This window comes from Treponema bryantii (genome assembly GCF_900113965.1).
Lineage (GTDB): Bacteria > Spirochaetota > Spirochaetia > Treponematales > Treponemataceae > Treponema_D > Treponema_D bryantii_A.
This window is the reverse complement of sequence record NZ_FORI01000006.1, coordinates 55,081-112,751: the sequence shown is the minus strand read 5'-3', so window position 1 is coordinate 112,751 and position 57,671 is coordinate 55,081. Positions and strand designations below refer to the sequence as shown.

The window sequence follows — 57,671 nt, the reverse complement described above, 5'->3', positions numbered from 1 at the left end:
GACAACACAATTAAGATTGCAAACATGTGTAATCTTACTATTAAGCAGTACTCAACTCCGGAACTTAAGGAATGTCTTCCTCGATTCGAGCTCCCGGCAGAGTTCCGTACTCACGGAGATGACTATCAGAGCGACCAGAATGACTATGTAAAATATCTTGTAGAAGAAGGTTTGAAAAAGCGCTACAAGGAAATTACACCGGAAATCCGCGAACGTGCCGACTACGAAATGAACACCATCTTTACCATGGGATTCTCCGGCTACTTCCTTATCGTATGGGAATTCATCAACTGGTCTAAATCAACTTATGACAATGTAAACAAAAGGCCAAAGCCATATATCCCGATTGGTCCGGGACGAGGTTCGGGTGCGGGTTCTCTTGTAGCCTACGCCATGACAATTACAGATATCGACCCATTCAGATATGGTTTGATTTTTGAGCGATTCTTAAACCCAGAACGTGTATCCATGCCGGATTTCGACGTCGACATGGACTTCGACTATCGCCAGGATATCATCCAGCATACCCGCGACCTTTACGGTGACGCAAACGTAGGACACATTGTAACCTTCGGTACTCTTAAACCAAAGAACTGTATTGCCGACGTAGGCCGTATTCTTGGAATCCCGCTTGCAGAAGTAAACATGCTCAAAAAGTGCATTCCGGATAACCCTAAGGCAAAGCTCAAGGATGCCTTTACAGAGCCTACAGAAAAAATGCCTGATGGCGGTCAGCTTATTAAATACAAGGATGACCCGCGCTATCAGGAGCTTTTTGACCTTGCCTTCCGCCTTGAAGGTGTAAAGCGAAACACAGGTCTTCACGCTTCGGGAATGGTAATTGGTCTTACTCCGCTTCCAGACTGGGCTCCGGTATTTAAGGATCCTAAAACTGGTGAAGTTGGCGTACAGTACACAATGGATATCATCGAGCCTTGTGGACTTGTAAAGTTTGACTATCTTGGACTTAAAACTCTGTCTCTGATCCGCTATGCAGAGGCAATCATAAATAAGCACCGCCCGGCAGGAACTCCAGAGTTCATTACCGCAAACGTAAGCGAAACCGACGAAGCAACCTTTGATCTTTTTGACCGTGGTGACTCTGTTGCAGTCTTCCAGTTTGAATCTCCTGGTATGCAGAAAATTCTTCGTGAATGTAAACCTCGCTGCATCGAAGAGCTTGTAGCCTTGAACGCCCTTTTCCGACCGGGTCCACTGGCCTATATTCCTAAATATATTGAAGGAAAATGGCATCCTGAAAAAATTGAATATCCTGACCCGGCTCTAAAAGACCTTCTGAAAGAAACCTACGGTATCATGGTTTATCAGGAACAGGTTATGAAGGTAGCCCAGATTATTTCAGGCTTCTCTCTTGGTGGTGCCGATATGTTGCGACGTGCCATGGGTAAGAAAAAACTCGACGTTCTTATGAAAAAGAAGGAAGAGTTTATTGCCGGTGCTGTAAAAAACGGACACACAGAAGAACATGCCGGTGAAATCTTTGAAATCATGATTCCATTTGCGGGTTACGGATTTAACAAGTCGCACGCCGCCGCTTATTCAGTTCTTGCTTACCGTACAGGCTGGCTTAAGGCCCACTACCCTGCCGAGTTCATGGCAGCAAACCTTACAAATGAAATCACTTCTACCGACGGCCTTCCTTTCTATATTGAAGAAGCCCGAAAAATGGGTGTTCCTGTAGATGCCCCGGACGTAAACCGTTCCGACGTTATTTTCGACGTTGTAGACGGCCGCATTGTATTTGGTCTTAAAGGTATTAAGGGTATGGGTGAATCTGCCGCAGCCGCAATTGTTGCCGAGCGCGAAAAGAACGGCCCGTATAAAGACTTTATGGACTTTATTAAACGCTGCTGTGGACTTGTAGAAAAAGATGAAGACGGCCGCGAAAAGACACTCGTAAATAAAAAGGCTATAGAAGTTCTTATTAAGACCGGCGCTTTTGATCATCTCAAAGAAAAAGACGGTACAACTCTAAACCGCCCTACCCTGCTTGCAAATATGGAAGCAGCCCTTGATTATGTTTCTTCATATCTTGAAGATCAGAAAAAAGGCCAGGGAGATTTGTTCGGCGAGCTTGAAGAAGAAGAAAAGAATTTCTCTGATTTCCAGTTTAAGAAGATTCCAGACATTCCGAATATGGAACAGCTTAATATGGAAAAAGAGTGTATTGGCTGTTACGTAAGCGGCCACCCTCTCGACTCTTACCGTAAGGCAATTGATCATGCAGTAACACTTAAGGCCAGCAATATTAACCGCATTGCAGAAGAAAGCAAGGCAGAAAAAGCAGCCCTTGAAGCAAGCGGAGCAAAATCATGGCAGATGCGTGATGCCGGAAAATCTTATATTGCCCTTGGAATGGTAAACGGCATTCACGAAATTGTTACAAAAAAAGGCGCCCGTATGGCTTTTGCAAAGCTTAATGATATGGATGGCCAGATTGACCTTACCTTCTTCCCTAAGACCTGGGAAACAATGAAGCCTTTGCTGCAGGACGGCGAAGTTTATGCTTTCCGCGGTAAGGTAGACGGAAGCCGCGACACGCCATCTCTGATTGTTGATGCAATTGAAGATGTTGAAAAGATGGAATTGCATGCCGCACAGTCTGTACATATCAGACTGGACACAAACTTTACTTCTGAAGGCGCAATTTCAAGTCTAAGAGATTTTTTATTTGATAAAATGGGTAAATGTTCAGTATATTTTCATATAGACACGGGAAACAATCCTTATGTCGTAAAGGCCAACGACCAGATTTCCATTAGCGCAGATGACCAGACGCTGAAGTCGCTGAAGGAGATTAACTTTGTTAGAGAGGTATGGACGGAATGATTCAAACAATACTTTCAATACTTGCCGGAGTGCTGTCACTTTATACACTTTTGTGTTTTATCTATATTCTGATGTCATGGTTCCCGGGAGCCAGATTCACAAAGTTTGGACACATAATGAGTTCAATCTGTGAACCTTATATGGGGCTCTTCAGAAAAATGGGCTTCCTCAGAATCGGAAACATTGATTTTTCACCTATCGTTTCACTTGGAATTCTTTCGCTTGCTTCTGCAATTCTTGCAGGCATTCAGAAAACTGGAAGAATCTTCCTTGGCGGAATTCTCGGAACAATTTTGAGTTCTTTATGGGGCATTGCCTCATCAATCCTTGGAATCTTTACTCTTTTGATTTTTATCCGCTGGATTGTTTTACTCATCAACAAGGGTCGCACTTCTTACGATTCTGGCTGGAATCAGATTGATATGATTTTGAACAAAATGTCTTATAAGATTGCCGGAACATTTTCTAAAAGCACAATGAGCTATCAGAAATCTCTTTTGCTTTCATGGATTATTCTTCTGGTAACTCTTGGCCTAGGACACTTTTTAATTCTGATTCTGGTAAATCTCTGCTACAGAATGCCGTTCTAATTATCTGAAGTTTTACAAATTTTCCGTGGGAGCGCACCTTGAAGGTTTCTGATATAAAAACTCCGGTTTCTTCAATTGCGGGAATTGGGCCAGCACTTACTAAAACACTGGCTAAGGTCAATGTGTTTACGGTGGGCGATCTGCTGCAGTATTTTCCGCGCGACTACGAAGACAGGACACGGAAGGTGACGTTCCGCGAGCGCGGGCAGAACGGTAAGGTGCACACAGTTGCGCAGGTAATTGGTCAGGAATGGTTCGGTTACGGCCGCATGAAAACTCTCAAAGTAATCGTAAATGACGGAACTGGGACTGCAGAGCTTATCTGCTTTAACCGCGCCTTTTTGGAAAAATCGCTTGTACCCGGAACTATAATTACTGTGACCGGACAGTTTTTTGTAAAATACGGCGCCCTTCAGAGTACCGCGTTTGAGGTTGTAAAACACACGGATTCGGATGCTGAGCGGAGTCGGAGCACCGATACTATAGACCTCAACGCCATCCCCCCAAAAGAAAGCGGCGTCATTCCTATCTACCCTCTCACCGAGGGACTCACCCAGAAAGCAGTTTCAAAGGCCGTTTCACAGGCACTTTCACAATATGCGCTGGGCATTGAAAATGAACTTCCGGCCGAGGTTATTGAACGCCGCGGCCTTTTGAATAAACAGGACGCCATCCGCCTCATTCACCGTCCCTCCGACCTGTCTCAGGCGGCGGCCGCCCGCAAAACACTTGTCTTTGAAGAGTTGTTTCAGTTTCAGTCGGTAATTGCTAAGCGGGTTTTCAACAGAAAAGGCCGTCCGGTGGTTGAGTGTGCACAAAGTACGTATAATGAAGCCACCGCAGAACTCGACAAATCTACCGGCTCACAGGGTAGTTTCGACAAGCTCAACCACCCGTCTGTCGACGTCTCTACATTCACCGCGTCGCTCTCCCCGCTTCAGCTCGACTTTTTTAATTCTCTTCCCTACCCGCTCACAGACGACCAACGCGCCGTCATCTACGAGATGGACGCCGAAATAGACCGCGCCTACACTGAACGCGAACGAATCTTAAATCAGCTGGACCGCGGGCTTCCTCCTCCAACAACGCCGGCTTTTACAATGGCCCGCCTGCTTCAGGGAGATGTTGGTTCGGGAAAAACTCTGGTTTCGCTTTTCCTCTGTCTGCGTATTATCAGCTGGAAAGGGCAGTGTGCGTTTATGGCACCGACCGAAATCCTAGCCCGTCAGCACGCAGAAACTACCTCACGCATGCTCGCTCCGCTTGGAGTGCGCACTGCCTTCCTTACCGGTAACCTCCGCGCCAAAGGACGTACGCCACTTCTGAAGGCTCTCAAAGAGGGAGAGATTGATATTGTAGTTGGAACTCACGCACTGTTTTCATCTGGCGTTGAATATAAGGATATGGAACTGGCCATAATTGATGAGCAGCACCGCTTCGGCGTATTGCAGCGCCAGGCAATCTTAGAAAAAGGACGCAGAATGGTAGTTTCGACCCTTCGACCAGGCTCAGGGACCGCAGGCTCAACCACCCCGAAATTTACTTTTGAGCCGAATCTGCTCATGATGAGCGCAACGCCGATTCCTCAGAGTCTGGCGCTCACTGTGTTTGGCGATCTCGACATATCATCAATTCACACAATGCCTGCCGGCCGTAAGCCAATCACAACTTATCTTGTAAAAGAAGGAAACGAAATAAATGCATACGAAGCAGTTCGCAAAGAACTTGCTCAGGGACATCAGGCTTATTTTGTTTACCCCGCAATCGACAGCGATGAGAACATAAAATCTGCAGAAAAAGCTTTTGCCCACCTGCGCGACCACATCTATCCTCAATATAAATGCGCCCTTATTCACAGCAAGGTTGATGAAGAAGAACAGGTAAATATTCTGAACGCCTTCCGCGACGGAGCAATTCAGGTGCTTGCCGCCACAACTGTTATTGAAGTTGGTGTTGATGTTCCTAACGCAACCTGCATGGTAATTGAAGGTGCAGACCGCTTTGGAATGGCACAGCTCCATCAGCTTCGTGGCCGTGTTGGCCGTGGAGATGCTCAATCCTACTGCTTCCTCATTTACAGCAAAGACATCACAGAAACCGGCATTGAACGCATGAAGGCCCTTCGCCAGAGCACAGACGGCTTTTATATTGCCGAGCAGGATCTTAAAACCCGCGGCCCTGGCGAACTCAACGGCACGGTTCAGGCTGGTGAACTCGGCTTCCGCATTGCAGATCTTTCACGGGATATGGAGATTATGCAGGAAGCCCGCACCGACGCACTTGCGTATGTGTCAAAATAACCCGTAAACCGCTCTCTCAGAAATCTATGTATCAAAATGACACAGAATTCTACTCTTCAACTCCGGGTGTGTCGTATTAACACAATAAATGTCATTATCCTCTACAGATTCCCGGTTTTAACATAGAAATTTCAGTTTTTTTGCAAATTTTTATCATTTTTTACTTGTCGTTTTCACTTGGCACATTACTTGCTATTATTCTTGTGTATAAGGAGATAATGCCATGACACAAGACGAAAACATTCTTGCTATGTATCTTAAAGAAATCAACAAGATTCCTATGATTTCTCATGAAGAAGAAGTTGAACTTGCACAGAAAGCCCAGGCTGGTGATGCTGCTGCAAAGAACAAGCTTGTTAATTCTAATCTCCGCTTTGTAGTTAATGTTGCAAAGAAATATCAGAATCATGGTCTTGATCTTACAGACTTAATCAGCGAAGGAAACCTTGGTCTCCTTACTGCCGTAGATAAATTTGACGCTTCTAAGGGATATCACTTTATTTCTTATGCTGTATGGTGGATTCGCCAGAGCATTCTTAAGGCTATCTGCGAAAAGAGCCGTGCTATCCGCCTTCCACTCAACCGCGCTAATGAACTTGTTCAGATTGAACATGCACGCAAGGTTGTTGGAACTAAGAAAACAGAACAGCAGGAATACGAAGAGATTGGTGCAATGCTCAACATGGATGCTTCACACGTTCGCGATATGATTAACATCAGCCGCGAAATGATCAGCCTTGATGCAGAAGTTAATGATTCTGATTCTGGTCACTCTAAAGTTGGAGACTTCTTTGAAGACAACGCTTATGACCGCCCAGAAGAAAAGGCTATCGAAAAGTCTATGCATGATGACATTGACGGCGTAATCGATACACTCCGCCCTAACGAAGCTCGTGTTATCCGCATGCGCTACGGACTTAACGGTGCAAAGCCAATGTCTCTTAAAGAAGTTGGTGAAGAATGCTCTCTCACAAAAGAGCGCATCCGCCAGATTGAAAAACACGCAATTGTTCGCCTGCAGCACCCGACCCGTGCACGCAGACTTGAAGCATACGTAGCATAAATACCAAATCAAAAAGAGGATCCCCGGACAACCGGGGATTTCTTATTTAACCCGAAAATCACTCTAATTGTAACAAACCATAAAAAGTGGTAATATTTATTCCACATTTACATTATTGGAAACTTCCGCAAAACAGCGGAGGTTTGGAGGATTTATTTATGGTACCAGTATTAATTAAAGATTTACTGGCTTCGGCTCCAGATGGCCGTAAAGTTACAGTATGTGGTTGGGTTCGCACAGTTCGCGACTCAAAGGGTCTTGTTTTTATTCAGGTGAACGATGGAAGTTGTTTCGCTAATATCCAGCTCACCTTTGACCGCAATAATCCTTCTAATAATGCAAATGTAAATGAAATTGAAGAAGAACTCAAAAAGCTCAACACTGGAGCAAGTGTACGCGCAGAAGGTCTTTTGATTGAAAGCCCTGCAAGCGGACAGGCTGTAGAAGTAACTCTCGAAAGCCTCAAGTGTCTCGGTCAGGCTAATCCTGATGAATATCCATTGCAGAAGAACAAGATGTCTATGGAATATCTCCGCGACAACGCTCACCTTCGTGCTCGCACAAACACCTTCGGTGCTGTTTACCGTATGCGTAACCAGATGGCTTTTGCCGTTCACTCATTCTTCCAGGAGAGAGGCTTCCAGTACATCAACGCACCGGAAATTACCTGCTCTGACTGTGAAGGTGCAGGAGAAATGTTCCAGGTAACAACTCTCAGCCTTGAAAAGATTGCTGAGATGGGTGTTAAAGCCGGACAGGGCGGAATGAAGATTGAAGACGCTCACAAGATCATCGACTACAGCAAGGACTTCTTTGGAAAGAAGGCTTCCCTCACTGTATCTGGTCAGCTTGAAGCAGAAACTCTTGCTACAGCATTGAGCCGCGTTTATACATTCGGACCTACTTTCCGTGCAGAGAACTCTAACACTCCACGTCACCTCGCTGAGTTCTGGATGATTGAACCGGAAATGGCTTTCTTCGATCTCGACGACGACATGGACATTCAGGAAGACTTTGTAAAATATCTTTTGAACTGGGCTCTCACAAAGTGCCGCGAAGACCTTGCTTTCTTTGACAAGAGAATTCAGCCAGGCCTTATCGAAAGCCTCGAAAAGGTTGCTAAGGCTAAGTTCACAAGAATCAGCTATACACAGGCAATTGAAGATCTTGAAAAGGCAGCTGCAAATGGTGCTAAGTTTGAGTTCAAGCCTTACTGGGGCTGCGACATTGCAACAGAGCACGAGCGCTATCTTACAGAAAAGATTTACAACGGCCCTGTTATGGTTTTCAACTATCCAAAGGAAATCAAGTCTTTCTATATGAAACAGAATGACGACGGCAAAACTGTAAAAGCTGTAGACGTTCTTGTACCTGGAATCGGCGAACTTATCGGTGGTTCTGAACGTGAAGAAGATTACGGAAAACTTAAGGCAGAAATCGAACGCCGCGGAATGGACGAGTCTATTTACGACTGGTACCTTGATCTCCGCAAGTTCGGTACAGTTCCACACTCAGGCTTCGGTCTCGGTTTCGAACGCCTTCTGCGCTACGTAACAGGTATGGAAAACATCCGCGATGTAATCCCTTACCCACGCGCTCCAAAGCTGGCAGACTTCTAATATTTTTTGACCACACCGGTGATTGAGCAGGTTTCTTAAGAAACCGTATCGAAATCACCAGTGTGTATTATACGGTGGTTTCGATACGGCCTTCGGCCTACTCAACCACCGTAATTCCACCGGTAATATCGAATGAATCTGAAAACATATCTTAAAAAAATAATTACCAGATTCTCACAAATCTTATACCTGACAATTTCCAACTTTACGAAAAATGCCTTGTGGGAAAGTGCCGCAGCCTGTTCGTTTGGTTTTATCTTTTCCTTCATTCCAATCACACTGATTATTTTTACAGTCCTTGTTGGAATCATTCAGATTTATCCGAATATCTATAACTTCATCATAAACTTTGCAAAAGAGATTCAGAACATTGTAAACATCATGCCGCTGCTCGATAAACTGATGCAGATTCGTTCTGTAAAATCTTTTAATATTTTCCTTGCTGTCTGGGTAATCTGGATGGCACGCAAGCTCTTTAATTCCATCATCATTGCAATGAACAAGGTTTTCCGTTCGGTCAGCAAACGCAAATCATGGTTTAATCAGCTGCTTACTTTTATCATTGAATTTTCAATCACTCTGATTATCGCAGTCATTCTTATTGCAGCCTTTGCATTTACTCAGATTCTTTCAATGCCGTTTTTCCAGACAATTCTCTCTAACTTCCCTATTCTGGTAAAACAGAGCTCTCACAATATTGGTATTCTCATTCTGTATTTCGTTCTTTTTGTAAGTACAGTTATTGCTTATAGAGTTATTTCTGGAACAAAGCCTCTGCTCCGCCGCTGTATTTTTTATGCACTGCTGAGCACTGTAAGCTTTTTCGTTGTATCATTCTTCATCAATCTTTTTATGAATGTTACAAACTACAACGCTGTTTACGGAACAATCAGTTCGCTGGTACTTTTGATGATGAAGGTTTATATCTTCTTTATTCTCTTCCTTTTCTGCGCTCAGATGATTTATGTTTCTCAGTTTTTTGAAACTCTTCTGCGTTCAGAAATCTACCAGCTGCCTGGCTATGATTCAAAGGGAGTTGGAAACTACCTGCGCCGATTCCTCTTCATCAATCCGTCTGAAATCCAGACTGAAATGAACACAGTTTACCTTAAGACCGGACAGGTACTTTATACCAGCGATCAGAAAGTTTCTTTCGTTTACTTTATTAAAAAAGGTGCTGTCTCAGAAGCCTCTGATAAAGGTTTTACACTGCGCTCTCAGGGAAGCTTTCTTGGAGACGTTCAGTGCATCTTAAATCAGAATTATCAGTGCACCGCTACTGCCCTTGCAGACTGCGAGCTTATCAGTTTTACATCCGAAGAGTTTATGCAGATTATTGAAAAGAGCCATCATGCGGCCCGCAAAGCAATTTCTAAAATCTCTGAATACACTGCCACTGCCTACAACGGTGACGAAGAATAAAAAAAGGATATTAAAAATGGACATTAAAATCAGAATCGCAAAAAAAGAAGATGCAGCAGCATTACTTAATATTTATTCCTATTACGTTGAAAACACAGCCATAACTTTTGAATATAAAGTTCCTTCTGTTGAAGAGTTTGAAAGACGAATCTGCACTACCCTCGAAAGCTATCCATATCTTATTGCAGAAGTCGACGGCAAAATTGCAGGCTACGTTTATGCAGGCCGCTTCAGCCCAAGAGCCGCTTATGACTGGGTTGTAGAAACTTCAATTTATATTGATAAAGACTGCCACCGCATGGGACTTGGAAAGCTGCTTTATTCAAAACTCGAAGAATATCTTGCCCGTCAGAATGTTACAAATCTTTATGCTGGAATTGCAGACCTTACAGACGGCTTAGATGAAGATCCATATCTCACAAGAGACAGCGAACACTTTCACGCAGCAGTGGGTTATAAGAAAATTGCTAACTTCACTAAATGCGGATATAAGTTTAACCGCTGGTATAACCTCATCTATATGGAGAAAATGATTGGAGAACATATTACTCCGCAAAAATCATTAATTCCATTCTCGCAGCTCTAACAGATGTTATGATTGCTTTTTGTGCCATGAAGTATGATGTACCCGTTTGGACTCAGGATGGTCATTTCAGATTAATCCAGGGCTTGTATCCGGAATTGGCTCTGTATAATTTGTCTTAAGCTACCTGTTACCAGAAAAACTATAACAAAATGTTTTTTGACAGATTCATTTACATCCTTTAATCTTTAATAACATACCTAAACTTGATAAGGAGGATGATTCTATGCTTAGAAAATCATTCAAACTCTTATCACAAAAAGTTTTTATTCCCCTTTTAGTTTTATCTTTTCTCGTAGTTGGCTGTAAAAATTCTGCAGCGCCGGAGTCTCCGCAGGAAGAGCCATCTGCTCAGAATGAAGACGTCACCTATACTAGTATTTCTGGTCATAATACAAGTAGTGGAAATGCAGTAAGAACAACAGTTTTTAACTTTCTTAAGGATGGCACATACTCTTGTAAAATGGATGGCGATACCATGTCCTCTGGCACTTTTGAAGGAAGGCCTGCTCAAGACGGAAAACTTACATTGACAGTTAAATCTACACAAGCTGATGATCAGGATTATACAGATTATCAATTTGATATAGATATTTCTGATGGCAAATTTGTTTTAGAGGGACTTGGTGAGTTTGTTCATTCTGTTTCAACTGTTGCTGTATATTTTTATTATGAAAGCGGTGCCAGGGAAACAAGAGATAATGTTGCTTTCTATTCAGATAATACATTTAGCATTTACGAAGAAATAGATGATTTTAATAATCAAACAAATCACCATGAAACTGTATTTAGCAGTATAGTTGCCCGTGGAACTTATACAGGTAATCCTGCAGCAGATGGAACTATTAGTGTTACTGTCAATAAAATGATGAATGCAGCAGGTACAGCGCTTGAGGATTGTTCTCATAAACAGGATATAACAATTTCTGGTGGAATTCTTCCGGTTACAAAGAGTTGGGGCGCTACTGTTAATTCCGAAAGAGTATATCCACAATAATTAAGACAATTTTTTGTATATAGATTTTAGGAGGAGATGATGAAAAAATTATTTACGTTATTTACAGCAGGCCTTGCTCTTTTATGTTTGAGTTTTACAGGCTGTAGCAATAGTGCAGATGGTGGAGACGGTGGAGACGGCAAGAACATTTCTGCTAGTCAGGTTGATAATGGAATTGAGGTAACTGTTCAGGCGCCGGAAGGTTGTTCTGTTATTTACTTTATTCGTTCAACACCTGGTTCTACGCATGAAGATTATTGGTATTTAACAGAAAAAGCAACTACAGGAGCAAATACTGCCATAGACTACTTTACTGAAGCAAATAAAACTTATATTTACTATGCCCAGTTTTACGATGCAAATTGGAAAAAGATGGATAAATCTGATTCTGTAGAAATTAATTCTTCTGTAAAAGGATTGGATTCTCCTGTAGTAACAAATGTTCCAAAAGCAACATATAACTCAGGTACAAGAAAATTTACATTTACTACAAAACCTACATTTTCTTATACTCAGTCAAAAGTTGGCGGTTATCCAAATCTTGTAATTGACTTACTCTTTAAGACTGCAGACGAAACCTATGACACTATCTGCACCTATAGACTTGGAGATGATTCTACAGGTGAGGTTCAAGATTGGGTCTTCAACAAACATCCTGGAAAAACTATGGAGTTTGTAAATTTCAAGTTTAAATTGAAGAGCGCCGACTACAAGACTTCTTATGAATGGGATGTAGGCCGAGGTGCGGATATTCCGGCTATTACGTTATCGGCTTCAGACGAATATACTTATATAGAAAATACTACTCCAGATGATTTTATAAATGGGGCTATGAGTGTAGATCCTGAATTAGCTCCTGGAGATAATGTATTTGGACTTTTATTTAAGTCTGCAAAAGAATCTGATGGCTCTATAAAATCAGCATATTATTTGGTCCAAGGTGAGAGTGGCGGTATGTCGTTTCAAGAAAATAATCCCCCAGAAGCAATAGTATATCCTGTACAAGATGGAGATGATACTTGTAGAATTACCCTCGATGAAAAATGGCGTGATCAACCAATATATTTCTTTGTCTATAAATCGCTTATACATGCATATGTTGAGAATTGGGAAGCAGTCAAAACGTCAGGAGCACTAGGCCTTGCTGGAACATATTTAAATGGAGATCGAAATGGTGAATTCATTGAAGTTGTTCTTAATAGCAATGGAACATGTACGTGTTCATGGCACTTTGTTAATGATTCTAGTGTGGATGAAGGAACTTACAACGGAACATATATATACAGTAATGGTATGATTAAAGCAGAGTTAGATGGAAATGGTCCGGAAACAATGTACTTGGTTTATAAATCAGAAGGAAAGATCGCATTTGGAGAATACTTTATTTTTGGTTCGTGGGATCCGTCTAGTCTCCAAAACAATTAATTATAAATGGGGCCACACTTAAGGTTCAGCATGCCAAGACTTAGTGCAGCCCCATTTTTCATCTTCCAATTCATGCACAAAATCGATATAATCTGTCTATGTCACGTGAAAAGATTGTTGTATTAGATTTTGGTTCGCAGTATGCGCATTTGATTGCTAAGCGTTTCCGCATGCTTGGCTATTATTCTGAAATTGCCCTTCCTTCTGCTGGCCTTGAGGCCTTTGAGAATGCGAAGGGTATTGTTTTTTCTGGGGGACCTTCTTCAGTTTATGATGAAAAAATCCCGGAATTCAATTCTGAAATCTTAAATCTTGATATTCCTGTTTTGGGTCTCTGCTACGGTCACTACATCGTTCAGCTTGGTTACAACGGCAAAGTTGGAAAAGGTGAAGTCGGTGAGTTTGGTTTTGCTACATTAAGATTCGCTGATGGCGTTGGCGGTGCAAACAGCAAGTGTCCGCTTTTCAAAGGTATTGAAGGCGACCAGCAGGTTTGGATGAGCCATCAGGATACTGTTTTCCAGATGGGTGAAGGTTTTGAAATGGTCGGCAACACAAAGGACTGTCCTTTTGCTGCAACTCAGAATCTTGCTAAAAAACGCTTTTCACTTCAGTTCCATTGCGAGGTAAAAGATACTCCTTGCGGAAATCAGATTTTCCAGAACTTTGCAGATTTCTGTGGAATGGAAAAGAACTGGGATCAGGACACTGTATTAAATATCATTCTTGAAAATATCAAAAAGGATGCAGACGGACGTAACGTTCTTCTCTTCCTCAGCGGCGGAGTTGATTCAACAATCACTTTTGCACTTTTGAATAAAGCTCTCGGCCAGGACCGCGTTCTTGGTCTTCATATTGATAACGGCTTTATGCGCAAAAACGAAAGCCACAACGTTGCAGAAGCTTACCGCAAGTTCGGCTTTACAAACTTTATCGTAGAAGATGCCAGCGAGAGCTTCCTTAAGGCAATTGCCGGTCTTACAGATCCTCAGAAAAAACGAATGGCAGTTGGTGAAAACTTTATTACAGTTCGTAACGAAGTAACAGCCCGCCAGAATCTCGATGACAGCTGGCTGCTCGCTCAGGGAACTCTCTATCCGGATATCATCGAATCGGGTGGAACAAAAAACTCTCACACAATCAAAACACATCATAACCGTGTTGCAGGTATTCAGGAACTTATTGCTAAGGGCTTGATTATTGAACCTATCCGTGATCTTTATAAAGATGAGGTTCGTGCAATCGGTAAGAAGCTTGGACTTTCAGATGAACTTGTAATGCGTCATCCTTTCCCGGGTCCAGGCCTTTCTATCAACGTTCTTTGTAACGACGGAAAGCCAGATGCAAAGAATGAAGAAGAACTTCCTCTTGCACAGAAAGAACTTGATGAAATTAAACTTGATATGTTCTGCGAGAATTGTACTGCAAGTCTTAAGCGCAGTATTCTTCCGGTTCGCTCGGTTGGTGTTCAGGGAGACTTCAGAACTTACAGATTCCCGGCTTTGCTTACTTTTGCTGATGAGGGAGATGGATTCTATCACTTCCCTGGCAAGCGTGAAAAGATTGAAGAATGTTCATCAACAATTACAAATGCTGCAAAATATATTAACCGTACCTGTATTAAGCTTTATCAGAATCCAAAGATTGCAGACAGCGACCTGAAGATTCAGGAAGGCTACTGCGACCGCCGCCGTCTGGATCAGCTCCGCGAAGTAGACAACATCGTGCTTACAGAGCTCCATGCAAGCGGCTGGTACGACAAAATCTTCCAGCATCTTACAATCGACCTGCCATACGCAAGCAGCGCAGACCACGCAACCTTCGTTCTTCGCCCTGTAATTTCCGAAGACGTTATGACAGCCCGCTTTGCAATGCTTCCAAAAGATTTACTGGACACTATCGTTCACAAGATTGCAGCACTTCCGTTCGTAGATGCGTTGTATTTCGATGCTACAAATAAACCGCCTGCTACTTTTGGATGGGAATAAGCGTGTTTATTTGACCGCATCTTTTTCTGTGATATAATCAAAATATGAATGAAAAGTTTATAGAATGGTTTATCACAGAAATACCGATTCTTACTGAAAAAGGTATAATTACTGCTCAGACTGCTCACAGTCTGAATGAATACTACATAAACAAACTTGAAGAACTAAGGCGGCCTGTGGAAGAAAAACCGCAGGCTGCTGTCACAACCACACAGGAACTTGATCCGGCTTTCACAGAACTTACTGTTAGCCCGGTTCCATCACAAAGCACAACAGCGAAAACGGCCGCAATTGTAAAAGCTCCATCAAAAAAAGTTTCAAAAATTTCTGTTTCTGTAATCCTTACAATCATTGCCAGTGTTTTAATTTCTTTTGGAATCATTTCGCTCATTGCCTATAACTGGGCAGCAATTCCACGCATGGCAAAAGCAATTACCGCAATACTTCTTCTTACCGGAACACAGGCTGCAGGAGCAATCCTTATACTTAAAGGCAAATCAAAGATTACTAAGATTCGCGAAAGCTATTCTTTATTCTGGGCTCTCTTATTTGGAGCAATGGTTGCATTTGTTTCTCAGATATTTAAATTTCCCGGAGACTCTGCAACCTTCATGCTGGTCTGGACAGTTTCTTCAATCATCATAACTCTGCTATTTTCTGCACACACAACCTTCTATCTTTCTTTGTTATTCACTTTGATTTTTGCAATTACAGGCTGGGAGAAAACTTCTGCACTTTTACTCTACCCTATTTGCGCAGCTTTATACTTCCCTGCAAGAAAATCAAAAGCAAAAGTAATACCTCTTCTGATTTTAAGTTATCTTCTTTTTATCTTCCGGATTGATGAATTGCCAATTAACGTAAATGCAAAGGCACTGATTTTTGTATCCTCGCTTGCTTCAATTGGTTTAATCTTCCTTGGAAAACACGACAAATCTTTTACCTTCTTTGGAATAATAATTACAGCACTCGCTTCTATGATTTCGATTTTTGCCTCACGTTATTACAGTTCATATACAATCGAAATGAACGCAGTAAATTGTGCTGAACTTATTTTGATCTGTATTATCACCACAGGCTTTTACGCAGAAGCTGCTGTTATTCCATTTGTAAAAAGAATCAGAAATAAAGAAAAACTTTCTTTTGAAAATCTTCTTTATATGATTCCTTTAATTCTTGGATTGAATGCACTGTTCCCTGCACAAAATGAAATCTTATTAAATGCATCTCTTTCACAATGGTACAAAATTTTCCTCGCACCTTTCACTCTGATTATTCTTTACACAATGGCAATGTTTATAATCAGCTCGCTCAAAAATCATAAACTTTCCTGGGGCTTTTTTGCATTCCTATTAATAGAGGCACTTAAAATAAACGAAGTATCAGTATCTCTGTTCTATACTTTTATTGCACTTACACTTTTTATCCCGTTGGTAATTTTATGGAAAAACAAATTTGCAGTAACAGATGAAAGCTCTGTTACAATTATTACCACCCGTGTTATTTCTGCAATTCTGTTTTTCACTCCTGCCTTTATGTCGTTTTTTATTGATGAAACTTTCTATTCTACATCAAAACTTCCAGGCATAGGATTCTTGTGTTTTATTCCTGCAGCAGTTTGTGGTATAGCGCTTTCTGTTCAGTATGCTAGAAAAGATTTAAAAGAGTTCCTCAAAAACCTGGACATACTTATCAATCTGATTTTTGCAATTATTTCTATGGCTGCAGCAAGCAAGTCTAACAAAATTGCAATTGATTTAATGATTAAGATTTTTGTAGCGCTGAACTTTATGTATTATTCGATTGTTGCAATCAAAAAAGAAAAATACATTTTCCTTCTGAACACCGCGCTTTCCCTGGCTTATTTTTTGATGTCACTGCTTGCTCCAGAATACGGCACAACAATCATGTATCTTTTCTGCGCAATTATGATTTTTGCAGCCGGCAGTTTCTTGTGGAAAAATAATTTCACTTCAACTGCAGAAATTAAAAACTGTTTTCTTATTGTAAGAATTGCTGCAGTTTTAATTCTGTTCATCACAATACTTCTGGCAAGAAAAGCAGAATCAGTTCTGTACACAAACAAAGGAATTGATCTTTTTATTCTCTGCAGTTTTACACCAGTCGCTTTCTTTGGACTTTTTATGTGTGGTATTTTTGCAAAAAAGAATTTCAAAGAGTTTTTGCTCAACATAGATATCTTCATAAATATTCTGGTTTCTGCAATTATACTTTCAGTGTCATATCTTTGTGATGAAAAAATCATTCTGCTGATTCTCGAAATTATAATTGGAATCAATCTCATCTCTTCTTGTATTTACATTATCAGATCCGGCCGATATGAGTATGCCTTCTACGCACTTTTTGCAATCATCTATTTTGTGATTTCATTTATGTCGACTGAGTTCTCTACAACAATCCTCTACCTTGTAAGCACAATAATTCTCTTCACTTCCGGTGTTTTCCTCTGGAGAGAAAACTTTACCTTGAATGAAACCAGTAAACAAACTTTATTCATAACCAGAGCAGTATCTGCGGCAATTCTTCTTGGAACAACGCTTCTCGCAAGATACCCGGATTCAATTCTTTATGATAACAACGGAATTGAAAAATATATCTTAATCTGTTTTACACCGGCAGCGCTTTTTGGACTCACACTTTATTTTGTACTGGCAAAGAAAAATATTATGCTGTTTCTGGAGAATATTGATATTGTAATAAATCTTTTCTTCTCATCTTTAATTTTCGCGATTGCATATTTGTGTAAAGCAAAACCAACTCAGCTTATTTCAGAATTCATAATGATTCTAAATCTGCTTGCAGCATGTATCTACATATTAAAGGATAAGAAATATGACTACCTTTTCTACCCGGCTTTTTCTTTAATTTACTTTTTTGTAGCTTTTGCAAGTACAGATAAATCAAACATTACAGCAGGTATCTTTTTTATCATTGCAATAATTGCAGCTGTTATTCATTTTTTTGCACAGACAAAAAATATTTCAGGCGCAAAAGTTGTCTGCACAATTACAACCGGCATTGTGCTCTTCTACGAAACTTCTATCCGCCATATCACGGAATCAGATCACAATCATCTTGCATGTAATTTCTATATAATTGCCTGCATGATAATTATGGGGGCGGTTGCAGTTTATTATCTGTTACAGCTCATCAAAAATAAGATTTTCTTTAACCCGGCTGTTTTCCTTACACCGGTTCTTGTTATTGTGCTAACTTTTGTCGATGACAAATTTTCTGTATTACTAACCTTCCCAGTGATTCTGGTTTTCTGTATTTATTATTTCTATCTCGCATATAAAAATGATTCGCTGAAAACTGCAAACCTCAGCACAATTTATTTTGGACTCATGCTGATGATCAGGTTCTTCTCTTCGGGCTATGGCCTTAGCGTTCAGGGAATTACACTCATCTCCATGGGAGCCATTCTTTTGATTATGAATATTCTGATGACAAAAAGGAGAGAAAAAAATGCATAGAAAAAAGATTATCACACTTTCATTTCTGATTGTTTTTCAGATTTCAGTAATTGCGGCGATGTTTATTAAAGCCGGCGCCATCAAAAATTACGCTCGAAAAAACGACTCAATAATCCGCGTGCACTGCACAGCCTACGACCCGTTCCACCCATTGAAGGGCCGCTATGTTCAGCTTACTCTTAATTCCGATGATATCAAATCTGCTCAAGACAGACTCGGCTGCGACCTTTCCAACATCTGGAAAACTGCCAACGCCTATTATCTTCAGGAAGAATACGCACTAATTATAGATTCAATGAACTGGAAAGATTTTAATTCCCTCGACCCTGTCCTTGAATTATACGTCGGCAAATTCGGCGCCGTAATCCAAAAAGTCCTCTACGTCCACAATAACGGCCAGGAACTTCCGATTGAGGAGTATATCAGGGAATATAAGATGTAGTGGCTACTTATTATATAATTCCAGTTCCGGATACAACCCCTGGATTAATCTGAAATGACCATCCTGTGTCCAGAGCGAAACATCATATTTCATTGCACAAAAAAAATAAATCTTGACAAATATTTAAAAAACCGTAGATAATTTTATTTATGAATAGAATGTCATTATTAAAGTTTTTATCATCATTATTAATCATTGGTACAATTTGTTTTTCTACAAGTTGTAAATATTCACCTGAAACTCAGAATCCGGAAAATACAAATCCTACTGTTCCAGAGACGCCTGTTACGCCCTACACCCCAGAGACACCAACAACACCCATTATACCAAGTTCTCCAGAAACCCCGGAAGAACCTCCAGCAACTGAGATAGAATACACTATTTACATTGATGCCATTGGATGCATATCTATTCTTAGCACTACTAAAGCAGTAGCTGGAACAAAAATAACTTTTGATATCACAGCAGATACCGAAAATAATTATGTTTGGACAGAACAAAGTTATATTTATGTAAAAGATGCAAATGGAAATAATATTCCTATTACAGATAATTGGTTTATCATGCCTGCATCTAATGTAACTATTTATGCATCAGCAGTTCATATTGAACAATATACTATAGCTATTGATACAACTAATTGCGGATTTGATATTTATGATTATAGCTTAGGGGAAGCGGTTAAACCTGGAACAAAACTCTATTTCTCCATTTTTGTTTACGAAGGCTATTCCATTCCATCAATTTCTATAACAGACGCAGACGGAAAAAACATAGAACATGATAACTCTTCTTTTGTTATGCCAGCATCTGATGTAATTATTACTGCGATTTCTGAACTCATTATTCCAGATTATTCAGAAAAACAAGAAAGTTTTAATACAAGTCTTACCAGCCTAACTAATGATTATCAGAAATATCTGGATATATTCACCACTAGTGAATCTGGAGTTATAACACAATCAATAAAAACAATTGAAAAAAACACACATGAAATTTCTTCAATTGCGGAACAGACAAATCTTTTGGCAATGAATGCAGCAATAGAAGCAGCACACGCAGGTGAGGCTGGCAAGGGATTTGCTGTAGTTGCAAATGAAATTAGAAAACTTTCTGAAACAAGTAGCGAACAGACAAAAGTTATCTCCGATAACAATAAGACAATAAAAGAATTGCAATCAAATGCAAACGAACACTTAACTAATTTTAATACCACACTTGCAAGTATTAAAAGACTTCAGGATGAAATAGCAGACATTTCTTTAGATTCTAAGGAAAATATTGCAACAGTAAATAATAAGATAGCAGAAATAGAGACTCTTATAACAACTTCAAATACACAAAAACAAATTCTATATTCAGATATTTCAGAAATTCAAGAAATAATTAAATTAATGCAACAAAAAAATTCTATTATAGAATCACTTGCTTTACGAACAAATCTTTTAGCAATGAATGCATCAATTGAGGCATCACACGCTGGCGAAGCTGGTAAAGGATTTTCTGTTGTGATGGGTGAAATACGTAAACTCGCAGAGACAACAAATGAACAGACTAAAAAATTTAATACAGAGATGACGAAGTTACTAAGCGAATTGGAAAAACTCAAAACCAAGAACTAAGAAAAACCATTAACTAAAAAAGCGTGTCCTTGCGGGCACGCTTTTTTTTCGGTATTATAAAGTTTATGGACAAAACAGTTTACATAATTGGACATCGGAATCCCGATACCGACGCTGTTGTTTCGGCAGTCGGTTATGCAACTTTGAAAAATCTTTTGGGGCATGCTGAATATAAGGCTGCCCGCGCAGGTCACCTTAATCCGCAGACCGCATATATCTTTGAAAAATTTGGACTTCAGCGTCCGGAATATCTTCCTGACCTTGTGCCTAAGGTAAAATATTTTATGCAGGACAAGGTTGAAACTGTAACTGCAAATGTTTCTGTTTGGGAAGCAATTGCCCGCATGGAAAAAACTGAGACCCGCGTTCTGCCAGTTGTCGACAGCGAAGGTCACTATCAGTCGCTTCTTCACTACTCAGGTTTTGCAAAGGGTGTACTCACAATTCTTAATCCGGAAAAGAAGCATCGATTTTCAACAAGCATCAGCCTGATTCAGAAAACACTGAACGCACAGCCGATTTATATTGCCGGCGACGCAGATAAAAATTTCAACGCTTCAATTCACGTAGGCTCTTCTTCAACAGAAAGTTTTGAAAAACGACTTGAAGCTCATGCGAGTGAAGACATTGTTGTAATTTCATCTGACCGCGAAGACATTCAGCGCATCTGTATTGAACACAAGGTTAAGCTGCTCATCACAACTTCTAACTGTGTAATTGATAAGAGCCTTCGCGAGCTTGCAGAGAAGAACGGTGTTTCTGTAATTGTGAGCCCATACTCAACCTCTCCTACTTCTATGCTCATTGCTTACTCTATGCCGGTTTCTTCAATGGGTGATAAAGAAATCATTACTGTTCATGCAAACGACACAATCTCAAAAATCAAAGATATTTTGAAAAACGCTCACTGCAAATATCTTCCTGTCGTTGATGATGAAAACAAAGTTATAGGAATGATTTCTGAGCACGACCTTATGAAGGAGCCAAACATCGAAGTGATTCTTGTAGATCACAATGAAATCACTCAGGCTGTTGAAGGTATTGAGCACTATAAGATTCAGGAAGTAATTGATCACCACCGCATCGGTTCAATTCCTACAAAAAATCCTATTACCTTTATTAACCGTCCGGTTGGTTCTACTTCTACTCAGATTGCAGGACTTTTCAAAGAATATCGTATTGCAATTCCAAAAGACGTTGCTTCATTGCTTCTCTGCGGAATCCTCTCTGATACTTTGATTTTGCAGTCGGCAACTGTTACTGACACAGACCGCGATATGGCTGAATATCTTTCAAGCATTACAGACCTCGACATCAAAGAACTTGGAAATGAGATTCTTATGGCAGGAAGTAAGGTTGGCGGAAGACCGGCCGGTGAAATCATCCATCAGGATATGAAGGAATATACAGAGGGCAAACTTACTTACACTGCAAGTCAGATTGAAGTTGGAAACCCACAGGAGATTCTGGACCGCAAGGCTGAGTTTATGGAAGAACTTGCCGTTGAGCGCCGTGCAAACAAAGGACTCTTTGCGTGTCTGCTGGTTACCGACATCACAAAGCTTTCGAGCGTGCTGCTCATAGACTGCGATCCGAAGTTTGTTCAGTTCATCACCTTCCCTAAACTGGAAGACGGGGTTTACTATCTTCAGGATGTGGTTAGCCGTAAGAAACAGCTGATTCCGTTGATTACTGAGCAGGTTTTGAACTATAGCGCGTAACTTGCACCGGGCTACTCAACCACCGGAACTTGTTTCAGAATCTATAATTAGATATACTTTAAGTATCATGAAAACATTTAAATATGAAACTCACCTTCATACGAGTGAAGCAAGTGCCTGCGGATCTTCGCATGGCGCTGAATATATTTCAGTTTACAAAAAGCTTGGATATGACGGCATTTTTGTAACTGACCATTTCTTTGGAGGAAATACTGCAGTTTCTTTTGAGCTGGACTGGCACACACGAATTGAGCAGTATTGTGCGGGTTATGAAAATGCACTCGCAGAAGCTAATCGCCAGAACGCTCTTGACGGTGGAAGTTTTAAGGTGTTCTTTGGGATTGAGCAGACTTTCTCAGGTGATGATTATCTGATTTACGGTCTTGATAAAAACTGGCTTTTTGATCATCCGGAAATTGAGACAATGAATCATGCGCAGCTTTTTGATGCAGTGAACCGCGAGAACGGTCTTATGATTCAGGCACATCCATTCAGACTTCGCGGATACATCAATGCGATTCACATTCATCCGCGCGAGATTCACGGAGTTGAGGTTTACAACGGAGGCAACACACCAGACCAGAACGAGCTGGCTCTCGCCTACGCAAAGACTTACGGCTTCCCAATGACCAGCGGTTCAGACATTCACAACATTGCGTTTGCTCAGGAAGAAAAGATAGAAGGCAAAATGGCCGTAGGCGGAATGGAGTTTGAGACTCCGCTGTTCTCACTTGAAGATTATATTGAAAGAATTAAACATAAAGAAGGAAAGGTCATCTGTTAAAATGAAAGAAAAATTTGATGTAACACCAGAACTTTTGAGAGAGAATTTTATTGAAGTTTATCAGGCTGCAGAAAACGGTCGTGACACAAATGGAGAAATCCGCATGTTTGCTTCTCCGGCCCGCATCAATATTATCGGCGAGCACATTGACTACAACGGAGGCTTTGTATTCCCTGCCGCAATTGACCGCTATCTGTACTGTGCTATCCGCAAGCGTACTGACACAAAAATCATCTATAATGATTTGTTCTTCCCTGGCACTTACACTTTTGATATTAATGATGATTTTAAATTCGACAAGGCAAATGACTATGCAAACTTTTTGAACGGAATCTTAAGCTGCATGAAAAAACGCGGACTCACTTTCCCTTGTGGATTTGAAGTTCTTGTTGCAAGTAATGTTCCTAGCGCAGGCGGAATCTCATCTTCTTCTGCTTTGGAATGCGGTTTTGCATGGGCTGTAAGTGAAACATTCGGATTCAACATCAGCCGCAAAGACATTGCACTTATGGGCCAGCAGAGCGAACACGAGTTTATGAATGTAAACTGTGGTATTATGGATCAGTACATTATTGCAACCGGTAAAAAAGACACTGCAGAACTTTTGGACTGCGCTAAGATTGAACACGAATATGTTCCTCTCAACCTTGGTGATTACCGCTTTGTTGTTATGAACACTAAAAAGCAGCGCAAGCTTGCAGATTCAAAATATAACGAAAGACGCGCTCAGTGTGAGCAGGGACTCGCAGAGCTTCAGGCAGCAGGTCTTAATGTTCCAGATCTCTGCAGCATTACTCCTGAAGTTTTTGAGAAGAACGGCAACGCAATTAAAGATGAAGTGATTTATCGCCGCGTACGCCACTGCGTTACAGAAAATGACAGAGTACTCCGCGCCGTTGCTGCGCTCCGCGCCGACAAGCTGGAAGAACTCGGACAGCTCCTTTACGCTTCACACAATTCACTTCGCGATGACTACGAAGTTACCGGAATTGAGCTTGATACCCTTGTTGATGTTGCAAGCAAACAGCCTGGCTGTATCGGAGCCCGCATGACAGGTGCCGGTTTTGGTGGATGTGCAATTGCGCTTGTACACAAAGACAACACCGAAGATTTTATTAAGAACGTTCAAGCTGGATACAGCAAAGTTGTTGGCTACGAAGGCGGCTTCTTTGCCTGCTCTAGCGGCGACGGAGTAAGAGAAATTAAATAAAATGCAGAATGAGACGTTTGCAAAACAGCTTGCTACAATCCTCGGAATTTTTGGAATTACTACCAATTTTATTGGAGCAATAATTTCCTTTATAACAGGGCTTCTCCATGTAAGCGGAGCTGAAAATTACATTGTAGACAGTTCGGTCTGTTTTGTATGCGCTCTCATTCTTCTTTTTATTTTCCTTTATTACTGTTTTAAGAAGAAGGATTACAACCGCTTTAATTTTATTGCGGTTACCTTCTACGGCTTTGTTACCTTTACCGCCATGTACATTACAAATGGAAACCTTCGCTGCGGTTTTCCGTTTTACATGCTGATTATTCCGATGTACTATGGCTTTTCAATGCCGCTCAAAAAGACAAGCTTCTTCTTCCCTGTTGCGAATCTGATTTATTATAATCTTCTTTTTGTATTAACTTTTGTTGCTCCGTTCTTTCCTGGCCGCGAGGTTATTACAAATTCAAAAATGCTTCAAACCTGTACAGCATTTTCTATCAACTATATTTTTATTTTCTGCGTATGTTTTGTTGTTTCAAAGCAGTTTACAAAACAGAATCGTAATCTTGAAGATTCAGAAAAACGCTATAAGGAACTTTCTTCGCGTGATGAACTGACTGGTCTTTATAACAGACGTGCTCTTGATAACCGCGCCGAACTTGGCGTAAAGAGCGTTATTATTTATGACATTGATTATTTTAAGAATATAAACGACACCTACGGACATCAGATTGGTGACACTGCACTGAAGAATCTTTCTGAAATTGTTCTTAAATACTGTTCGAATGAATTTGAACTTTACCGCTACGGTGGAGAAGAATTCGTAATTCTTTCACGCCTGCCAGATAATAAGACGCTTGAATTATTTCAGCGGATTATGAACGATGTACGGATGCATTTTGTAGTAGAAGGAAATCCGGTTACAATCTCTGCAGGTATTGCTTCCTTCTGCAAAGATTATAACCGGACTCTTAAAATCGCCGATGAAAATCTATACCTAGCCAAAACTGATGGCCGTAATAAGATTTACATGAACGGCGATGAAATTAATTAGAGTGTCGGATACTTATCAAAGTAAGCCTTAGTTTCCTTAGCAACTACACCGCTCAAAGCAATCAAAGCGACACAGTTAGGAATTGCCATAAGACCGTTGAAAATATCTGCAATTGTAAATACAGCGTTTACTGTGAAGTATGGTCCGATTGCAACTGCAAGAATGTAGAGCCAGCGGTAAGCCTTTACAGGTCCCATATTTCCCTTTGTAAGATATTCAAGACATTTTTCTGAGTAGTAGTCCCATCCAAGAATTGTAGTGAAAGCAAAGAAAGCAAGACAAAGCATAAGAAGGAACTGAACGCTGTGTCCGTCACCACCAAGTACTTTTGCAAAAGCTGTAGCTGTAAGAACAGCACCCTGAGCACCTGCGTTCCATTCTGTAACACCACCAATGATATCACCATAGAAAGCGATTACGATTGCAAGACCTGTCATTGTACAGATGATGAGTGTATCAATGATTGTACCAGTCATGTTTACAAGTCCCTGCTCTACAGGTTCATTTGTCTGAACTGCAGAAGCAGCGATTGGCGCAGAACCAAGGCCGGCCTCGTTAGAGAAGATACCGCGTGCAATACCTTTCTGCATTGAGTCTGTAATCTGCTTGAATACGAATCCCATTGCTCCGGCTCCAACAGCCTTCCATCCGAATGCGCTCTTGAAGATGAGAACGAATGCGCCAGGAATCTTCATTGCGTTCATGATGAGGATTGATAGTCCGAGGAATACATAGATAATTGCCATTGCAGGAACAACTTTTTCTGCAACTTTTGAAATACGCTTAATACCACCGATTACTACGAGTGCTGTACAGATTGTTACAACTGCACCGGCAATTACTGTTGCCCATGTGTAGTCATTTCCAAAGAGTGTGAAAGCGATGTGTGCGCTGTTAGGGTCAAATGCGTTGTTTACTGCAGAAGTGATACCGTTGATCTGAGTCATTGTACCAATACCCATGATACCGGCAAGAGCTCCGAATACTGCAAAGAGCACTGCGAGCCACTTCCACTTAGGGCCCATACCTTTTTCGATTGTATAGAAAGGTCCACCAAGAACGTGTCCGTCTGGGCTTACTTCGCGATATTTAATAGCAAGCATACATTCTGCATATTTTGTTGCTGTTCCAAGAATGGCGGCAATCCACATCCAGAAGAGGGCTCCAGGACCACCTGCTACGAGAGCTGTTGCTACACCGACAATATTACCGGTACCGATTGTTGCTGAAAGTGCTGTACAGAGGGCTGCAAAACCAGAAAGCTCACCTTTACCTTCATTTTCTTTGAAGATTGATCTGAAGGCTCTTCCAAACTTTGTGAACTGAATGCCACGTGCACGGATTGTCAGGATAAGACCTGTGGCAAGGATAAGGACGATTGTAGGGATTCCCCACACGATTCCATCAATGGAATCAAGAACTGAACTGAAAGTCATTTTTCCACCTTTTAGAAAATAATGTTATACCTTTGAAAACATTCGGGTGCACTGGCTGAATGACATAACAGACTTTGCAGCCACCGAAAGTTTCCTACTTTATTATATCGGATTTTTTGTTTCTATTCATCAATACAACTGTGAAAAATGGTGAAAAAATCACAAAAATTTATGAAGCGAAGAGGTCTATTTTTTAAGAGAATTTGACAATTTACAATTTTTTCAACAATATACAATACAATTATGGCACAGAATAAGAATCGTGGCGCATTGCCGATGCTCAAGCTCACTTTGCCTATCGCAATGGAGCAGTTTTTCAGAATTTTAGTTTCCTCTGTTGATACTATGATGCTCAGTTCCTACAGTAACGAAGCTGTTGCTGCTGTAGGTCTTGTTTCTCAGTATGTATTCTTTCTTACTATTATATTCTCTGTAATTGGTACCGGATGTTCAATTGTACTTGCACAGTACCTTGGCGCAGAAAAATCAGAAAAAGAACTGGGGCATGTTGCTCAGGCGGGTGCAATCATGGTCTTTTTCATTTCGCTTCTGCTTACCGCTCTGGTTATTTTTGGAACCGGCTGGCTGCTTGGCCGTTATCAGCTTGAAGAAATTGTCCGCCACTACGCATGGCAGTATTTTGTAATTTACGGCGGCTGTTGCTGTTTCTTTAATGCGTTCAGTCTTCTTCAGGGAGCAATTCTCCGCAGCTACGGCTACACAACAGAAGCTATGATTGTTTCGATTGCCGCAAATCTCACAAACGTTCTTGGTAATGCCCTTTCGCTTTACGGCTGGTTTGGCTTGCCTGTACTCGGAGTTCCTGGTGTTGCAGGTGCGTCAGGCCTTGCAATGGTTGTTTCCTGCATTCTTTTCTTCTTCTTTATCCGCCGTCGCAAGGATGTTGTTTTCCATATTCATGGCATCACAAAGGTCCCAAAAGATGCCTTTAAGATGGTTCTTAAGGTTGGTGTTCCTACAGCGGGCGAAAGTCTTTCTTATAACGTAAGCCAGATTACAGTTATGGCAATGATTTCTACTCTTGGAACTTATGCCATGTCTGCCCAGGTTTACACAATGACTATTTTGCGCTTTGTATTCGTTGCTGCTATTGCGATTGGTCAGGCTACTCAGATTAAGTCTGGTTACTTTGTTGGCGCTCATCAGAATGAAGTTGTTTACAAAAAGGTATTCCGCTATCAGCTTGTGGCAACTTCCTGCTCTATGATTATGATTGTCATAGTCAATCTGATAAAGAATCCTGTAATCAGCATTTTTACAGATATTCCGGAAGTTCACGCTCTTGTAAGTACTCTGCTGCTTTATTCGGCATATATTGAATTTGGCCGCTCCCTTAATCTGATTTATATTGGTGGTCTTAAAGGTTCTGGTGATGTACGATTCCCTGTATTATACGGAATCTTTTCAAACTGGTCTGTTCAGGTTCTTTTGAGCTATATTCTTGGTATCAAATGCGGACTTGGTCTTGTAGGCTTCTGGCTTGGAATTGGAACTGATGAAACTACCCGCGGTCTTGTAATGCTGTGGAGATGGAAGAGCCGAAGATGGGAGAAACACCGGCTTGTAGAATAATGTTAAACGTTTTACAATGCCTTCATGAAACTCTTTCAAAATGAACCTAAATTCTATAAGGGCGTGTTTGCACTCGCCCTTCCTATTGCACTTCAAAGTCTTATCAGTATCGGCGTAAACATGCTCGATACAATTATGGTCGGAAGCCTTGGTGAAAATGCGCTTTCGGCCACATCTTTAGCAAACTCATTTATCAGTATCTATCATATTTTCTGTATGGGCCTTGGAATGGGAGCTTCGGTTCTCGTTTCGCGTTACTGGGGTATGAAAAAAGCAGCAGACGGTCACGAAGAAGAAGCCGGCCACGCTCTCAAGCAGACTGTCTGTCTTATGCTCAGAATTACAGTGGGACTCGCTGCTCTGTTTGCACTTGCAACCTTGCTCATGCCAAGCCTTCTTATGAAGATGTACACCAGCGACGAAGAAATTATCCGCCTTGGTGATATTTATTTCCGCTGGTCAATTATAACTTACTTCTTCCTTGGAACCTCGCTCGTTTCTACAATTGTACTGCGAAGTGTTGGTCAGGTAAGACTTCCGCTTTATGTTTCTATTGGCGCCTTTTTTGTAAACCTTGGTGCTAACTATGCTTTTATTTTCGGAAAGTTTGGAGCACCTCGTATGGAGGTTGCCGGTGCTGCCCTTGGAACTCTGATTGCCCGTCTTTTTGAAGCCATCATGATTGTAGGATATCTTTTCTTTGTTGATAAAAAGATTCAGTTCCGTGTAAAAGATCTTTTTATGAAGACAAGTTCTCTGATTGGAGAATATATCCGAATCAGTATTCCTGTCCTTATCAGTGATGCAATTCTTGCAATCGGAAACAACTCTGTTGCAATGGTAATTGGACACCTGGGAGCAGCCTTTGTTGCGGCAAATGCAATTACAAGTGTAACCCAGCAGCTCAGTACTGTTGTGATTCAGGGTGTTTCACAGGCAGGGGCAATTGTTACCGGTCAGACTCTTGGCCTTGGTGATAAAAAGAAAACTATGCAGCAGGGCTGGATGTTCCTGGGACTTGGTTTTGCGCTTGGAGCCCTCTCTGCTATTTTTATTCTGGCAGTAAGCAAACCTATCATTTCAACCTACAACGTAAGCGAAGAGACTGTAAACATTGCAGGCCAGCTTATGGCGGCAATCAGCCTTATCATAATTTTCCGCGCTACAAACAGCATTATGACAAAGGGCGTTCTGCGTGGCGGCGGCGACACAAAAATGCTTATGCTCGCCGACAATATCTTTTTATGGGTACTTTCAATTCCATTCGGAATCCTTGCAGGCTTTGTTTTCCACTGGCCGGCTTTCTGGATTTACGTTGCCCTCAAATCTGATGATATTGTAAAAACTGTGTGGTGTGTAATCCGCCTTCGCAGTGAAAAATGGATTAAGAAAATTTCCACTGGAAAATAAAAATCATGAAACAAGTTCAGGATGACAAAAATTAGGAGGATTTCAAAATGTCAAAAAAAGCTAGAATCACAATTCATCCAAAATTTACAATCGGGGAGATTTCACCCCGCTTGTTCTCTGCGTTTCTTGAGCCAATTGGTACTATGGTAAACGGAACTATGTTTAATCCAAAGCACCCTACTGCAGACGCTCAGGGCTTCCGCACAGATTTTATTAATGCACTGCGCGAGACAGGCTTGCCTGCAGTTCGTATGCCGGGCGGAAACTTTGTTTCAGCATGGCAGTGGAAAGACTCAATTGGCCCTATGGAAGGCCGCAAGGCTCATCTTGACCCGGCATGGCATCAGTATATTCCAAATGATGTTGGTCATGACGAATATCTTCAGTGGGCAGAAAAAGTAGGAACTGCTCCCATCTACACAGTAAACCTTGGAACAGGAACTCTGCAGGACGCAATGGACTGCATTGAATATACAAATCATGAAGGCGGAACTTATTGGTCTGATCTTCGCCGTAAATATGGTCACGAAAAACCTTACGGTGTAAAAACCTGGTGTCTTGGAAACGAAATGGACGGTCACTGGCAGCTCGGCTCGTGGGAAAAGAATCCTACCGGTTATGGAACTCTCTGCCACGAAGCTTCAAAGGCTATGAAGTGGATTGATGAAACTGTTGAGACTGTTGTCTGCGGCTCTTCTGCTTCATTTATGGATCACTATCCTGAATGGGAAGCAAAGGTGATGGACCAGTGTTACGACACAGTAGACTATCTTGCCCTTCACCACTATCACATTGCAAAACCGGGAGACACATTATCACTGCTTGGTGGCTCTCTTTATTATGAAGATTTTATCAACACAGAAGCAGCAATGCTCGATTACATTCAGGCTAAGCACCGCTCACCTCGCAAGGTAAATATTTCTTTTGATGAGTATGGCGCATTCCCTCGTCCATTCAGCGAACTGAATCCTGGCTACGGTCCGTACAATATGGCACGCGTTCACTACAAGTTTGATCCAGAGCGCAAATATGTTCGTCACGACCCGGACAATATGCCGGAGCGTGAATTCCCTGGTGGAGATATGCTCAAGGTTCTTAGCATGACATCAATCCAGCTCGCACTCTTACGCCATGCAGACCGCGTAAAAATTGGCTGTATGACAGGAGGACTTGCTTCTCTGGTTGCTTCAAATCACGACCATGTATGGATTCCTGCAACAAACTATGCATTCCGCCAGCTCATTGATTATGCAAAGGGTACTTCTCTCCAGACAATAGTTGATTCAGAAACTTTTGATATGCCGGGCTACGCAATTGATGACACTTCTCAGTACACAGGCAAGAACAATGTAAACTACATAGACAGTGCCTGCGCCTGGGACGAAAACAAAGGCCGCCTTGCAGTATTTGTCATCAACCGCAACGAAAAAGAAGAGTATCCTCTCGACCTTGATGTACGTGGTTTTGAAGGCTTTAAATCTGCAGCAAGCTATGAGCTTTACAGCGAAGACTTTGACGCAAAGAGCAGCTTTGGAAACGACTGGAAAGCACCAAAGGCTTGCAGCGTAACTATTGAAAATGGCATTGCTTCAACAAGGGTAAAGCCACTTTCATGGAATGTTATTGTTTTCGAAAAATAAAAAATAAAACTTTCACGACAGCATTTTATGCCTTATAATTTTTAAATATATTAAAAATTGTGAGGCATAAAATGTACTTAACCTACACTGTTTACGTGCTAATTCTGGCACTTCTTATCTGGGGCGGAAAATTCGCCGGTTTCAAAAAAGATCAGTTTCATGAAGATTCTTCTTCATTAGACTCATTTATGTCATTGCGAGGTTTTGCGGCCATTGGCGTAATTCTTCATCACATTTCGCAGGAAGATGCCTTCCAGCAGGCAAACGGATTTTCAAAGCCAGGAGAACTTTCAATCTTTGTAAATGCCGGCTTCCTCTTTGTTGCAATCTTCTTTTTCTGTTCAGGCTTTGGACTTATCAAAAGTCTTGAAACAAAGCCGGATTACTTCAACGGCTTTATCAAAAAGCGTGTAGTAAAAACTCTCGTCATTCCTTACTATGTAAGTATTGTGATTTACGGAATTCTTCGTTTTGCAAGCGGAGAGCGTTTACCTCCAATGCAGTGGATTACACACATCATCGGAATCACAATGATGAACCAGTATGCCTGGTATCCGATTATTGCTTCCATCCTCTATATTGCTTTCTATCTGTTTTTCAAAAACATCAAAAACCGAAAAATCAGTTACTGCCTTATGGCTCTTGTAATTGTTGCGCTTGGAATGATTTTCTGCGTAAACGGACATTTCCCTTGGTTTGCAGGTCCTAAGAACTGGTGGCTTTCACAGACTGGTGAACTTCAGTCAAAGTGGTGGACACAGCAGCAGATCTGGTGGCTCTCCGGTGAATGGTGGATTAATTCCTGCCCGGCCTTTTTGATTGGTATGCTCTTTGCACAGTTTGAAACTCAGATTCGTGAATGGTTCAAAAAGTTCTACTGGGGAAAACTTCTTCTAGTGATTTTTGTTACCTTTATCACCTTTGCCCTTTCTTCTTACGGACAGATGCGTTTTGGCTGGTGGACAGAATGGAGCGGACGTGGTCCTGATATCGACAGAAAAATCGCAACCTATTTCTGCGTTATTCCTTACAGCATGATGTTTGCAGTTATGTTCTTTACAATCATGCTCAAATACAAGGTTTCAAATCCTGTAAGCCGATTCTTTGGAAAATATTCTCTTGAAACTTATATGATGAATCTGATTGCTATAACAGCATTCCGATTCCTTCTTTATAAACCAAGCAGACAGTATGGAAATATTGTGCTTCAAAAACCAGGTCACTACAATATGGCAATTTACTTCGTTGCCGTTTTTGCAGTAACCATTCTTCTTGGATTGCTTTACAAATTCTTATGTAGATTGATTACCCATCGACTCCGCTCAGGGACCAAAGACTAAAGATATTTAAACAACAGATATCCGATAGCAAAGCCGGCAGGAATCGCGAGTATAAGCAGAAAGCCTTTGAGAACAGGATTCATCTTCTTGTTCTCAGCTGAGGCATCAAGCTTTACCTCATAAAGAGTCTTGTCGGTTTCGTCTTTAATTTTAATCTTTCTGTTTTCTGGCATATTATTAATATAAAACAGAAATCAGGTTGTTTCAATAACTAAAAAATTGTTATACTAAACTATGGAATTAAAAAAGATCAATTCGCTCAAAAACAATTTCTATGCACTTTCCCTTGTGTGGAAAATGTGCCCGCGAATCATAATTTTTTTGGCTCTCTCAAAACTTCTTTACTATTTCGGCTGGCTTTTTTACAGTGCCTTTTTTATGCGCTATGTAATCAACGCCCTGCAGAACGGAGAGACCTTTTCTGCAATTATGATTTTCATTGCGATTACAGTTGCAATTTTTGCAACCATGGCTTTGTACAACAGCTTTGTTCTGGGCTATATCAAGCCAACGTCAGATACAGAAGTAAATAAAAAACTGTATCAGATGCTTTTCAAAAAATCGTGCAATGTTGAACTTGAATGTTTTGAAAACTCCGATTTCTATGATAAATATACGCTGGCAATGAAAAATGCTGATACCCGCATAATCGAAACTGTAGATACTTTCTTCGGCCTCTTCTTCGGTTTTATTGCGAGCATTTTTGCTTTTATTTTTATGTTTCAGGTAGATAAGTTTTCAGTTGCCTTCATCTTCCTCCCGATAATAGGAAACTTTTATTTCCGACGTCTCAATAGTCACATTGAATATCAGCGTAACAAAGAGATGGCTCCGCATAACCGCCGCATCGACTACATAAACCGAATTATGTATCTCAAAGATTATGCAAAGGAAATCCGCCTTACAAATATTTTCAATCTTCTCAAGCGCCAGTACACCGATGCCATTACAGGCGTTGCAGATGTAACAAAAAAGTTTGTATTGAAGTCTGCATTCTTCCACTGGTTCTACGTAATGTTTACCTTCACTTTTATTTTTGAAGGTCTTTTGATTTATGGAGCCTACCGAACGTTAGTTAGTGAAACTATGACACTTGCGCAGCTTGCCGTTATCACAAGTATGATGGTTTCTACAACCTGGATTCTAATCGGCTTTACAGACTCTGTTACTGCAAGCTTTAAGAATGGACTTTTTATTGATTACCTGAGAACCTTCCTTGAATACGAAGAAAAGATTCCTGAAGATTATGATGGAGCAGATCCTGGAAACGAAATTGAATCTATTGAGTTTCGCGGAGTCGGTTTTGCTTATAAAGACATTCCGGTTCTCAAAAACCTCAATATGAAATTCGAAGGCAAAAAAACTTACGCACTTGTAGGTCACAACGGAGCGGGAAAATCAACCATCATAAAACTGCTGCTTCGTTTTTACGACCCGACAGAAGGCGAGATTCTTTTGAACGGCCGCAACATCAAAGAGTACAACCTGCAGAAATACCGAGCACTTTTTGCCACTGCATTCCAGGACAACAGAATGTTCTCAATGAGCGTTGCAGACAATGTAACTCTTGGTGAAAACATTCCTGCAGAAGAACGCGATAAAATTGTTACCGAAGCGCTCCAGCTTTCAGGAGTTTATGAAAAAGTAATGAGCCTTCCGCAGGGAATCAACACTACCCTCACCCGTGAGTTTGATGATGAAGGTGCAGTACTTTCCGGCGGCGAGTTTCAGAAAATTGTTGTGTCACGCGCTTTTGCAAGACGTTGTCCCATCAAGGTTTTTGATGAGCCTTCCAGCGCCCTCGACCCGATTGCCGAATACAAACTCTTCGACAACATCTTAAAGGCCTGCAAGGAAAACACTCTGCTCTTTATTTCGCACCGCCTTTCATCGGTTCAGAATGCAGACCATGTATTCCTTCTGGAAAACGGAGAAGTCCGCGAAGAAGGAACACACCGCGAACTTATGGCAAAACACGGAATTTACGCAGACATGTACGAAAAACAGGCAGAAAACTATCTGGCCGATAAAACAAAACAAACGGAGGGAATCTGGGCATGAAAAACAAGATGAAAACTACAACAGCCGGCACCACAGCAAACTCAAAACCGCGCAGCACCGTTCTCAAAAATCAGATTTTCCTCTGGAAGCTCTGTTTTAAGACCTGCCCGCTTTACATGATTTATCACCTCTATGACGCCTTCCGCTATCAGGGAGTAATCTTCCTGGAACACGTGCTTGGAATCCGCTACGTACTCCGCTGTGCCGAGTTCCATGAGCCGTTCAGCAAAGCACTTTTTTACATCGGAATGATTCTTCTGATGAACATTCTTCAAATTATTCCAGACGGATTTTTTATTTACGGCTGGCAGTTCAAATACAAGCCGCGCCTGTACCGCGCCCTCAAAGAGCAGATGTTCCAGAAAGCTTCCAAGATAGATCTTTACTGCTACGACGACCCGGCCTATTACAACGACTTTGTTTTAAGCGTTTCCGAGTCCGAGGCTGCGATTGACCGCTTCCTTGAACTTCTGAACATGACCGTACAGGCCATTACAGTTCTGTTTACCACAGGTATTTTCTACCTGATGACAGACCCGATCGGAATCGCTTTTGTTTTTGTTTCCTTCATCATGCGTTTCGTAGTTTCTAAAAAGTTGAACAAGGTTAACTACGCAAACCGCGTTGCAGTAAATCCACACATGAGAAAGCGCGATTATGTAAGCCGTGTTTTTTATCTCAAGGATTTTGCAAAGGAACTCAGACTGCATCCAAATACCGGTACTCAGCTGGAAGAGGAGTTTGCACAGGCCGATGACGCTATTATTGCAGAGCACAAGAAGGTTGCCGGCAAACGTATCTGGCTCCAGTTCCTCAAAGACTACGGCGTTGGTGATTTTCTGATTGACGGTTTATATATCACTTACCTGGTTTATAAGGCTGCGGTACTTCATACTGTAAATTACAGTGATGCTGTAATTCTGTTCAACCGCACCGGAAGTCTTAGAGGTAGTATGAGCCGTTTTGCGGATCTTGGTCCAAAGGCTCATGAGAACAGCATGTTCATTGATAAGATCCGCGCCTTCCTCGCATACGAACCACGTCTCAAAGATGATGAAGGTAATGCTGTTCCAGAGGGAGCCGGAGAACTTTCCCTCAGTCACGTTTCCTTTAAGTATTCCGAAACAGGCCGCACAGTTCTTGATGATATTTCACTCACCGTAAAACCTGGCGAACACATCGCTATTGTAGGCTACAACGGAGCGGGAAAAACTACCCTCATCAAACTTTTGATGCGCCTTTACGACCCGACAAGCGGAAGCATCAGCTATCATGGTCAGAACGTAAGCACACTCTGCCCTCGCGAATATCACAAACGCATTGGTGTTGTATTCCAGGACTATCAGATGTTCGGTGCAAACCTCGCAGAAAATGTTGTAATGGATGATATGACAAAAGAAGAGATTGAAGCAAAAGCGCCGGAAATCACAAAGGCCTTGAACTCAGCAGGATTTGAACACAAGCTTCAGCATCTCCCGGACCGCCTCTTTACACAGGTCACAACCGAGTTTGATAAAAAGGGTGTAGACTTCTCCGGCGGTGAAAGTCAGAAAGTTGCAATTTCACGCGCCTTCTACAAGAACGCTGACATCTTAATTATGGACGAACCATCCAGTGCCCTCGACCCTATTGCCGAATACGAACTCAATAAGGCAATGGAAACAGCAGCAAAAGGAAAAACCGTGTTCTATATTTCGCACCGTCTTTCTACAACCCGCGATGCAGACCGTATCATCATGCTTGAACGCGGCCGCATTATTGAAGAGGGCACACATTCCGAGCTCCTTGCACGCAACGGTAAGTATGCAGAAATGTGGAATGCTCAGGCAGGTAAATATAACTGAAATAAGGCGCCGTGCGGCTCAACGTTACCGGCGCTAATTTCACCGCCAAGCGCTTCTGCAAGTGTTTTTGCAATTGAAAGCCCAAGCCCAGAACCACCCACGCTTCTTGTGTGAGCTTCATCTGCGCGATAAAAACGTTCAAAAACATGAGGAAGTGCTTCTTCAGCAATTCCAGGCCCATCATCACTTTCAGAAATAACAAGTCTGCCGTCCTCATCCCTCGCAGTCCCAAGTTTTATTGTACAATGCCCTTCAGCAAATTTTACACTATTAGAAACAAAGACTGTAAGAATCTGATGAAGCATTTCAGGATCTGTCTGAACATTAAGAGCTTCTCCTTCACAAACTTCACAGGAAATCTCAAATTTGACCTCAGGGGCCACAGCCGCAAACTCCTGCTCAACACGCGAAAGCAGCTCCCCTATATCAACATCACAAATCTGAGGTTTAATACGTCCGCTTTCAATACGCGAAATCTGAAGTAAGTTCTGAATAATCGCGTGCATTGATTTTGCTTCATCTTTAATCGCATTCAAAGATTTTTCCAGCTGTACAGGATCATCTTTACCCCAGCGCAAAAGCAGCCCCGCCTGCCCCGAAATCACCGTGAGCGGCGTATTAAGTTCATGCGAAACATCACTTGAAAACTGACGCTCTCTGTCAAAATCCGCTTTAATACGCATGAACAGCTCATTGAATGCAACCGAAAGCTCATCTATTTCATCCCCACGTCCAGTCAAAGGCAACTGGCCATCAAGATTTTCTGTTGTCATAGTACGGGCCGCACGGGTAATCTTTACAACGGGTTTAATTGTATTTTTTGTAAGAAATAACAAAAATAAGAATGAAAGCAAAAGCACTGGCAGAGCCATGAATAAAAGGGCCGAAGGTAATTTTTGAAAGAGCTTTGAAAAAGAATCATTTTCAATATTTTCTGCAACTGCAACAACAATTGTACGTCCATCAATCTGATGTGTAGCAGCATAATACAAAATATCCAGATCACCATCAAAAAAGAATTCTTTTTCAAAATAATGCAGGGACTTTCCGCCAGTATCTTTTAATAGGGGCAAAAAAGGATCGTTTGTTGCAAGCACTTGCTCAGTTTCAACATCATAAGCAATGTAAGTGTGATAATAAGGCAATTCGCTTGTTATTAATACAAGTTCTTCATCTTCAGACAAAACCTGCAATTGCGGTAAACTTTCAGACAATTCTGCAACTATCTGAGTTTCGGATTCTATGAGATTTTCTGTCTGATTTGCCTGTACAAGAGAACGAACCGCATATAAAAAAGAAACCGACAGCAAAAAAACAGAGGTTGTTAGAATGAACATAAAACGGAGAGAAAGCCGTACTGCAAAAGAGCGTTTCATTCTATAACCTCTGCTAGCCCATCATGTAACCAGCACCACGCACTGTTCTAATATATTCATCTTTTGTATATTCAGAAATCTTTGAGCGCAGATATCCAACGTAAACATCAACTGTATTTTCATCAATGTAGTGGCCTACACCCCAAATCTCATCAATAATCTGCTGACGTGAGAATACTTTTCCCTGGTTTTCTATCAAAAGCTTAAGGAAGAGGAACTCTGTTTTTGAAAGCTGAACTTCAACTTTATCCTCATCTCCCTCATCTTGTTTTTTATCATTTTTGATAGAGAAGCTCATACGATCAAGATTAAGTGTAAGATTTTTAATAGAGCTTGCAGTCTCCTGTGATTTGCCAAAATTAACACGTCGGAAAAGTGCATTAATACGGGCAAGCAGTTCTTCTATTTCAAAAGGTTTTGGAATATAATCATCAGCACCAAGATTAAGTCCATTAATTTTATCGATTGTTTCGCCACGCGCAGTTTCCAGAATAACAGGAACCATAGAAGTGGCACGAATACGGCGCAAAACTTCAAGTCCATTCAATTCGGGAAGCATAATATCCAGCAATACAAGATCCGGCTTTTCGTTTTCAAATTTCTCAAGTGCTTCACGACCAGTAACTGCAAGACAAGTTGTATAACCTTCATGCTCAAGCTCTGGAATTACAAAATCTGAAATACCTGCATCATCTTCAACAATTAGAATTTTCATGTTCACCTCTCCACTTCTGTGAGTATTTCTATTGGTTCAACTAAAAAACCATTAAAGGATCTGATATCCTGGACTCTCAACTTAAAACTGTCTCCAGTAGTATAAACCTTAGTTTTAATTGTATTACCCTTCTTATTAAAAGTAAATCTTGTTCCAAATGGAAGTTGAGAATTGTTAATAATAAGAGAATTTGGTTTTACTGAACGCGGATTTATACTTTGATTAAAAAAAACCTCAACGCAAACTACAGATTCTGCAATGCGTTTGCATTTTACTTGAGTTACCTTCAAAGGAAGCGTTTCATTATAAGTTCGGCTTCCTCTATAATTGATAATATTATCATGATCCATTGGAGGTGGAGGAGGACACGTTTTTTTGTCAGAAGAATCCCCTTCTGGCAGTTCCTGACCAGGAGGTAAAGGAGGAAAACCTTCTGGCGCAGGCTCTGCGAAGGCTGCTGTACAAGGTACAACAATCAAAAAAGAGGAAATTATAAAATGTAAGAAGTATGTCTTCAAACGTTTCATACTTGAATTATAGACCATAACCACAAAAAAGAAATGAGAAATCGCCTCTTTTTGTATAAGTATTTTCTTAGTATCAGCTTAGTGTAAATTCATGCTTTCACACCATTTCTGCCATATAGTATAACACAGAACGAAATATGAGTGTCTGCATACAGGCCATATCAGCACGCATAATTTCTATTATACCACATAACATGCAAGGAGATTTGTTATGAAGATAAGAAAAAACATTTTTGCTTTGATAACAGCAGCTGTTTTCTTAATCAGCTGTTCAAATGGAATGACATCGAGTGCAAACAAGAAGTCTCTGGATTTTTCGGCTCCAGCTGGAGGTCCTGGTGGAACAGGTGGCCCCGGAGGCTTTGGTCAGGGAGTAGAAATTACTGATGATGGCAGCACAACAAACTATACAGATACTACAACAGCTTCTGCCATCGCCGTAATTGAAGATGATCTATATGAAAACTTTGTTGCAGACGGAGTTGTTTATATCAATTTTGATGGATCAGATGCAACACTTACTAATACAACAGGCAGCATAAGCTCAGATGATATTAAAATATCAAATACAGAAAATTCTGCAGAAGATGAAACTGCAAAAGGTGTAGAAATCCAGTATAAGGGAAAACTCAAACTTAAATACGTTCTTTCTGGTACATACACAGGTACAGTTTTCATCAAAAACAAGAGCGCTGATGCCGCAGTTGTACTTAACAATGTAAACATCACAAGCGACAACGGCGCCGGTCCTGTTCTTCGCTTCAGTTCTGAAAAACGTACATTCATAGTAGTTCCAGCTGGTACAGCAGACACTCTTACAGATACCCGCGAACTCACACAGAGCAGCACAATGTATGATGATAAAAAGGGGTCTGTTTATTCTAAGGGCGCCCTCATCTTTACAGGAGAATCTTCAACAGAAGAAGGTGGAACTCTCAACATCATTAATACAGGCTACAAGCATGCTGTTTATACAAAAGATTATGTCCGCATTGCAGATTTGAACCTTAACATCACAGTAGAAGGTGAAAATGGCCGCGACTGTATCCGCGCCCTTACCGCAGTTATTATTGATGATGGAAACATTAATCTTGTTGCAAACGGAACTCTTGAAGATGATGAGAGTAATGGAATTAGAGTTGATGGAGAAGATGCTGATGAAGATGATATGACTGTAGAATACACAGCAGGAGCAGGATTTGTAATCATCAATGGTGGAAAACTTAATATCACAACTGTTGCAAAGGGAATTACTGCTCACTGGAAATCAGCTAAATCTGTAATTGGAGATTCTGCTTACGAGGCTACAGCAAACACATCTCTTCTTTATACAACTTTCTTAAATGGAACTTCTGCTACTACTCCAGACCCTTATGTGGAAATCAACGGAGGTATCATCAATATCACTACAACAGGAGAACCTTATGAAGGACAAACTGATGATGACCCAAGCTGTTCACCGGAAGGAATTGAAGCCAAGGCCGACCTCACAATTAATGCCGGAACAATTACTCTTAAAACAACAGATGATTCTATCAATGCCGGCGGAAACATTGTGATAAACGGTGGAGCAATTTATGCCTGCAGTTCAAAGAATGATGCAATTGATTCAAATGGTGCTAACGGTATTACAATAAATGGTGGTGTAATAGTTGCAATCGGATTAAATACTCCTGAATGTGCTTTTGACTGTGATGAAAACCCTCTGACAATAAATGGCGGAACTCTTGTTGGACTTGGAACCAGCAACTACACAAAACCAAAGAGCGGTACACAAAGCACAATCGTACTTGGTTCAAGCAGTTATGGTTCTGCTGAATCAACAGTTGCAATTGTTGATTCAAACGGAAATCCAGTCTTTGTTTACACACTGCCTTCGTCTACAGGTGAAGTAATGATACTTTCAAGCCCATATTTACAGGCTGGAAGCAGTTACACTGTAAAAACCGGAGTTTCAATTGACAGCAGCAACGTTGTAAGATTCCACAATTTGTATACAACAATGCCTTCAATCAGTGGTGGAACAAGCACTCTTACAGATATTTCAACTTCAAGTTCAAACATGGTATATACAGATTCAAATGCCGGAAACAGCTTTGGAGCTGGTGGATTTGGTGGACGAGGCGGACCGGGTGGTCAAGGTGGACGCAGTGCCAGAGGAGCTTTTAATGGCCAGCGGAAGCCAAGACTCGATTACAGTAAATAGTAAAAAGCTGGAAATTCTTTGAGACAAAAAAAAAGCCGGTAGTTTCGATACACCCGCTTGCGCGGGCACTCAACCACCGGCCTCTCGTCACCCTGAACTTGTTTCAGGGTCTTTCTTTATTTAGGCTTATTTCTTAAGCAACTTAGCCAAGTTCTTAGCAGTAAATCCAAGGTATTCAGCTACTTTGTTTGCAGGACCTGATGTGCCGAATGTGTCGATACAGAAGCAGTTCTCTTTTGAAGTGAACTGGAGCCATTCCATAGAAATGCCGGCTTCTGTACAAACAACGCGCTTTGTTTCACCAATAATCTTGTCCTGTTTTGCCTTTGGAAGGTTTTCAAACTTCTTAAGATCTGGAACAGAAACAACACGAATCTTCTTCTCAGGAACCATTTCAGCAGCCTGGAGAGCCATGTTAACTTCAGAACCACTTGCAAGAATTGTGATATCAGGCTTGTCAGCTCCTTCCTTAACAATGTAAGCACCGTTAGCAGCCATGTTCTTCTTCCAAGACTTGTCGTCCTTTGCATAAACAGGAAGTGCCTGGCGTGTGAATGCCATACATACTGGATGATCTTTTGAAGCGTAAGCAATCTTCCATGCTTCCATAGATTCTTCTGGGTCACCTGGGCGGATAGCCTGAACACCAGGAATAGCACGGAGAGAAGTCATTGTTTCAATTGGCTGATGTGTTGGACCATCTTCACCTACGTAGATTGAGTCGTGTGTGAATACGTAGATAACTGGCTGCTTCATCAAAGAAACAACGCGGAGAGATGGACGGAGGTAATCTGCGAATACAAGGAATGTAGCACAGAATGGGCGGAGTCCACCGTGGAGAGAAATACCTGCAGCAACAGCAGACATTGCAAACTCGCGGATACCATACTCGATTGTGCGGCCAGCGCGGTTAGTAGGGCTGAATGTTCCGTTATCAGTTGCCTTGAATGCAGTCTTATTTGGTCCCATAAGGTCTGCAGAACCACCAACAAGGTTAGCATAGCGGGCAGCAATTACGTTCAATGCCTTTCCAGAAGCATCACGAGTAGCACAAGCGTCACCTACTTTGTAAGCAACATCTTTTACAGTTTCATCTGTTACAGCGTCTGAGTGGTAAGCATCCCAAAGCTTCTTGAGTTCTGGATTTTCTTTTGCCCATGCATCAAAATCAGCCTTCCAGTCTGCCTCTGCCTTAGCAAATGCAGCCTTCTTGTCTTCGAAATACTTGTAAGCTTCTGGTACAACATAGAAGTCTTTGTCTTCTGGAAGACCAAGCTTTTTCTTAGCAGCCTTAATTCCGTCTGCACCAAGTGGAGCACCATGAACATCAGCAGTTCCCTGCTTTGGAGCACCCTTACCAATTATAGACTTAAGCATAATCAATGTTGGCTGATCCTTGCACTTCTTAGCTTCTTTAACAAGCTCTACGATGCCTTCAACATCGTACATGCTTCCTTTAAGAACCTGCCAGCCGTATGCCTTGTAGCGTGCAGCAATATTATCTGTGAAAGTAATATCAGTATTACCATCAATAGAAATCTTATTCTGATCGTAGAATACGATAAGTTTACCAAGTTTAAGGTTACCAGCAAGAGAACAAGCTTCAGAAGCAACTCCTTCCTGAAGACATCCTTCTCCTACGAGAGAGTATGTGTAGTGGTCAACAATCTTGTGACCCTTTGTGTTGAATTTTGCAGCGAGCATCTGTTCTGCAACAGCCATACCAACAGCCATTGAAACGCCCTGTCCGAGTGGACCACCAGTACACTCAACACCATCTGTTTCACCAAACTCTGGGTGACCAGGACACTTAGAACCAACCTGACGGAAGTTCTTAATGTCGTCCATGCTTACTTTGTATCCGGCAAGGTGAAGGATACTGTAAAGAAGCATAGAACCATGTCCAGCAGAAAGTACAAAACGGTCTCTATCTGCCCATTTTGAATCTGCAGGGTTGTGCTTCATTACTTCGCCATACAAAACTGCGGCTGCTTCTGCAGCACCAAGTGGAAGTCCAGGATGTCCTGAATTTGCTTTCTGAATTGCGTCCATAGACAAGCTGCGGATTGAAAGTGCAACTGCCTCAACACCTTTCTTGTTCATTTTATACTCCTAAAATATATATAGTTTTAATCTAGTTCTTTGATAATAGAAGAAAGTGTAGCTTCGTCTGAACGGAGCTCAAGGGCTTTCTTGAATTTTGAGTCTCTGAAAAGAGCTGCAAGTGAAGAAAGAACCTTAAGATGAATCTGCGAATTGTGGGCAAGCAGGATGAACATTACAAATACTTCGCGCTCATCAGGCGCTTTCATATCAATAGGATTCTTAAGATAAACAACACAGATACGCTGATCTGCTTCTGTTTTCATAATCGGTGAACGTGCATGTGGAAGGGCAATTCCATTTCCAACAGCAGTGCTTAAAACTTCCTCTCTCGCGCAAAGGGCTTCGTAAACAGTTTCAGAAGTCATTCCAGCAGGAAGATCAATCATCTTACAAACCTTGGCATAGATTTCCTGAGGTGTGCTTCCTTCAACATTTTTGAAAACACCGCCTCTGTGAATCAACTGTGCCAAATCAACTGTTTCTTCAGTTTCCATATTTTATACTCCCAATATTTTATTCCGTCTTAACTATCTCAAAGCCCTTAAAACGATTACTCTCAAGCGCAGAAAACAAGGTGCCGCTTATATCATCAAAAGTCTCTTCCATACCTTCCAGAGAGAGAGAAACATCTTCTATAGGAAACTGAGGACGCATATAAACGTTTTCAATTTCTTCAAGAAGTCGAACAACATGACTGTAAAGCTGAGATAGGATTACCAGTTCCTGCTGAGGAAAATTATCCGCAGCAACACCTGACCCTCCGATTTCGCAGAATAATTCGCTCACCCGTGTAAAAAGTGAAAGAATTCTTTTTCGCATTTCTGCAATCGGATAATCAGAAAACTGATTATACATCTTTTCAAGTATATCATTACGCTTTTCTATATTCAATAATACAAGTCTTCGCTCAGCAGAAGAAATCATCGACAATTTTGGAAAGATTTTTTTCACAACTTCTTCAAAATCATCTGAATCTTCCAGCTTGCCATTTTTCTTATCATAAATGCGGTCTTCAAGAATTGCATCAATAACCTTAGGTGTAAGAGTAAGCGCCATGTCAGAAAGAAGTCTGTCACGCTCAGAGCCAAGGCCATTCCACTTGCCGGTATAAGGCACCTGCTCTCCCTTGCGCCAGATTCTTGTTTCTACACCATAAGGCTCAAAACCAATCTTTGTTGTGTGAGCAAGAAACTCTTCTGTAGAGCCGCAGCTTCTTGTACAAAGCTGTTCCTGATTTTCAAGAAATAAAAAAGAAAGCTGTTCTTCAATTGAAGAAGCCGGACCATGTCTGTCAAAACTTTCAAGCAGTCCGTTTTCAAAATATGTGTACCATTCTTCGCGCTGAACTGCTTCATCAGAAATTACAAAATCTGTAAGAGCGCTTGGCTGCATCATCATTTCAACAACGCCATCACTCCAGTTTATTGCACGGCAAAGAATTCTGTCTCCGTATTTAAATTCTTCTCCCCCACAAATTTTTTTGAGCGGCCAGCAGGTAAGCTGAATTTCCTGAGGCATTGAATACTGAACCGAACTCAATGCAAGCGACTTGTTGTTTTTATCATTAAAGATATAAGGAAGAATATAACCTTCACCGTAAAGCGCAAAAGTATCCATAGCAAGATTCATGGAAAAAACTTTTGCAGTGCTCTTAACATTTTCGCCTTCAGCTAAAACGTGAATGCTGTCAGGCGGAAGGTCTGGATTCACAAAAGGAATGCAGCGATGCCCGATAAGAATATAACCTTTTTCTACTTCTTCGCGGCTAGGTTTAAAACTGAACCAGCGGCCGGTAAACACTCCAGCCTTGGTAACATATTCATTATTTACGAGGGAAAAAACATAATCAGAAACCTGCAGGATTTCTCTGGTATCGGCCTTTGTAACTTTTGCACCCTGTGATTTCAAATACTTATAAAAATCATCAACAGTAAAAACATCCAGCTGCTGGGTTAAATATTCTTCTATAATATTGTTAGTCCGATAATCCACGAAAATTATTTTAATCTAAAATGAAGAAACTGTAAATTAGTCCTGCAATCTGCTATAATCATTTTATGAAATTAACGTTTTTAGGAACAGGCACAAGCCACGGCGTTCCTGTAATTGGCTGCGACTGTGAAGTATGTAAATCAACAGATTCAAAAGACAAACGCGGCCGCTGTTCTGCTTATATTCAGCTGCAAACAAAAGACAACAAAGATAAATTTATTCTGATTGATATTGGTCCGGATTTCCGCGCACAGGCACTCCGTGAAAATATCCGGCAGATAGATGCAGTGCTGCTCACTCACGCACACGCAGACCACATGTTTGGCCTCGATGATCTTAGAAATTTTTCATGCATAATGTCAAATAAACCGGACAATCCTTTGAATGAAAAATATGATAAACCGCCTATTCCAATTTACACAAACAAGCCTGCAGCCACTATGCTCAGAACCTGCTTTCCATATCTTTTTTCAGAAAAAGCAGAAGGCGGCGGTCACGCAAAAATTTCAGTTATTGAACAGACTCAAAGTTTTTTTATTGAGGAAACAGGAATTACAGAAATCACTCCAATTCCAATGAAGCACGGTTCTCTCGAAACTACAGGCTGGCTGCTTACAGAAAAGACTTCAGAAGGACCTCGTTCCATTGCCTATCTTACAGACTGTAATTTTATTTCTGATGAATCAATTGCACTGATAAAAGAAAAAAGCAGACTTTCTGATGGGGGCCGCCTTGTTCACCTTGTGATAGACGGTTTGCGAATTAAAGAACATTCAACACATTTTAATTTTCTGCAGGCCCTGGAAGCGTCTTCAAAGATTGGTGGCGAGAACGTATGGTTTACACACCTTACACATAACTCGTCTCACATTCAGACTGCAGCCTACATAGAAGAACACCGCGCCGAGTTCCCAGGCCTCGCCGCAGTCCGTTCAATTCTCCCCGCCTACGACGGCCTTGTTATTACCTCCGGTTCCTGAGCAAAGTCGAAGGAAAAAAATAACCCCGCTGGCATCCAACGGGGTTTTCATGCGACTTAAAACTAAACTTAGTTCTGAGCAGCTTCTGTCTTTGGTACACGAACTTTCTTCTGAACGAAACCACTGCTAAGGCAGCTTGAGCAAACCTTAATTGTTCTTACAGTTCCGTTAGGAAGAACAGCCTTAATGCTGTGGAGATTTGGTCTCCATGTTCTGCGTGTATGGTTCATAGATTTACTAACTTTATTACCAGACATAACGCCTTTTCCGCAAACATCACACATTCTAGACATTTTCTTTATCCTTCCTTATATAAAACAGTTTTCCCACACAAAATTACAATAGTTTAGAAAGAATATATTAATTCCTAAAAAAAGTCAATCGTCTAAACTTGATTTTAACACAATTCATGAGGGGGCGAGCCCGCCCCCTAGTCGGCATTTCATTGCCTCCATACCCCCACCTCCTAAGGGGCTGGCCCCTTAAAAACCCCATTAAAAAGGCCTGTGATACTACCTCAATACCACAGGCCCAAAAAATTTACAAGGAGGACTTTTTTTCCTATTACTTATCCCTTACTTACGCTTCAAATACTTAACGCTATCAAGGGCAACAGCCGCAATCAAAATCAAGCCCTTGAAAACGAACTGAAGGTTTGTATCAATTCCAAGGAAGGTAAGACAGTAAGTAAGACCTGTAAAGATGATTACACCAATTACAGCACCACGAATTCTACCAATACCTCCGTTGAAAGAAATACCTCCAACTACACAGGCTGCAATGGCATCAAGCTCAAAGCCCTGTCCGGTTCCCGCACTGGCATTTGCACGGAAAGCTTCAAGGAAGGCTCCGCAGCCATAGAAGATACCGGCCATAATAAAGATGCCCATTGTAACGCCAAATACGTTAATACCACTTACGGCTGCCGCTTCGGCATTTCCGCCAACTGCGTACATATTTTTTCCAAAAGTTGTTTTATTCCAGATAAACCAGGCAACAAAAATCGCAATGACCGCAGGTATAATCAGCTTAGGGAAGGTTATTAAATCTCCGTCGAACTCAAAAAGAATCCAGCGTCCACCAATCAAATCCTTAATTCCAGGATCAATAGAACCAACCGGAGTACCACTTGTTCCAAAGAAGAGAAGTCCGTAAATAATCAGTTGGGCAGAAAGAGTTGAAATAAATGGATGAATCTTAAACTTTGCAGAGAAGAATCCCGAGAAGCTTGAGAACAATACACAAAGAGAAATTGAAAGGAAGAGAGCCATTACAAGGCGGAGTCCCATTGGAAGACCTGTAAAATCCCATGGCTCCATTCCAAAGAAGGAAACAATGTTCTTTGAAGGGTGCAGAATCAAACCTGTTGTTACCGCGCCAAGAGCAACCATTCGACAGACACTAAGGTCGGTACCGGCAATAAGAATCAGGCCGGCAACACCAAGGGCATAGAACATACGGGTTGAAGACTGCTCAAGAATTGTAAGGATATTCGGAAGCGAAAGCAGGGCTCCGTTTCCCATAAGAGGTGCAATAATTACACAGACAATAAAGAAAACAAGAATTGCAATATAAAGACCGTTGTCGAGCATGAACTTTGACATCTTAAAATTGTTGATGTAGTTCTTCCAGTTCATTGTCATGTTTTCTTTAAAGTTTGTTCGGCCGTCGCGGAGGGCGCGGTTAAACATTACATGGTCAATATAGGCCTGATTTTTTGAACTGCGGCATTTTGCAACTTCATTCTGGAATTTATTTTTTGCATCAAAGAGAGCAGAGTTTCCTTCGTACTTTGCAACATTTATTTCTTCTTTTTTAGAAAGCTGAGCGACACGGGCAGCAGTAGCTCCCTTTATTTCAAGAACGCGAGCAGCATATTTTTCCCGGATTTCTTTTTCCTTTGCAGACTGCTCTTCATTTACCTGTTTAATGTAAGCATCAGAAAGAATATTTGCAAAAGCGACTGCTTTTTTAGCAAGGGCCGAAGCTTCTGCTTTTTTTGAAGAATCAGCTCTCAGTTCCGCAAGCTTCTCCTGATATTTTTTCAAGACCTCATTTTCTTCCAGAGGCTTTACGCTTTTTGAAGCAATATCCTGCTCCAGCTGCTTAAGGCTTTCTGCCTCTAATTTTTCTATCTCTGTATTAAAATCTGCCATATATTACCTCTTTTACAAATATTTAGCGGAAAGGCGCAAAAGCTCTTCCTGATTAGTTTCTTTTGTATTTACAATTCCAGCCAGTCTGTGATTAGACATAACGGCAATGCGGTTTGTAATACCCAAAATCTCCGGCATTTCGCTCGAAACGACAATAACGGTTTTACCCTCTTTTGCCATTTTGATAATCAGCTGGTAGATTTCGTATTTAGCACCAACGTCAATACCGCGGGTCGGCTCATCCATAAGGAAAACATCAGGCTTACGCTCCAGCCATTTTCCAATGATAACCTTCTGCTGGTTTCCTCCGGAAAGTGCCGAAATGTTTTCTTCTATTGAAGTACACTTTGTGTGCATAACGGCAACTTCACGGGTTGCAGCTTCTGCCATTTTTCTCTCAGAAAGAATACCGTGAGTTTTATACTGTTCAAGATTTGTAATTACAGTATTGTATTTGATGGTATCTTTACCAAACATTCCGTTCAGTTTTCGCTCTTCGGTAACAAGGGCAAAGTTATGAGCCATTGCATCCTTACTGCTTGTAAAGCGAAGAGGCTTTCCATCCAGAAGCATTTCGCCCGAAGCAATAGTTCGTACACCGAAGAGAGATTCCAGAAGCTCACTGCGGCCGGCACCTACCAGGCCATAAAGTCCGAAGATTTCTCCCTTGCGTACAGAGAAGGAAATATCTTCCAGAATCGGTTCAAATTTTGTTGTAAGATTTTTAACTTCAAAATATATATCGCCCGGCGTATTATCAACATCCGGGAAACGCTTATCCAGAGAACGTCCAACCATTGCCGAGATAAGCTCGTTCATATTCGTATCGTTAATGGCTTTTGTTAAAACCATGTTTCCATCACGAAGCACAGAAACTTCATCACAGATTTCAAAAATTTCATCCATCTTGTGTGAAATATAAACAAAGGAAACTCCCTTTGCCTTTAAGTCATTTACAATGGAAAATAATTTTTTGATTTCGTTTTCTGTCAGAGAAGAAGTAGGCTCGTCAAGAACAATCAGCTTTGCATCGTAAGAAACTGCCTTTGCAATTTCAACCATCTGACGCTGAGAAACAGACATTGTTCTCATAACTGTTTTACAGTTGATATTCATGTTGAGGGAAGCAAAAAGTCTGTTAGCCTCTTTTTCCATTTTTGCTTCATCAATAACTCCGAACTTTGTCGGATAGCGGCCTAGAAAGAGGTTATCTGTAACAGTTCTGTCCAGACACTGGTTCAATTCCTGATGAACCATTGCAATACCATTTTCGAGAGCCTCTTTAGGACTCTTAAAATCAATTGGTTTCCCCTGAAGGGAAAGCTGTCCTTCATCCTTTGCGTAAATACCAAAGAGACATTTCATCATTGTAGATTTACCGGCACCGTTTTCTCCCATCAGTCCCATTACAGAACCTTTTTTGATAGAGAGATTGATACCGTTAAGTACTGTATTTTTCGCAAATGATTTAGAGAGATTCTTTATTTCAAGTACTGTATCACTCATAATACTTCCATTATACTGCAGATTTTTTAATAAACCTAATAAAAAAGGGTGTCCGAAAGTATCGTCATGCTGGGCTAATGTGACGTTTACCTTCAGGCACCCCCGTAAGCCTGAACTTCAGGCGAGTTTTTTAGTACTTAAGCTTGTCTGTATAGTCTGCAGCAGAGTTTGTCTTAACCATGTTTACAGCAAAAGCATCAAAGTTCTTAAGGTTTGTAAACTTGTCGAGACAGCTTGCTTCTGACTGACCATCACCCTGTACTACGGTAAGATCAATACCCATGAGTGGAGCATAGTATCTCAAAGCAGGGAGGTAGCTTGATGAAAGGAAGTTATCTGCAGAGTTGTAGATTGTAAGAAGAACCTTCTTCTTTTCTGCCTTTGTCTGCTTAATTCCTGCATCGCGGTTACCTTCTGTATATGATTTCCAGTTAGATGGATCTACAGGTCCGTTGAGAGCGAAAAGTCCGCGCTGGTCAGCCTTGTACTGAACTTCTGGAGTAATCTTGTTTCCGTACTGATCTGGTACTGAGAAACCTTTTGTATATACATCTGCACCTGTAAGTCCGTCGAGGAGGTTGCGGATAACCTGAAGAGTACCAGCAGCCTGTGCATCTACGTTCTGTGAAACTGTTCCGAAGAGTTTTCCTGCACCAATTGCTTCTACAGCATCTGCGTTAGCATCGTATCCGAAAATTGGAACACCAGCAGGATAGTTAGAAGCCTGGAGACATCCCATAGCCATACCGTCGTTGTTAGAAACAACCATATCAATAGCTTTTCCGAACTTTGTTGCCCATCCGCCCATAGCTTCTGTAGCAGCATTTGCATTCCATGTAGAACCGTCTGTACCAGTCATAGCTTTACCTTCAAGCTCAACTACCTTGAACTTCTTTCCACCAACTGTTACAGAACCTTCCTTCTTTACTGTTGGGTCTGTAGAACCATTCCAGGTTCCAAGAGCCTTACGAATACCTTCTGTACGAGCTTTAGAGTCATTGTGTCCAACGTCTCCAATACAAAGAACATATCCGATTGTTCCATCACCATTGCGGTCGATTTTTGCAGGATCAGCACTTGCAAGGAAGTCAGTAATAAGTTTTCCCTGTACTGCTCCACCACCTGCTGCATCAAAACCTACATAGTAAGTTTTGTCATTCCATTTGATTGCAGAAGTATCAATAGCACCTGTTGTTGGATCAGATGGCTGACGGTTAAAGAATACAAGCGGTTTGTCTTTGTTAAGAACTTTCTTTGCTTTTGCCTTTGGAGCAGCAGAAAGCATACTCATTGCTGTTACTGCAAAGAGTGAAGCCAAAATCAGTTTTTTCATTTTTTTCCTCCTGTCGTTACCGTGTACGATAACGCTCTAATTCATTTATAACCCTGAAAATAGCAGTTGTCAAACGTTTTTTTTGCAAAAATTCAGTAAATTCCCGTATTTTATAACATAATATTTGCATTTTCCAGAAAGCTCTGTTATCGTATAGCGTGTACGAACACGGGATGGGGTTATAATATGACTTTAGCTGAAATTGCAGAACATGCACATGTTTCGATTGGCACAGTAGACAGAGTTCTTCACAATCGAAAGGGTGTATCAGAAAAAACAAAACAACTCATTCAGTCTATTATAGACGAGTATGGTTATCAGCCTAATCCTATTGCACGTCAGCTTAAAAGCAACAAGCCTTTTTTAATAGGTGTACTGCTGCCTACTCTTGAAAGTGGCTGTGATTATTATCGTGCGCTTTATGAAGGAATGCAGCAAGGCGTTGAACAACTCAAACCTCTTAGTGTTGAATTAAAGCTGGTTTCTTTTGACCGTATGATTAACGGAGATGCCGTACAAAAATGCCGTACATTTCTGGATTCTGCAGAAGGTCAGATTGATGCCCTGATTACTACTCCGGTTGCTCCGGATGAACATATGGAAATAATTTCTATGCTTGGTGACAAGCCTTTTGTTTTCATTGATACTCCCCTCGGAACAACACAACCATTACTTACTATTGCACAGAATCCTTACAAGGGCGGTTACTGCGCCGGAAGAATCATGAGGATGTTTCAGGGCAGCGGAAAGTTTGCCTGCATCAGAATGTATCCGTCGGGCTATAACCTCAGGGAAAGAATCCGGGGCTTTACGGATTTTATTCAGAGAGATGGAAACTCTACCGTACTCGATGAACTTTATACAGACTTTTCTGATTCCGGCTTTTACAGTTTTATGAAGGATTTATTTGAAAAACATAATGATATAAAAGGTATTTTCGTGCCTCATGCCGAAGTAAACTTTATGTCATATTTTATTGCAGACCAGGGATTGAAAAGCCGCGTTACCGTAATCGGCTATGACCTGGTTGAACAGAATAAGTCCGGTCTTCTCGACGGAACAATAGACTGCATTATTGGTCAGAGGCCGGAACAGCAGGGCTCCGAAGCAGTTCACAAACTCTATGAGTCTGTAATGCTGCATCAGGAAGTTCCTTCAAGAATTGATATGCCTATAGATATTTATTTTAAGGAAAATATAATTTAACAAATTGTCATCCCGAACTTAATTCGGGATCTATTAACAAGATGCTGAAACAAGTTCAGCATGACAGTCTTACCATACAGGAGAAATCAAATGTCAGAAAATTTAACTTCAAAAGAATATAGTCCGGAAGAGCTTAAGGAAGCCTTTCTCAAAATGTACGGCGGAGACGAAGCAAGCATTCGTCTTTACTCTTCTCCGGCCCGCATAAATATAATCGGCGAGCACATAGATTACAACGGCGGCAAGGTTTTCCCTGCCAGCATAAACCGCTATCTTTATATTGCAATCCGTAAACGAGTAGATACAAAGATTCTTTACAACGACGCCCGCTTCCCCGGCAGCTACGAGTTCGATATAAATCAGACCTTTGTATACGATAAGGCAAATGACTATGCGAACTACCTGAACGGAATTCTTTCCCAGCTGAAAGAACGCGGCTTTAAGTTCGACTGCGGTTTTGAAATTCTCATGGCTTCGAATATTCCGGCCGGTGGTGGAATCTCTTCTTCCTCTGCACTTGAGTGTGGTTTTGCTTATGCAGTTATAGACACCTTCGGCTTTAATCTGGACCGTATTGAAATTGCAAAGCTTGGTCAGATGAGCGAGCACAATTTTATGAACGTAAAATGCGGAATCATGGATCAGTTCATTATTGCAACAGGAAAAAAAAAATCACGCAGAGCTGCTGGACTGTAACACTCTTGAATATGAGTATGTTCCCCTCGACCTTGGCGACTACCGCTTTGTAGTTATGAACACAAACAAGGTTCGTAAATTAGCTGATTCAAAATACAACGAGCGCCGAGGCCAGTGCGAAGAAACTCTGAAAATCTTGCAGAATAACGGAGTAAAGCTTGACGCTCTCTGCCAGCTGACTCCAGCAGACTGGGAAAAATACAGCAGCCTTGTAACTGACCCGATTCTCAACAAGCGAGCCCGCCACTGCATTGCAGAAAACCAGCGGGTAATTGATGCGGCAAGCACACTTAAGGCAGGCAATCTCGAAGAACTGGGCCGCCTGCTCAACGCCAGCCACAAGTCCCTCAAGGAAGATTACGAAGTAACCGGAATAGAACTGGACACCCTGGCTGAAACTTCCCAGCAACAGGAAGGCTGCCTCGGCGCCCGTATGACAGGAGCCGGCTTCGGTGGCTGCGCTATCGCCCTGGTTCACAAAGACAAAATCGACAGCTTCATCTCAAAGGTCCAGACCGCCTACGAAAAAGCCATCGGCTACAAGGCAGGCTTCTTCGTTTGCGAAACTGGAGATGGAGTGGCAAGAATTTAATTATTCTGTCATTGCGAAAAGTCCGCAGGGCGACGTGGCAATCTATCACTTACCATACTGCGCTTCGATATCACGGATCTGGTCACGCAGTGCGGCTGCCTGCTCATATTCCATGCGGTCAGCACAGGCAGACATCTCTGCAGTAAGTGCCTTAATAAGCTTATGACGTTCTTTTGGATTAAAGAGATTTGCTTCTTTCTTAAGAACTTCAAGCTGCATAGAAGCGTTTGCATCAGCATCCTGTTTTTCGTGAATAAGAATATCTTCAACCGCCTTTGAAATTGTCTTTGGCGTAATTCCGTGTTCTTTATTGTAAGCTTCCTGAACCTCGCGGCGATGCTTTGTTTCCTTTACGGCCGCTTCCATTGCAGGGCTCATGTGATCAGCATACATCACAACCTTGCCCTCGGCGTTACGGGCGGCACGGCCAATAATCTGAATCAACGAAGTTTCCGAACGCAGGAAGCCGATTTTGTCTGCATCAAGAATTGCGATAAACGAAACTTCCGGAAGATCAATTCCTTCTCGCAAAAGATTAATTCCAATCAGAACATCAATCTCACCGGTTCTTAAAGACTTCAAAATCTCAACGCGTTCAAAAGTGTCAATTTCTGAGTGAATATATTTTACCTTAAGCTTGAGTTCTGTAAGATAGTCTGTAAGGTCTTCGGCCATCTTTTTAGTCAGCGTCAGAATAAGGCTTCGTTCATGGCGGTCAATTCGCTCACGAACTTCCTTATAAATATCTTCCATCTGACCTTCGCTCGGGCGGATTTCAACGATAGGATCCAGAAGTCCAGTAGGACGAATCAGCTGTTCAACAACCTGAGTACTCTGCTTAATTTCTTCAGGGCGTGGAGTTGCAGTAACGTAAATAATCTGATTCATCTTGGCATCAAACTCGGCCTTTTTAAGAGGGCGGTTATCAAAAGCTGATGGAAGGCGGAAGCCGAAATCAATAAGATTCTGCTTACGGCTGCGGTCACCTTCATACATCGCACCAATCTGAGGAACAGAAACATGGGCCTCATCTATCATGCACAAAAAGTCATCAGGAAAATAATGAAGAAGAGTTGCAGGAGGCTCGCCGCGGGCACGACCGCTTATCGGGCCGGAATAGTTTTCTATTCCCGGGCAGGTTCCCATTTCGCGGAGCATTTCAATATCATAAGTTGTACGGGTTTTAAGACGCTCAGCTTCGAGCATTTTACCGGCAGCGCGCAATTCTTCTACACGCTCATCCAGTTCAACCTGAATGCGGTTAGTTGCTTCTATTAGTTTATCCTGAGGAACAACAAAGTGCTTTGCAGGGTAGAATACAGTTTCTTCAAGCTCGCCGGTTACAGAGCGGTCAAGAACATTAAAGCGCTGAATACGCACAACCTCTTCCCAGTCCAAAAGAATTCGGTAAGCTTCGTCGGTTTCCATATAAGGCGGGAACACTTCTATTACGTCACCCTTAATACGGAAGTTACCTCGCTCAAGCACATTATCATTTCGGGTGTACTGCATTGAAATAAGCGAGTTAGCAAACTTTTTGATGTCCAGAGTCTGGCCGTTTTCAACATGAACACGCATGCCCTTATAAACATCAGGCATACCCAAACCGTAAATACAGGAAACTGTAGCAACTACAATTACGTCGCGGCGCTCCATAAGGCTATAGGTTGCCGCAAGACGCATCTGGTCAATTTCGCGGTTGATATCGCAGTCTTTTTCGATATAAAGATCACGGGCAGCTACGTATGCTTCCGGCTGATAATAATCGTAATATGAGACAAAATATTCTACAGCGTTATTTGGAAAGAAAGATTTGAACTCACGGTAAAGCTGAGCCGAAAGGGTTTTATTATGACTTATGATTAAAGTAGGACGCTGAACCTTCTCTATGATTTTTGCCATAGTGAAGGTTTTACCAGAGCCGGTTACACCCTTAAGAGTCTGAAACTTGTCGCCTCGCAGAAAGCCTTCGGCAAGCTTTTCAATAGCCTGCCCCTGGTCTCCACTAGGCTCAAAAGGCGACACAACTTCGAATTTCCGCATAAAACAGGTCTCCCGTCATTGCGAGCGCAGCGAAGCAATCCATGCTGTAGATTGCCACGTCGCCCTAAAGGGCTCCTCGCAATGACGCTTAATATATTAACTCTCCACGAGCTTAATTTTCAGTGTCACGTTCTTTTTATTACGGCGGACAACAACAGTTACTGTATCACCCGGTCTCTTGCTTTCCAGAGCCGAATAATAATCTGCAAGAGAGCTTACAGCAATATCATCAATCTGAGTAATAACGTCTCCGCCAATATAAATAATGTCACGGCGAGAACCATAGTAAGCAGCTTCTGTACCACCCTTAAGTCCGGCAGCTTCTGCATTACCGCCTTTATTTACTTCAGAAATCAAAACACCAGAAGAAATATCAAGTCCAGCATACTGAGCAATACGACGGCTAAGCTGAATCACAGTAGCATCGATTGTACCACGCTGAACCTTTCCATATTTAATCAGATCAGCAACAACACGAACCGCAGTCTCCGAAGGAACCGCAAAACCTACACCAGCAGAGTTTCCCGAACTCGACTGAATCATAGTGTTAATACCTATCATCTTTCCGCTTGTATCAAGCAGAGGACCACCAGAGTTTCCAGGGTTAATAGCAGCATCAGTCTGAACCATATCACGGATAATACGATTATTCGAATTCTGAATAGGTCGGCCGAGTCCCGAAACAATACCGGTAGTCATAGTTCTTTCAAGACCGAACGGGTTACCAATAGCAATTACACGCTGACCAACCTTAAGCGACTTAGAAGCGCCAAAAGCAATAGTTTTCAATTCCATACCAGCCGGCGGAGTAAACTTAATTACAGCAAGGTCGCTGTCCAAATCAGTTCCAACAACCTCTGCCTCATACTGAGTACCGTCAAAAAGAGAAACATAGATTTTTGTTGCATCAGCAATTACATGTACGTTTGTAAGAATATAACCGCGCTTATCGATAATAGAACCACTACCACTTCCACCTTCCTGAACATAAGGCTGAAGAAACCAGTCGTAAGCAGTTACCTGAGTATTAATGTTCACAACCGCTTCATTACAAAGCGCATAAACATTTATATTCTGAGCTTCTTCCTGAGTGTAGCCAGAACCAGCAGCACTCGCAACAGAAATTACAGAAGCCGGATTCTGTTCAAGAAAGGCAGTCGAGTTCTCAATACCATCCGCCCCCTCAACGCAAACAGAGCTCTCTGCGCCGGCAGCGCCAGCCGCGCCGTCCGTCGAAATCTCACTGACCTCCGCGCCCGTACCTGCGCCCGCGCTTCCGTGTTTCTTAGAGTAATTTACACAAATAGCAACCGTAACTAGTACAGCCGCAATAACACAAATCAAAGTTGTTTTTATAAGCTGAGCATGAGAATATAGTTTCATACCTATAATTTAATAAAATCAGGCCAATTTAACAACAACATTTTGATTTCTCAAAAGCATTTTATTATCCAGAAAACTGTAATACGATTCACGGCAGACAATTATATGGTCCAGAAGTTCAATTCCCATGATTTCGCCCACACGCTCAAGATTGTGAGTTACATCAATATCCTCTTCCGAGGGCTCACAGTTCCCCGAAGGATGATTGTGACACACAATAATGGCCGCCGCGTCCTCACGCATTGCTGTCCCGTAAATTTCGCGCGGATGAATTAAAGTTCTGTTCAACGTCCCAATCGAAACCACATGAATCTGAATGATTTCATGACTACCGTTCAACGTAAGAAGAAGAAAATGCTCTTT

General features: G+C 41.6%; 41 protein-coding genes and 2 pseudogenes (2 of these 43 only partly in view). 28 read left to right on the top strand and 15 right to left on the bottom strand.

Translation table 11 applies throughout. The features are described from left to right. The 18 genes and pseudogenes from dnaE to BM161_RS08770 form a co-directional block, all read left to right on the top strand. Window positions 1–2,850: the 3' portion of a DNA polymerase III subunit alpha gene (gene dnaE / locus BM161_RS08850; protein WP_074931851.1), read on the top strand. Its footprint begins 879 nt before the window's first position; only the last 2,850 of its 3,729 coding nucleotides appear in the window; the start codon falls outside the window, past its left edge; its stop codon occupies window positions 2,848–2,850. Beyond that, window positions 2,847–3,440 (top strand): YggT family protein, encoded by a 594-nt coding sequence (locus BM161_RS08845; RefSeq protein ID WP_177206223.1) that lies wholly within the window; start codon window positions 2,847–2,849, stop codon window positions 3,438–3,440. The genes dnaE and BM161_RS08845 overlap by 4 nt, the downstream gene beginning before the upstream one ends. Window positions 3,441–3,478: 38 nt before the next feature. Then, window positions 3,479–5,740 carry an ATP-dependent DNA helicase RecG gene (locus BM161_RS08840; RefSeq protein WP_074931845.1) on the top strand — a complete coding sequence of 754 codons (2,262 nt, stop codon included), beginning with the start codon at window positions 3,479–3,481 and terminating at the stop codon, window positions 5,738–5,740. 223 nt (window positions 5,741–5,963) lie between these two features. Further along, window positions 5,964–6,803, top strand: a complete 840-nt coding sequence (locus BM161_RS08835) for a sigma-70 family RNA polymerase sigma factor (protein ID WP_074931843.1) — start codon at window positions 5,964–5,966, stop codon at window positions 6,801–6,803. Window positions 6,804–6,961: 158 nt separating this feature from the next. Next, window positions 6,962–8,422 (top strand): asparagine--tRNA ligase, encoded by a 1,461-nt coding sequence (gene asnS / locus BM161_RS08830; RefSeq protein WP_074931840.1) that lies wholly within the window; start codon window positions 6,962–6,964, stop codon window positions 8,420–8,422. Window positions 8,423–8,554: 132 nt separating this feature from the next. Further along, window positions 8,555–9,844: a YhjD/YihY/BrkB family envelope integrity protein gene (locus BM161_RS08825; RefSeq protein WP_083425741.1), complete on the top strand. Its 1,290-nt coding sequence runs from the start codon at window positions 8,555–8,557 to the stop codon at window positions 9,842–9,844. Between the two features lie 16 nt (window positions 9,845–9,860). Beyond that, window positions 9,861–10,430 (top strand): GNAT family N-acetyltransferase, encoded by a 570-nt coding sequence (locus BM161_RS08820; protein ID WP_074931834.1) that lies wholly within the window; start codon window positions 9,861–9,863, stop codon window positions 10,428–10,430. 223 nt (window positions 10,431–10,653) lie between these two features. Further along, window positions 10,654–11,424 carry a hypothetical protein gene (locus BM161_RS08815; RefSeq protein WP_074931831.1) on the top strand — a complete coding sequence of 257 codons (771 nt, stop codon included), beginning with the start codon at window positions 10,654–10,656 and terminating at the stop codon, window positions 11,422–11,424. A gap of 39 nt (window positions 11,425–11,463) precedes the next feature. Further along, window positions 11,464–12,849, top strand: coding sequence for a hypothetical protein (locus tag BM161_RS08810; protein ID WP_074931828.1), 1,386 nt, complete (start codon window positions 11,464–11,466; stop codon window positions 12,847–12,849). Window positions 12,850–12,947: 98 nt separating this feature from the next. Then, window positions 12,948–14,837, top strand: coding sequence for a glutamine-hydrolyzing GMP synthase (gene guaA / locus BM161_RS08805; RefSeq protein ID WP_074931825.1), 1,890 nt, complete (start codon window positions 12,948–12,950; stop codon window positions 14,835–14,837). 44 nt (window positions 14,838–14,881) lie between these two features. Next, window positions 14,882–18,334, top strand: coding sequence for a DUF2157 domain-containing protein (locus BM161_RS08800; protein WP_074931823.1), 3,453 nt, complete (start codon window positions 14,882–14,884; stop codon window positions 18,332–18,334). Continuing rightward, window positions 18,327–18,776, top strand: coding sequence for a hypothetical protein (locus BM161_RS08795; protein WP_074931819.1), 450 nt, complete (start codon window positions 18,327–18,329; stop codon window positions 18,774–18,776). The genes BM161_RS08800 and BM161_RS08795 overlap by 8 nt, the downstream gene beginning before the upstream one ends. 995 nt (window positions 18,777–19,771) lie before the next feature. After that, window positions 19,772–20,095, top strand: a pseudogene (locus BM161_RS14550) (methyl-accepting chemotaxis protein); the annotation flags it as partial. Further along, on the top strand, window positions 20,078–20,398 hold the full coding sequence (locus BM161_RS14545) for a methyl-accepting chemotaxis protein (protein WP_425319049.1): 321 nt from the start codon (window positions 20,078–20,080) through the stop codon (window positions 20,396–20,398). The pseudogene BM161_RS14550 and the gene BM161_RS14545, both read left to right, overlap by 18 nt. Before the next feature lie 65 nt (window positions 20,399–20,463). Then, window positions 20,464–22,119 carry a putative manganese-dependent inorganic diphosphatase gene (locus tag BM161_RS08785; protein WP_074931813.1) on the top strand — a complete coding sequence of 552 codons (1,656 nt, stop codon included), beginning with the start codon at window positions 20,464–20,466 and terminating at the stop codon, window positions 22,117–22,119. Window positions 22,120–22,186: 67 nt separating this feature from the next. After that, complete coding sequence (locus tag BM161_RS08780) at window positions 22,187–22,903, top strand: PHP-associated domain-containing protein (RefSeq protein ID WP_074931810.1); 717 nt, start codon at window positions 22,187–22,189, stop codon at window positions 22,901–22,903. A 1-nt stretch (window position 22,904) separates the two neighbouring features. After that, window positions 22,905–24,113: a galactokinase gene (locus BM161_RS08775; RefSeq protein WP_074931807.1), complete on the top strand. Its 1,209-nt coding sequence runs from the start codon at window positions 22,905–22,907 to the stop codon at window positions 24,111–24,113. Window position 24,114: 1 nt separating this feature from the next. Further along, on the top strand, window positions 24,115–25,167 hold the full coding sequence (locus BM161_RS08770) for a GGDEF domain-containing protein (protein WP_074931804.1): 1,053 nt from the start codon (window positions 24,115–24,117) through the stop codon (window positions 25,165–25,167). Here BM161_RS08770 and BM161_RS08765 read toward each other — a convergent pair. Continuing rightward, window positions 25,164–26,603 carry an alanine/glycine:cation symporter family protein gene (locus tag BM161_RS08765; RefSeq protein WP_074931801.1) on the bottom strand — a complete coding sequence of 480 codons (1,440 nt, stop codon included), beginning with the start codon at window positions 26,601–26,603 and terminating at the stop codon, window positions 25,164–25,166. The genes BM161_RS08770 and BM161_RS08765 overlap by 4 nt on opposite strands. 243 nt (window positions 26,604–26,846) lie before the next feature. Here BM161_RS08765 and BM161_RS08760 point away from each other — a divergent pair, with 243 nt between their 5' ends. From BM161_RS08760 to BM161_RS08745, 4 genes are all read left to right on the top strand, one after another. Then, complete coding sequence (locus BM161_RS08760) at window positions 26,847–28,196, top strand: MATE family efflux transporter (protein ID WP_074931798.1); 1,350 nt, start codon at window positions 26,847–26,849, stop codon at window positions 28,194–28,196. Between the two features lie 24 nt (window positions 28,197–28,220). Beyond that, a complete protein-coding gene (locus BM161_RS08755; protein ID WP_074931796.1) occupies window positions 28,221–29,606 on the top strand; it encodes an MATE family efflux transporter in 1,386 nt (461 codons plus the stop codon). Window positions 29,607–29,653: 47 nt separating this feature from the next. After that, a complete protein-coding gene (locus BM161_RS08750; protein ID WP_074931793.1) occupies window positions 29,654–31,246 on the top strand; it encodes an alpha-L-arabinofuranosidase C-terminal domain-containing protein in 1,593 nt (530 codons plus the stop codon). Window positions 31,247–31,317: 71 nt separating this feature from the next. After that, entirely contained in the window at window positions 31,318–32,586 is a 1,269-nt protein-coding gene (locus BM161_RS08745) for an acyltransferase family protein (protein WP_074931790.1), read from the top strand. On the opposite strand, the gene BM161_RS14375 is transcribed toward BM161_RS08745, so the two are convergent. Continuing rightward, on the bottom strand, window positions 32,583–32,759 hold the full coding sequence (locus tag BM161_RS14375; protein ID WP_177206222.1) for a hypothetical protein: 177 nt from the start codon (window positions 32,757–32,759) through the stop codon (window positions 32,583–32,585). The genes BM161_RS08745 and BM161_RS14375 overlap by 4 nt on opposite strands. A 61-nt stretch (window positions 32,760–32,820) precedes the next feature. On the opposite strand from BM161_RS14375, the gene BM161_RS08740 reads away from it, so the two are divergent. Further along, window positions 32,821–34,647: an ABC transporter ATP-binding protein gene (locus BM161_RS08740; RefSeq protein WP_074931789.1), complete on the top strand. Its 1,827-nt coding sequence runs from the start codon at window positions 32,821–32,823 to the stop codon at window positions 34,645–34,647. Further along, window positions 34,644–36,491 carry an ABC transporter ATP-binding protein gene (locus BM161_RS08735; RefSeq protein WP_218150247.1) on the top strand — a complete coding sequence of 616 codons (1,848 nt, stop codon included), beginning with the start codon at window positions 34,644–34,646 and terminating at the stop codon, window positions 36,489–36,491. Before BM161_RS08740 ends, BM161_RS08735 begins: the two co-directional genes overlap by 4 nt. Here the strand turns inward: BM161_RS08735 and BM161_RS08730 are convergent. Genes BM161_RS08730 through BM161_RS08720 form a run of 3 tightly spaced genes read right to left on the bottom strand, consistent with a single transcriptional unit; the run spans window position 36,470 to window position 39,109 of the window. Continuing rightward, window positions 36,470–37,867: a sensor histidine kinase gene (locus BM161_RS08730; protein ID WP_074931786.1), complete on the bottom strand. Its 1,398-nt coding sequence runs from the start codon at window positions 37,865–37,867 to the stop codon at window positions 36,470–36,472. The two genes, BM161_RS08735 and BM161_RS08730, sit on opposite strands and share 22 nt — an antisense overlap. Window positions 37,868–37,880: 13 nt before the next feature. Further along, the gene (locus tag BM161_RS08725) at window positions 37,881–38,582 is read right to left on the bottom strand and encodes a response regulator transcription factor (RefSeq protein WP_074931784.1); all 702 of its coding nucleotides are present in this window, start codon (window positions 38,580–38,582) and stop codon (window positions 37,881–37,883) included. A gap of 2 nt (window positions 38,583–38,584) precedes the next feature. Beyond that, window positions 38,585–39,109: a hypothetical protein gene (locus BM161_RS08720; protein WP_143090526.1), complete on the bottom strand. Its 525-nt coding sequence runs from the start codon at window positions 39,107–39,109 to the stop codon at window positions 38,585–38,587. A gap of 211 nt (window positions 39,110–39,320) precedes the next feature. Between BM161_RS08720 and BM161_RS08715 the strand changes: the two genes are divergently transcribed. Beyond that, a complete protein-coding gene (locus BM161_RS08715; RefSeq protein ID WP_074931779.1) occupies window positions 39,321–41,315 on the top strand; it encodes a carbohydrate-binding domain-containing protein in 1,995 nt (664 codons plus the stop codon). Window positions 41,316–41,441: 126 nt separating this feature from the next. On the opposite strand, the gene tkt is transcribed toward BM161_RS08715, so the two are convergent. Genes tkt through BM161_RS08700 form a run of 3 tightly spaced genes read right to left on the bottom strand, consistent with a single transcriptional unit; the run spans window position 41,442 to window position 45,413 of the window. After that, window positions 41,442–43,418 carry a transketolase gene (gene tkt / locus BM161_RS08710; RefSeq protein WP_074931776.1) on the bottom strand — a complete coding sequence of 659 codons (1,977 nt, stop codon included), beginning with the start codon at window positions 43,416–43,418 and terminating at the stop codon, window positions 41,442–41,444. 26 nt (window positions 43,419–43,444) lie between these two features. Then, window positions 43,445–43,915 carry a PTS sugar transporter subunit IIA gene (locus BM161_RS08705; RefSeq protein ID WP_074931773.1) on the bottom strand — a complete coding sequence of 157 codons (471 nt, stop codon included), beginning with the start codon at window positions 43,913–43,915 and terminating at the stop codon, window positions 43,445–43,447. 19 nt (window positions 43,916–43,934) lie between these two features. After that, window positions 43,935–45,413 (bottom strand): hypothetical protein, encoded by a 1,479-nt coding sequence (locus BM161_RS08700; protein WP_074931771.1) that lies wholly within the window; start codon window positions 45,411–45,413, stop codon window positions 43,935–43,937. Between the two features lie 65 nt (window positions 45,414–45,478). On the opposite strand from BM161_RS08700, the gene BM161_RS08695 reads away from it, so the two are divergent. Beyond that, window positions 45,479–46,393: an MBL fold metallo-hydrolase gene (locus BM161_RS08695; RefSeq protein WP_074931768.1), complete on the top strand. Its 915-nt coding sequence runs from the start codon at window positions 45,479–45,481 to the stop codon at window positions 46,391–46,393. A gap of 68 nt (window positions 46,394–46,461) precedes the next feature. Here the strand turns inward: BM161_RS08695 and rpmB are convergent, their stop codons facing one another. From rpmB to BM161_RS08675, 4 genes are all read right to left on the bottom strand, one after another. Then, window positions 46,462–46,686 (bottom strand): 50S ribosomal protein L28, encoded by a 225-nt coding sequence (gene rpmB, locus BM161_RS08690; RefSeq protein WP_074641188.1) that lies wholly within the window; start codon window positions 46,684–46,686, stop codon window positions 46,462–46,464. Window positions 46,687–46,968: 282 nt separating this feature from the next. Continuing rightward, window positions 46,969–48,549 (bottom strand): ABC transporter permease subunit, encoded by a 1,581-nt coding sequence (locus BM161_RS08685; protein ID WP_074931765.1) that lies wholly within the window; start codon window positions 48,547–48,549, stop codon window positions 46,969–46,971. 12 nt (window positions 48,550–48,561) lie between these two features. Then, a complete protein-coding gene (locus tag BM161_RS08680; RefSeq protein ID WP_074931763.1) occupies window positions 48,562–50,055 on the bottom strand; it encodes a sugar ABC transporter ATP-binding protein in 1,494 nt (497 codons plus the stop codon). A gap of 130 nt (window positions 50,056–50,185) precedes the next feature. Further along, window positions 50,186–51,346, bottom strand: coding sequence for a substrate-binding domain-containing protein (locus tag BM161_RS08675; RefSeq protein ID WP_244882768.1), 1,161 nt, complete (start codon window positions 51,344–51,346; stop codon window positions 50,186–50,188). A gap of 228 nt (window positions 51,347–51,574) precedes the next feature. Between BM161_RS08675 and BM161_RS08670 the strand changes: the two genes are divergently transcribed. Together BM161_RS08670 and BM161_RS08665 are read left to right on the top strand one after the other, a co-directional pair. Further along, window positions 51,575–52,594: a LacI family DNA-binding transcriptional regulator gene (locus BM161_RS08670; RefSeq protein ID WP_074931757.1), complete on the top strand. Its 1,020-nt coding sequence runs from the start codon at window positions 51,575–51,577 to the stop codon at window positions 52,592–52,594. Between the two features lie 90 nt (window positions 52,595–52,684). Further along, window positions 52,685–53,882: pseudogene (locus BM161_RS08665) on the top strand (galactokinase). A 45-nt stretch (window positions 53,883–53,927) separates the two neighbouring features. Here BM161_RS08665 and uvrB read toward each other — a convergent pair. The 3 genes from uvrB to radC all read right to left on the bottom strand — a co-directional run. Continuing rightward, a complete protein-coding gene (gene uvrB / locus BM161_RS08660) occupies window positions 53,928–55,925 on the bottom strand; it encodes an excinuclease ABC subunit UvrB (RefSeq protein ID WP_074931754.1) in 1,998 nt (665 codons plus the stop codon). Window positions 55,926–56,021: 96 nt separating this feature from the next. Continuing rightward, complete coding sequence (locus BM161_RS08655) at window positions 56,022–57,308, bottom strand: S1C family serine protease (RefSeq protein WP_074931753.1); 1,287 nt, start codon at window positions 57,306–57,308, stop codon at window positions 56,022–56,024. Between the two features lie 18 nt (window positions 57,309–57,326). Beyond that, a protein-coding gene (gene radC / locus BM161_RS08650) for a RadC family protein (RefSeq protein WP_074931751.1) crosses the window boundary here: on the bottom strand, window positions 57,327–57,671 show its 3' end. The gene runs 351 nt beyond the window's last position; only the last 345 of its 696 coding nucleotides appear in the window; its start codon lies beyond the right edge, outside the window — the gene reads right to left on this strand; the stop codon is at window positions 57,327–57,329.

Coding starts and splice junctions, on each gene's coding strand:
- BM161_RS08750 (WP_074931793.1), top strand. CDS start 29,654: ATGTCAAAAAAAGCTAGAATCACAATTCATCCAAAATTTACAATCGGG.
- BM161_RS08715 (WP_074931779.1), top strand. CDS start 39,321: ATGAAGATAAGAAAAAACATTTTTGCTTTGATAACAGCAGCTGTTTTC.
- BM161_RS08755 (WP_074931796.1), top strand. CDS start 28,221: ATGAAACTCTTTCAAAATGAACCTAAATTCTATAAGGGCGTGTTTGCA.
- BM161_RS08815 (WP_074931831.1), top strand. CDS start 10,654: ATGCTTAGAAAATCATTCAAACTCTTATCACAAAAAGTTTTTATTCCC.
- uvrB (WP_074931754.1), bottom strand. CDS start 55,925: ATGCGGAAATTCGAAGTTGTGTCGCCTTTTGAGCCTAGTGGAGACCAG.
- BM161_RS08785 (WP_074931813.1), top strand. CDS start 20,464: ATGGACAAAACAGTTTACATAATTGGACATCGGAATCCCGATACCGAC.
- BM161_RS08695 (WP_074931768.1), top strand. CDS start 45,479: ATGAAATTAACGTTTTTAGGAACAGGCACAAGCCACGGCGTTCCTGTA.
- BM161_RS08705 (WP_074931773.1), bottom strand. CDS start 43,915: ATGGAAACTGAAGAAACAGTTGATTTGGCACAGTTGATTCACAGAGGC.
- BM161_RS08800 (WP_074931823.1), top strand. CDS start 14,882: ATGAATGAAAAGTTTATAGAATGGTTTATCACAGAAATACCGATTCTT.
- BM161_RS08810 (WP_074931828.1), top strand. CDS start 11,464: ATGAAAAAATTATTTACGTTATTTACAGCAGGCCTTGCTCTTTTATGT.
- BM161_RS08675 (WP_244882768.1), bottom strand. CDS start 51,346: ATGAGTATGCTTTCTGCTGCTCCAAAGGCAAAAGCAAAGAAAGTTCTT.
- BM161_RS08740 (WP_074931789.1), top strand. CDS start 32,821: ATGGAATTAAAAAAGATCAATTCGCTCAAAAACAATTTCTATGCACTT.
- BM161_RS08835 (WP_074931843.1), top strand. CDS start 5,964: ATGACACAAGACGAAAACATTCTTGCTATGTATCTTAAAGAAATCAAC.
- BM161_RS08670 (WP_074931757.1), top strand. CDS start 51,575: ATGACTTTAGCTGAAATTGCAGAACATGCACATGTTTCGATTGGCACA.
- BM161_RS08845 (WP_177206223.1), top strand. CDS start 2,847: ATGATTCAAACAATACTTTCAATACTTGCCGGAGTGCTGTCACTTTAT.
- BM161_RS08795 (WP_074931819.1), top strand. CDS start 18,327: ATGCATAGAAAAAAGATTATCACACTTTCATTTCTGATTGTTTTTCAG.
- rpmB (WP_074641188.1), bottom strand. CDS start 46,686: ATGTCTAGAATGTGTGATGTTTGCGGAAAAGGCGTTATGTCTGGTAAT.
- BM161_RS08720 (WP_143090526.1), bottom strand. CDS start 39,109: ATGAAACGTTTGAAGACATACTTCTTACATTTTATAATTTCCTCTTTT.
- BM161_RS08775 (WP_074931807.1), top strand. CDS start 22,905: ATGAAAGAAAAATTTGATGTAACACCAGAACTTTTGAGAGAGAATTTT.
- tkt (WP_074931776.1), bottom strand. CDS start 43,418: ATGAACAAGAAAGGTGTTGAGGCAGTTGCACTTTCAATCCGCAGCTTG.
- BM161_RS08655 (WP_074931753.1), bottom strand. CDS start 57,308: ATGAAACTATATTCTCATGCTCAGCTTATAAAAACAACTTTGATTTGT.
- BM161_RS08680 (WP_074931763.1), bottom strand. CDS start 50,055: ATGAGTGATACAGTACTTGAAATAAAGAATCTCTCTAAATCATTTGCG.
- BM161_RS08770 (WP_074931804.1), top strand. CDS start 24,115: ATGCAGAATGAGACGTTTGCAAAACAGCTTGCTACAATCCTCGGAATT.
- BM161_RS08780 (WP_074931810.1), top strand. CDS start 22,187: ATGAAAACATTTAAATATGAAACTCACCTTCATACGAGTGAAGCAAGT.
- BM161_RS08825 (WP_083425741.1), top strand. CDS start 8,555: ATGAATCTGAAAACATATCTTAAAAAAATAATTACCAGATTCTCACAA.
- BM161_RS08725 (WP_074931784.1), bottom strand. CDS start 38,582: ATGAAAATTCTAATTGTTGAAGATGATGCAGGTATTTCAGATTTTGTA.
- BM161_RS08820 (WP_074931834.1), top strand. CDS start 9,861: ATGGACATTAAAATCAGAATCGCAAAAAAAGAAGATGCAGCAGCATTA.
- BM161_RS08685 (WP_074931765.1), bottom strand. CDS start 48,549: ATGGCAGATTTTAATACAGAGATAGAAAAATTAGAGGCAGAAAGCCTT.
- asnS (WP_074931840.1), top strand. CDS start 6,962: ATGGTACCAGTATTAATTAAAGATTTACTGGCTTCGGCTCCAGATGGC.
- guaA (WP_074931825.1), top strand. CDS start 12,948: ATGTCACGTGAAAAGATTGTTGTATTAGATTTTGGTTCGCAGTATGCG.
- BM161_RS08730 (WP_074931786.1), bottom strand. CDS start 37,867: ATGAAACGCTCTTTTGCAGTACGGCTTTCTCTCCGTTTTATGTTCATT.
- BM161_RS08760 (WP_074931798.1), top strand. CDS start 26,847: ATGGCACAGAATAAGAATCGTGGCGCATTGCCGATGCTCAAGCTCACT.
- BM161_RS14375 (WP_177206222.1), bottom strand. CDS start 32,759: ATGCCAGAAAACAGAAAGATTAAAATTAAAGACGAAACCGACAAGACT.
- BM161_RS08735 (WP_218150247.1), top strand. CDS start 34,644: ATGAAAAACAAGATGAAAACTACAACAGCCGGCACCACAGCAAACTCA.
- BM161_RS08765 (WP_074931801.1), bottom strand. CDS start 26,603: ATGACTTTCAGTTCAGTTCTTGATTCCATTGATGGAATCGTGTGGGGA.
- BM161_RS08745 (WP_074931790.1), top strand. CDS start 31,318: ATGTACTTAACCTACACTGTTTACGTGCTAATTCTGGCACTTCTTATC.